Genomic DNA, 54985 nt, shown 5'->3' with positions numbered 1-54985 from the left:
ATCGCCGTATACGTCAAACACCTTGCTGCACTGGCTGTTTCTAACAAAACCGGCATCAGCGCCCGCGACAATTTTAGGTCTTAAGGTTATGTTCGGAGCGAGTGGATCGGCAGCTGTTTCGATACGATGCGCGTGCACTTGCTTCAATTCTTCAGCAGACTGTGCAGCACGAGTCGCTTCTAGATCCATCATAGGATCACAGGTCAGGTGTGGTTTCATGAAAAAAGCCGTCATGGGGAGGGTGAACAAAGAAAAACGTGCATAATCCGCACGACACCTCGCAGGCCCGTGCCGACAAGATTTTGCTTTTTGCTTTTTGCTTTGCGCTGCCCTCAGACCACTTCGGGTCGTCGGCAACACTATGTTACGCCCTTAGTTGCCTAATTGCAACATGGCGTTGCATAAATACTCTCCACCGTGTGCGCCGTCGAGAACCAACGAAAGCCAGCTCACGGTCGCCGAAACTTGGTGAAGAGCGTGAACTACAACAAACGTCATGTTGCGGTTCCGGCAGTAAGGTGGAGGAGAGCGGAAGCTTTCACTGGGCGCACATGAAGCGGAGATCGCAAATGGACCTCCACCATTTCGATTTATCCGCCGCACGCTGGACGTGCTGCGTTATCACCAACATAAACTCGCATCAGCAGATGTCGTCACTCAGACCACCGCCAGGCTCAATAGGGCGACCGCTGAGACGCATCCTCAATGTCTCAGGTCACTTAGGTGCGGGCAATGACCTATCGCTGCCTACGATCGCCCCTGAACAAGGCATTCAAGCCGACCCTGTATATCATTCTACTCCGCTATCCTTGTTAGCGTGAAGAACACGCACGAAACCAACGATGGACTAATGCGAGACGGTTGATGTGCGAACTTCAAACCAGTTAGGCGTCAGAGCACGCCCAGCACTGTCAGAGACCATTACTCAGCGTCCAGACCTTTCGGACCACATCCGGCGATGCGAGACTATTTCAATTGGTTTCGCATGATTTTCGATCCGCATGAATGCAATACCAAGTCCATCTCTCGGTCAGAAACGTTTTTTTGGGGTGGTTTTGTCAACATAGCGTTACATATGAAACCATCAAACCCAATAAAATAAAGTGTTTTCGTGTACATAGACGTTGCGTTTAGGGCAAGATATGCGACGTTTTAGCGTGAAAAACGTTACATTTCGGGCGCAATTCATGCTGAAATTGACCCTCTGACGTCACCTATGAGCAGTTGTGGACACTTAATTTAACATTGTTGACGGCGAATGTTCTATATCACCGCTGCATTGGGACGCTTTCGGCGCTGGCTTTCCTGTCCCCGACGAATGGCACGAATGATGGCGTCTTGTGCGGCTCGCGCTGTCTCGAATTCACCAAGTGACAAGATCAAGCCATCGACGCCAACCGTCGCTTCAAACTTGTCACCCACCTCCCAAACGCCGGGTATGGACGTTTCATTCCGCCGTGGACCTCGATGAGACGACTTTTGCATCCGATCACCCAATCGTAAGTTGCACCATCGGTTGTTGCTGCGGTTACCGTCAAGGTGCTTGATATTCGATGTCGGCATCGCGCCCGTCATCCACAGCCATGCCAACCGGTGCAACAGATAGCGCTGACCATCGATGCTGACTTTCAGAAACCCTCGACCATCGTGCAGGGTGCCTACGGTCGTTCCCTTTCTGAAACCTTGATTCCAGGTAAAGGCTCCCGTTTCCGGATCATAACTCAGAACGGTGCGCAAGCGTTTTTGGGTCAGCATGTTTGGTCTCCGGTCAACATGCTAAGTCTCTACGCAAAAAATTTGCTTTTGTTGGTTGGGATGGTCAAATTCAACTGGCGCATTGTAGAGGTGTTCTGACAGAACAGACGGAACCCGGACCTTCGCTGTAAGTGACAATACTGAAAGTTTTTAGCGAGCATCACAGGCAATCTTGGTAAATACCTTCAATCTCAAGTTGACTATGCTAAACGAGTAAGACTTACTCAAGCCATGGCGCGAAGCCTAGGTGGGGCGCGACCTACCTGGCTCTTATGGGGTCGACGACGTCTATTTTGGGAAACCGAATTGACGACGGTGGTTCGAAAGTTCTACCGGATGGTGCGGCAGCTTCAAGTTGCCGTTCCCCTTACTCTATGCGCCCCACCGAATATTATACGTGAGTATTTATGCGAAACGCACTTAGGAAAGAAATCAAACGGTTAAGCAAAAAATCCTTTGATAAGGAACGATCTCAGTTCGAGAAAGAAGCCAAATTTCGTGAAAAATTTACACGACGCACGAATGTCGATGCGACGATGCCGCCTGTTAGATATAGACAACCGCTACATAGACACTTTGATCCCCGTCACTGCAAGCGTAATGCGAATGTTATTGCAACTGCCATTTGGCAAAAAGTGCTTCGATACGAATATGATCCTGAACCCGCAATAAATTTTCAGATACCAAAGCCAGACGGAACAAAACGCGATGTAACGGCATTTGGCATTCCGGATGCTGCATTGGCAAATGTGCTCTTGCGACGAACCTTGAATAGAAACAAGAAACGGCTCTCTCCGCATTCCTATGCCTATCACCCAGAAAAGAACGTGTTTGATGCGATTTTAGCCCTACGCGATTTCGACAAAGATGGAAAACTATTTGCCGTTCAGATTGATTTTGAAAAATACTTTGACAACATCCCAGCCAACTACCTGAAAAAGAAGATTTCTGATCGGTCTGTTGTTGGCTTGACTCCTCATGAGCGTCATATTTTTTCTGCGTTTCTTCATCACCGTTTGGGCGATGCCGATGCGCACAGAACTCAAACCTTTCGGCGCAAAATCAAGGGAACACCCCAAGGTTCATCAGCATCGCTATTTTTGGCCAATCTCGCAAACCACGACCTTGACCGAAAACTGTCAGCGGAATCGGGTAAGTTTGTCAGATTTGCTGACGATGTAGTCGCGATCTGCGGAAGTTACGAAGAGGCCCAGCGCCTTGAGCGGTGTTTTGACAGACACTGCTCCGAAAGCGGCTTAATTGTTAATCGTAAAAAATCGCCAGGCATTGCCGTTATATCTGACCATCAACATGAAATCCGCACGATCAACGATTTTACTTATTTGGGGTATGGGTTCAGTGACAAAGGATTAACTCTTCCCACAAAGACCGAGAAGAAACTTCAGCAGAAAGTCTCTCGGCTTATAAATATATATCTGATCAACTCTCTGAAATACGGGTTCAATCGCAGTAGAGCCAACAGGAGATACGGTTATGACTGGGACCTGCTAGGTTTGGTCTATGAACTTCGCAGGGGGTTTTACGGAGGTCTTAAAGAACAAGAAATACAGGATTTTCTCTACAAAGATGGACGCCTGAAAAAAATGCGTGGGCTGATGGGTTTCTATTGCCTGATCGAAGACCCGACTGTTCTGAAAGCACTCGACGGTTGGACAGTAAATGTTGTTCGTCGAGCGTGTGTTGAGCGCAATCGTTTGTTGGGTAGCCGGTACCAGCGCGACTGCCCGACTCCATCGAATGAAGAGCTAATATTGGGAAATTGGATAGCACCTTCGGCTTGGCGTTCCGACGGAAAAGAGGACGACAAAGTTGAAGTTGTTTTTCCCAGTTTGGTGCGTGGATGGCGCGCGGCAAGAAAGCACTTTTTCACCTTCGGTCTAGAGGGCGTGCAAGCACCAGGCTACGATTCCTCCTTTGACGTGTCTATCCTATTTGACGCCTTCGAATATTAAGCGAGATGATTTCAAATTAACGACGCGTGATCACCCTAAGCTAATAGTAGTTTACGCCGAAAGTGATTTCGTTCATCCATATGCTGCAAAAGAAGCCATCTAATACCGTGAAAGCACAAAAGCTTCCGCTACTACCTCTCCAATAACCGCTCGGTATGCAACCCGGAGGATTGAGTCGTCCCCGATCTGCCGACACAGGCTGCATCCCCATCAAGAAGACGATTCTTCTCTAGGACTTCGCAGTTTTCAACGGGCAATAAAAGTCCCACCCGACCGCATCTATACGACGCGGTAAGTAAGTCATGTAACCAGTCACAAGAGAGAAACATGACAAACCCATATCAAAACACCGCAACTGCAAGACTGATCACCGACCGTATCCGTGATCTTTCGCATCGTAAGACACAAGCTGAAATCGCATCCGAGGCAGGCTTTGGTAATGCCAACATGATGACGTTTCTGAAGAACGGTAAAAACAAGGTGCCGCTCGACCGGGTACCATCGCTTGCGAAGGCGCTGGAAGTTGACCCAGCGTACCTGATGCGCCTCGCCCTTGACCAAGCCGTTGGTGCGACGGCGGCGAAAGCGATTACAGATATTTTTGGAACACCAGCAACCGAGAACGAACGCGGTTGGCTTGATGAGCTTCGCGATGCGTCAGGCAACAGCGATCCACGTCTGACAGGACGCTCGCGTGCTGTGCTGAGAGGGATCTTCAACAAATGAGCGAACCAATCTTCACTTTGCCAACAGCCCCAGCTGGACCGTGGGATCAGCTAACCGAGAATGAGAAGGCATGGATTGAGTTCATCAGGGTCATCAGCTGCGGTTGTGATCCACGGGTCACACCAGCGCGGGTGAAGGCGCTCAGGGAGCTTCTCGACGCGGGATGAGGCGTTTAGCAGTGGAAAGTCAGCCGTTCCCCGGAAATAACGGCTGCTTCGGATCACGTCGTGCATTCGTACCCGATGCGGGGTTGCTTGCGCGATGTAGACATTAGACACTATGTATGTAATAGAATTCGAACTGTGTCTTAACTGCTACAATCACGCCTACAAGACCTGCTACAAACCGACACAAACAAGATCAGTAAGTCATTGATTTTATTTAAATTTCTGGACAAAGTGAGTTGTCCAGCCTCTCACCCTATTCGCGGCCTGCGTGCCGCCGCCAACGGGACGCATATTATTCCCTCTGATAGCATCGACATTCCAACGCTCAAAACCCTCGGCTGGGACGCATATTTCGCGGATCAGCTTACCGAGGAAGACCTTGCACATGTGCCTGCCCGCGTGGCCCAAGTGCACCGCGACCGTCTTGGCGTATTGACCGAGGGCGGCCCATGTGAGGTTGCCTTGCCCAACGGCCACCCCTCGGGCAGTTTTGCCGTGGGCGATTGGGTGCTGATCTCGGCCAGCCAATCGGTCATGCAACGCCGCCTTGAACGGCGGAGCCTGCTGCAACGCCGCGTTCATTCCCGTGCAGGCAGCCGCAATATTGGCGAATACCGCCTGATCGGCGCGAATATCGACACGCTTTTCATCACCACCTCGTGCAACGCCGATTTTAACGTCGCACGGCTGGAACGCTATTTGACACTGGCGCATGATGCGGGGGTGGAGCCGGTGATCTTGCTGACCAAAGCCGATATGGCCGAGGACCCTGTGGCCTATCTGGCACAAGCGCAGGCCTTGGGCGCGGATCTTGCCGTGCTGTTGCTGGATGCCCATGCGCCCGATGTGCCTGAGCTGCTGGCGAAATGGACGGGCGAAGGGCAGACAGTGGCGCTTTCGGGGTCATCTGGTGTGGGCAAAACCACGCTGACCAACGCGTTGACCGGCATGTCCGTCGCCACCCAGGAAATTCGCGAGGATGATGCGCGCGGCCGCCACACCACCACGGCGCGCCATCTTTATTCTTTGCCTACGGGTGGTTGGTTAATCGACACCCCCGGCATTCGGGGGCTTGGCGTCTCGGACGCGGCGACCGGCATCGAGGTGACTTTTGCCGAAATTACCGCCCTTGCCGCCCAATGCAAATTCCGCGATTGCCTGCATGAGCGAGAGCCAGGCTGCGCCGTGCAAGCCGCCATTGTCGCAGGTGAGGTCGACCCAGAACGCCTTGCCCGCTGGCGCAAGCTAAGCGCGGAAGATACGGCCAATACAGCCAGCTCCGGTGCGGCGATGGGCAAGGGTTACGGGATTACCAAACGCTCCAAGGGGCGGGCCTTGGCCAAACAAATCAAGACCGCGCAGAAGCACAAGAAACGCTAGGCCAGCGCCCAAGCCATCTGCGCTTCGGTTTCCACCGCGCAGGGCCGCACGGCGCGCAAGCGGGCCAGCGCATCGGGTTCTCGGGCCTCCTCCATCAGGCGCAGCGCGATCATCCCTGTGCGCCCGCAGCCTGCCCTGCAATGGATGATCACCCGACCGCCTTGCGCCAAAACCCCGTGCAAATCATGCGAAAGGGCTGCCCATTCCCCCATGGAATCCTGCGGCGGCACACAGAAATCGGCAATCGGGAAATGACGCTGTGCAATCGCCGCACCGGCCAAGGCAGCGGCCAGCCCCGCTGGCATCTCCTCCAACAGCGTCAGCACCAGATCGGCGCGCAACGCAGGCACATCAGCGGCCTGCGGGCAGGCACAAAGTCCCAGAACCCCGCCACCCACCGCGATTTCTGCCAGTTCGAACGCCATTCCGCCCCCCGTTTCGCAACCATCCTATTCCGGCGGGTGGACGGGCGGCAAGCGAGTGCTTAGATTGGCGCGCAAGCCATCCAAGGGAATCCCATGTCCGATACAGCCCAGCCCGCCTATCAGGTCCTCGCCCGCAAATACCGGCCCGAGACATTCGCCGATCTGGTCGGGCAGGATGCCATGGTGCGCACGCTCAAGAACGCCTTTGCGGCGGATCGGATCGCACAGGCCTTTATCATGACCGGCATCCGCGGGACGGGCAAAACCACCACGGCGCGAATCATCGCCAAGGGGCTGAACTGCGTCGGCCCCGATGGCACCGGCGGCCCGACGACCGAACCTTGCGGCGTTTGCGACCAATGCAAATCCATCATGGAGGGGCGCCATGTCGATGTGATGGAAATGGATGCGGCGTCACGCACAGGGGTTGATGACATCCGCGAGATTATCGCCTCGGTCGCGTATCGTGCCACCTCAGCCCGCTACAAGATCTATATCATCGACGAAGTTCACATGCTGTCGACAAGTGCTTTCAACGCGCTGCTTAAAACGCTGGAAGAACCGCCTGCCCATGTGAAATTCATCTTTGCCACAACCGAGATCCGCAAGGTTCCGGTGACGGTTCTATCGCGTTGCCAACGCTTTGACCTGAAACGGATTGAGCCGGAAGTGCAAATCGCGCTGCTGCAAAAGATCGCCAAAGGCGAAGGCGCGACGATTTCCGATGATGCTTTGGCGCTGATTACGCGGGCGGCCGAAGGGTCGGCGCGCGATGCGACCTCACTTTTGGATCAATCGATCAGCCACGGCGCGGGGGAAACCACCGCCGATCAGGTGCGCGCCATGTTGGGGCTGGCCGATCGGGGGCGGGTGTTGGACCTGTTTGATATGGTGGTGCGCGGGGATGCCGCCGCCGCCTTGACCGAGCTTGCCAGCCAATATTCCGATGGGGCGGACCCGATGGCGGTGCTGCGCGATCTGGCGGAAATCACCCATTGGCTTTCGGTGATCAAGATCACCCCCGAGGCGGCCGAAGACCCGACCACCCCGCCGGATGAACGCAAGCGTGGCCTCGATATGGCAGGACGTTTGCCGATGCGGGTGCTGACGCGGATGTGGCAAATGCTCCTCAAGGCGCTGGAAGAGGTGGCACTGGCCCCCAACGCGATGATGGCGGCGGAAATGGCCGTGATCCGCCTGACCCATGTGGCCGACCTGCCCGACCCCGAAACCCTGATCCGCAAGCTGCAATCGACCCAACCCGCCCCCACTGGCGGCGCGCCTGCGGGCGGTGGCGGCGGGGCGGTTCATGCGACCACCCGTCTGCATGCACCCGCGATGGGGCCAAGCCACGGCCCCACCATGCAGGGTGGGCAGGCCACGGCGACCGCCCTCGCCCCCAATGCTTTGGCAAACTATGTGACTTTTGCCCATGTCGTCGATCTGATCCGCGATCGGCGCGATATGGCGCTTTTGGTCGAGGTGGAAACCAACCTGCGGCTGGCAAAATACTCTCCGGGACGGATTGAGTTTGAACCCACTCCCGCCGCCCCGCGCGATCTGGCGGCACGGCTTGCGGCACGGCTTCAGGGCTGGACCGGCGCGCGTTGGGCGGTGACGGTCGTCAATACCGGCGGCGGCGCCACCATCGCCGAAGACCAAGACAAAGACCGGATCGTGGCCGAGGCGCAGGCGATGGAGAACCCGCTGGTACAGGCGGTGCTTATGGCCTTTCCCGGCGCTAAAATCAGCGAAATGCGCCAGCCTGAACTGGAAGCCGCCTTTGAGGCCTTGCCAGAGGTCGAAGATGAATGGGACCCCTTTGAAGAGGGTTGAAGCCGCAGGCCGCGCACCTTAGGTCAAAGAAAACCGGTAATGGGAGAATATGCGATGCTGAAAGGTCTAGGCGGGCTTGGCGATATGGCCAAGATGATGAAAACCGCGCAGGAAATGCAAGGCAAGATGGCCGAAATGCAAGAGTCGCTGGAACGGATCACCGTGACCGGCGAAAGCGGCGCTGGCCTTGTGCAGGCACGCGCGACGGCCAAGGGGGAACTGACGGGGCTGGATATTGACCCGTCGATCTTTGTCGCCTCGGAAAAAGAGGTGGTCGAGGACCTGATCCTTGCCGCGATCAAAGACGCCCAAGGCAAGGCGAGCGAGCGGGCGCAGGCGGAAATGGGCAAGCTGACCGAAGGTCTGGGCCTTCCGCCCGGTATGAAGCTGCCGTTTTGATCCATGGCGCAGGCCCCCAAAGAGATTGAGCAGCTTATCGACCTGATGGCGCGTCTGCCGGGGCTTGGCCCCCGGTCGGCGCGCCGTGCGGTTTTAATGCTGCTCAAAAAGCGCGTGCAAGTGATGGCCCCTTTGGCGCGGGTCATGGCAAGCGTGGCCGAGAATGCGCGCGACTGCCAGATTTGCGGCAACATCAGCGGCGCCGAGGTTTGCACCATTTGCAGCGACGACCGCCGCGCCACCGGCGAGATTTGCGTGATCGAAGATGTCGCCGATCTTTGGGCGATGGAACGCGGGCAGGTCTTTAAGGGTCGCTATCACATTTTGGGCGGCACTCTTTCGGCGCTTGATGCCATCGGGCCGGATGATCTGCGCATCCCCGCGCTTGTGGCACGGGTCAAGGATGAGGGCACCCGCGAGGTGATCCTCGCGCTGAATGCAACCGTAGACGGCCAGACCACCGCACATTACATCGCCGAAGCGCTGGAGGGCAGCGGGGTTTCCATTACTTCTCTCGCCCAAGGGGTGCCCATCGGCGGAGAGCTTGATTATCTTGATGACGGCACGATCGGCGCGGCATTGCGCGCACGGCGGCAGTTCTAAAAGCTGGTCACCGCGCAAAAATAGTTGGCATTTCAGGATTAATCCCAGCCTGCCCCTGATCGGGCTCGGGCATCAGGGCGTCTATGCAGTCCATAAAACTGGACAAGCAAGAAAATTACCTTCAAGAATAATATTCATGCCGCATGTTGAATGAATTGGGCCGGCATTCGCAAACAAAAACTCATCACGGGCAAATATGCCCCCCGGCCCTGCGAAAGACTAACGCGAGTGTCTGATAAAATCATTAATTTTGGTATGAAATGCACATCCTATTCTTGAATGGTAACGAGTTTAGGGGCACGGGGCACGACCTGAGGCGTGCTTTGTGGCACCCCCTTTTTATTGCCCAGGCATTGGGCATGACAGCAATCATTTTTATTCTGCGGCCCTATGATCCGTTCATGCCCGAAGACGTCATCGTCCGGAAACTGATCATTGTAAGCAGTGTAATTGTGTTTCTGGCGGTACTGGTTGTACTATTTTTGCAATCCAACCAATGGCGGATCTTTCGGCGGACCTTGCCGGTGATTATTATCGCGGTGCTCATAGCGTCGGTCTGGGGCGTCAGCATAAGTTCACTGGCGGGCGGGCATTTTCTTGGTCCGTTGGAGTGGCTGCAGCTGCTGGCGTTCAACACTGTTTTCACCACCCTGGGCGAGATCTTTCTGGCAAGTTTTCTGCTCAAGGCCATCGTGCGCGATACCGGCATGGTGGCCCTTCCCATTGCTGCCCAACCACCAGCCGAACCATCAACCGCAACGCCCGAGGAACCGGTCGAATGCCCCGCGTGGCTGGAAATCTTGGGCAACCGGCTAAAGGCAGATGACATCTGGCATCTGAAAGCAGAGGAACATTATGTCGCCATCCACCTGCGGGACGGGCAATCGCTTTTGGCGCGCGGAAGGTTGGTGGATGCCATTGCCCAGCTGCCCGAAAATTGCGGAATGCAGGTGCATCGCAGCCATTGGATCGCAGCAGAGGCTTTGGCAGCTTTGCACCGTCATCGAAGCGGCTGGCGGCTGGACCTACACAATGGACACGACGTTCCGGTGGCCCGTAACCGTCAGGCAAATGTCCGACCTTGGGCCGAGGCCATTTTGCAAAGCGCATAAAAAAAAGCACCCCGAAGGGTGCTTTTCCAAGGATCTAAGGCCCTTATTTATTCTCGTCATCATCCTCGGCGTCATCCGCATCGGGAAGGTTGAAGAAGCTGTCGGCATCGGAATAATCCGTTTTCTTTTCTTCCTTCTCCGACATGGAGAAGTTTTCAAGCCCCGCCATCGAGGAAGGCATTTTCGGCTCATCCGGCATGCCGAGCGATTGCTCGGTCGAGACCAGCTTGCGACGCTCGTCATCGGTCATAACGCTGCCTTCAGCAGCTTTTTTGCGCACGGCAACCTGAACAGCCGCATCAAGTTCGGTCTGTTTGCACAGGCCAAGCGCCACCGGATCAATCGGCGTGATGTTGTTGATGTTCCAATGCGTCCGCTCGCGGATCGCCTGGATCGTCGGCTTGGTGGTGCCGACCAGCTTGCCCACTTGGCCGTCGGTCAGCTCGGGATGAAACTTCACCAGCCACAAGATAGAGGCCGGACGGTCCTGCCGTTTGGACAGCGGCGTATAACGCGGACCGCGACGCTTTTCCTCACCAACAGCCGAGGCGTTGAATTTCAGTTTCAGGCGGTAAGCCGCATCGGCCTGCCCCTTTTCAATCTCGCCCGGCTCCAACTGGTTGTTGCCAACGGGATCAAATCCTTTGACGCCAATGGCCACATCGCCATCGGCAATGCCTTGCACTTCAAGCTCGTGCAATCCGCAAAAATCCGCAACCTGTTTGAAGGTCAGGGTCGTGTTGTCCACCAGCCACACGGCGGTTGCTTTGGACATCAGTGGCTTGTTCATTGCAACACTCCTTTACAATTCCCTCCCATGCCGAGAAAACGGCTGCGGGCCGAGGCCGCGCGTCTTCTCGTTTTCGGGGAAGTCATAGTGCGTATAATAGGCCATGCAGTCAGAGGAAAGAGAAAATGCGTGTTTTTGCAGCGTTGATTGGTATTGTGATGGCTTTTTCGGGGGGCATGGCACGGGCGGATGGCGAAAAAGCCGGAGATTTCGACTATTATGTGATGGCGCTAAGCTGGTCATCGAATTGGTGTGCCTTGCAAGGCGATGCCCGCGGCGAGGATCAATGCCTGCCCGGAAAAGGTCTGACCTTCACCTTGCACGGGCTTTGGCCGCAATATGAAAGCGGCTGGCCGTCGTATTGCCGGACCACGGCACAGGACCCTTCGCGGGGCCAATCAGCCGAAATGGCCGATATCATGGGCGGGGCCGGACTTGCGTGGTATCAGTGGAAAAAGCACGGGCGTTGCGCGGGGCTTTCGGCGACGGATTATTTCGCAACCGCGCGCAAGGCGTTCAATTCGGTGCAAGAACCGGATGTCTTTGCCAAGATCAACAAGACCTTGGAAGTGCCCGCCGCCGTTATCGAGGAGGCGTTTCTTGCCGCCAATCCCGCATTGGAAAAGGACATGATCACCGTGACCTGCCGCGCGGGGATGATCCAAGAAGTCCGCCTGTGCCTAACCAAAGATTTGGAGCCGCGCCGTTGTGGCACGGATACCATCCGCGACTGCACCTTGAAAGACGCGGTTTTAAGCTCGGTACGCTAATGCATTGGCCGCGCCTCCTGAGGCACGGCCAAGAACTGCGCTAAGGCGCTACTTTCAAAACGATTTTGCCAATATGGCCGGGCGCTTCAATCCGCCAATGGGCCGCGGGGGCCTGATCAAGCGGATACTCGCTGTCCATCACCGGCTTGAAGGCACCCCGGGCAATCATGGGCCAGACGTGCTGTTCCACCTTTGCCGCGATCCGGGCCTTGGCAAGGTCGGATTGCGGACGCAGCGTGGAGCCGGTGATCGTAAGGCGGCGCATCATCACCTCGGCAAAGTTAAGCTCCACCTTCGCGCCGGACAGGAAGGCGATCTGCACAAGGCGACCGTCATCGGCAAGGCTGCGAACATTGCGCGGCAAATAAGGACCGCCAACCATATCAAGGATCAGATCAGCACCGCCGACCGATTTCATCGCGGCGGCGAAATCACCTTCTTGGTAGTTAATCGCCTGCTCTGCCCCCAATTCCGTACAAATAGAGCATTTCTTGTCCGATCCGGCGGTGGCGAAGACCCGCGCGCCCAGTGCCTTGGCGATCTGGATCGCGGTGGTGCCGATGCCCGAGGTGCCGCCATGTACAAGGAACCGCTCTCCCGCTTTCAAGCCGCCGCGCATGACCATGTTTGACCAAACGGTAAAGCAGGTCTCGGGCAGGCAAGCAGCCTCCCGCAGGGACATGCCCTCGGGGATTGGCAGGGCGTGATCGGCCGCCGTCAGCGCGTATTCGGCATAGCCGCCGCCGGGCAGCAGGGCGCAAACCGCATCCCCCACCTTCCAGCGCGTCACGCCCGATCCGACAGCCGCCACATGGCCCGATGCCTCCAACCCCGGCAGAGGCGAGGCATTGGGCGGCGGGTTATAGGCCCCTGAACGCTGCAATGCATCGGGGCGGTTCACACCGGCATAGGCCACACGGATCAAGATCTGCCCATGCCCCGGCAGCGGCACAGGAACAGAACAGGGGGCAAGCACATCGGGCCCCCCTGCTTGCGTAATTTCAATCGCTAGCATCGCGTCGGGAACGTTCATATCACCTCACTTCTTATTCAGGGTCGGGATTTCTTAGGACCGGAACTTGCCCGGAAGATCATCAGATGCTTTTGGCGCATCGGGCATCTTGAACCTTTCCATAGCATTCACAACGCCGGAAAATGGCCCCGATTTCAAGAATTTGGACATGGGGTTATCGCGCAGCCCCGCTTTCATCTTTTCAATCTGCATGACATTGCCGATACGCCGGTCAAGGAATTCCCACGTGGCGCTGTGGTCAAGGCTGTCGTCCCCCAACCAGAACAGCACCGTCGATGCGTAAACCCCCGAAAGGGTGGCGCGTTTGCTGTACCAGTTGAAATCCGTGCTGCTATCGCCCAACGCGCGCCAGATCGCATCCGAGGTGCCCCAGATCGCCTTGGCCCCTTCGGTCGCGTTTTGCGGCAAGGCAAACAGCGTGGTGCCACGACGCACCAGTTCTTTGTCCTCTACCAGCTCCAGCCTGGTGCGCACCGCAAGCGCCACGCGGTCGGAATAGCGATGCTGCGTCAGGTCCATCGCCGCCAGCCGCGCCAACATTTCGGCATCTCCCTGCCAGTGAAAGGCCAGCGCAAGATCAATTCCGCCGCGCGGGAACAGCGCACGCGCCAATCCCTCGGCCACATCCGAATCAGCAATGGCCGCGCAAAACGTGGTTTCGGACCAGCCGTCAAACGGCACATGCGCGAGGGCCGCGTCCAAAATCGCCTGTTTTGCCCGCTCTACCCCGTTGTCATCAGGGTTTTTCGTGGTTTGCGCCTCTGTCATCCGTGCCTCCGACCGTTGCAATAGTAGACAAGCCCATTTTGCATCGTTATACGACCCAAGCCTGCACATCCGTGCAAATTTAACCTAGAAAGGTGGTGAAAACCACATGCAGGTCAGCGTCCGCGACAATAACGTCGAACAGGCCCTTCGGGCCCTCAAGAAAAAGCTCCAGCGCGAAGGCGTGTTCCGCGAAATGAAGCTCAAGCAGCATTTCGAGAAACCCTCCGTCAAAAAAGCCCGTGAGCAAGCAGAAGCTATCCGACGTGCGCGCAAGCTCGCACGTAAGAAGCTCCAGCGCGAGAACGGGTTGTAAAACCCGACTTCGACGTTAGCGAATTCTGGCGGGGCAACCCGCTTTGTTGATCAACCCCCTTGCGCAAGCCGGGGGGTTTTTCTTTGGGCAACCGCGCGCCATTGTTTCGGCCCCGGTTTTGTGTAAAACCTTATGGTTACTTCTGCATTCACAAAGGCTGCCCCTTCTATGTCCGCAAGTATGATGTCCACCGTTATCAAGCCGATTCACCGTGAGGGCTGGCGCTTTATCCCGATCTTTGCCGTTGTGGCGCTGGTCCTGTTTTTCGTGTGGGAGCCGCTTGGCTGGATCGGGGTTGGCCTTACGGTTTGGTGCTATTACTTTTTCCGCGACCCGATGCGTGTGACGCCCGAACGCGAAGGCCTGATCATCAGCCCCGCCGATGGCGTGATTTCCCTGCTGGAACCCGCCGTCCCGCCAGAGGAGCTGGGGCTGGGCCCGGATGCGATGATGCGGGTGTCGGTCTTTATGAATGTTTTCAACTGCCATGTGAACCGCCTGCCGATTGCCGGCGAGATCACCAAAATTTCCTACCGGCCCGGTAAGTTCCTCAATGCCTCGCTTGATAAAGCCAGCGTGGATAATGAGCGTAATTCGCTGGTTGTGCGCATGGAGGACGGGCGCGATCTGGCAGTGGTGCAAATCGCAGGGTTGGTAGCTAGGCGGATTGTTTGCGAGGTCCCCGAGGGCGCGCGCCTGCAAACTGGCGAGCGTTTCGGCATGATCCGCTTTGGCTCCCGTCTGGATGTCTATTTGCCCGAAGGGGTGCAGCCGCTGGTCTCTTTGGGGCAAACCATGGTCGCGGGGGAAACTGTCTTGGCTGATATCACCTCGGCCGAGCCTGCGCGCACAGGACGGACACGATAATGAAAGAGCCACTGCACAAACGCGAGAGCCTGTCTCTGATCCTATTGTTGCCCAATATGGTGACAATTCTGGGGCTTTGTGCGGGGCTTACCTCTATCCGCTATGTGCTGGTGGGGCGTTATGACATTGCCGCAGCGCTTATAATCTTTGCCGCGGTGATCGACGGACTGGACGGCTTGCTGGCACGGCGACTGAATGCGGCAAGCGATATTGGCGGAGAGTTGGACAGCCTGTCCGATTTCCTATGCTTTGGCGTTGCCCCCGGCATTTTGGTATTTCAATTCGCCCTCAGCCGCGATTTCGTGACCGGCTGGATGTTTGTGTTGATCTATGTGTGTTGCGCCTGTTTGCGGCTGGCACGGTTCAACGTTTCGCGCGATGAAACGCCACCCGTGGGCAAGCCGCATTTCGTCGGCGTCCCTGCGCCGGCCGGTGCGATGCTGGCGCTGTTTCCGCTGTTCCTGACACAGCAAAACGTTCTGGATGCCCGCAGCTACCCGGAAGTGTTCGGCATCTGGATCGTACTGGTTGCTTGGCTGATGATCAGCAAGGTTCCGACGCTGTCCTCCAAGGCGATCCGGGTAAAGCGCGAATGGCAGGTTGTGGTCTTGCTGGCGGCGGCGGTGGTTGTGGGGCTGATGGTCACGCGGTTTTGGTTGCTGCTGGTGCTGCTGGATTTGGCCTATGCCACAATTACGCTGGTCGCTGTGATCCGCCATTTCCGCAAACCGAAGGCCCTGCGCGGCTAAGGATAAATCGACCAGCCCCTGCCGGAAAGCATGGAATTTAACTCCGTCCCGCGCAATACTCCCCATACATCAAAGGGAGATCTGGCATGCAAATCGGCTGTCCAAAGGAAATTAAACCGCAAGAGTACCGTGTCGGACTAACACCCGCCGCCGTGCGAGAGGCAATCGCACATGGCCATCAGGTCATGGTGGAAACCGATGCCGGCACGGGCGCGGGTTTCACCGATGCCGATTATATCGCGGCAGGGGCCACCATCGCCACCAGTGCCGCAGAGGTCTTTTCCAACGCGGAAATGATCGTGAAGGTAAAGGAACCACAAGCCGTAGAACGCGCCCGCCTGCGCAAGGGCCAAGTGTTGTTCACCTATCTGCATCTTGCCCCCGACCGCCCGCAGACCGAGGACTTGCTAAAATCCGGCGTGACCGCGATTGCCTATGAAACCGTGACCGACGCCCGCGGCGGCCTGCCCCTGCTGGCACCGATGTCAGAGGTGGCGGGCAGGCTTGCGCCACAAGTGGGCGCTTGGGCCTTGCAAAAGGCCAATGGCGGGCGCGGGATTTTGTTGGGCGGAGTTCCGGGGGTTTTGCCGGGCAATGTCGTGGTTATCGGCGGCGGGGTGGTTGGCACTGCGGCGGCGCGGGTGGCGATTGGCATGGGGGCCAATGTGACCGTGCTGGATAAATCACTGCCCCGGCTTAGCTGGCTGGACGATCTCTGGCAGGGGCGTTTGATGACGCAATATGCCTCGGCCGCGAATACCGCAGAGCTGTTGAAAACCGCTGATATTGTCATCGGGGCGGTGCTGGTACCGGGGGCGGCAGCGCCCAAGCTGGTCAGCCGTGCGCAGCTTGCCAGCATGAAGCCCGGCGCGGTGCTGGTCGATGTGGCAATTGATCAGGGCGGATGTTTCGAGACCTCACATGCCACCACCCACCAAGACCCGATCTATGAGGTGGACGGCATTATACATTACTGCGTGGCCAATATGCCGGGGGCTGTGGCGCGCACGGCAACGCTTGCCTTGGGCAATGCGACAATGCCCTTCATGCTGGCACTTGCGGATAAGGGCTGGAAAGAGGCCTGCAGGCAGGACCCGCATTTGCTGGCGGGGCTGAACACCCATCAAGGGCATATCACCTATCCGGCCGTGGGCGAGGCTTTGGGCCTGCCCTCCATCACGGGCGCAGAGGCGCTGGACCTCTGACAAAACAAAACGGCCCGCCGGGTTTTCCCGCCGGGCCGCCCGTCTCAGATCACAATCTTAGGCGCGGCTGCGCAGCAAATCGCGGATGTCCGACAACAGCTCTTCTTGGGTCGGGCCTGCGGGCGCACCGGGTACAGCCTCTTCTTCCTTAACAGCCGCATCTTTCACGCGGTTGACCATTTTCACCAGCATGAACACCACAAAAGCGATGATTAGGAAGTTGATGATTGCCATGATGAAGGACCCATAGGCAAACACAGCAGCGCCGCTTTCACGAGCCGCTTCCAGACCGGTTCCCGGCGCGACTTCGCCGCCCAGCACCACATACATGTTCGAGAAATCAATCCCGCCAATCACAAGGCCAATGATCGGATTGATCAGATCGCCGACCAGCGACGAAACGATTGCCGTGAACGCCGCGCCGATAATGATGCCGACGGCCATATCCATCACGTTGCCTTTGGCGATGAAATCTTTGAATTCCTGGATCATATTCTGTCCCTTTTCTTATTTACGGCCGGTTCTGGCCTTTTAAGTCCCGCTCACAAAAACGCTATGCCACATAACAAAACCTTTTAAGAAGCGAAAAAGAACTTGTTTCGGCAGAGTGGCAATAATCTGCAATAAGACGTAGTATCCCAGTTTGAGCCTTGAAAAAAGGCCCAATCCTTGTCCCGTAACGTCAACCATACCTAAGGGCGAGGCGCTGCCGCCCGCCGCAACCTGTCATTGATCGCGCGCCCAAGACCGACCTCTGGCACCGGCGCAAAAGCGATGCTACCGCCTGCGCGGCTGTCGGCCTCTCGCAAGATGTGAAACAGGTTTGCCGCCGCCTCAACCAGATCCCCCGAGGGGGAAAGCGACATCTGTGCCCCCGCACATTGCGGGCCAAACCCAACCCAAAGCTCGTCTTTGGCGGGGGTGGTCACATTCAGCCGCACAGCGGCCTCGGGGGCGTAATGCGATGCCAGCTGCCCCGGCGCGCTGGGTTTATGCGCATTGCCGCCCGTGGTCAAAGGGGTGCCCAAAGCCGCCTCCAACGCCTCGGCAGCAAGGCCACCGGGGCGCAGCAGAACGGGTCCGTCCACCAGCCCCAGAATCGTGCTTTCCACGCCCACAGCACAGGCGCCTGCATCCAGAACCGCCTCGATCCTACCCGACAATCCCGCCATGACATGCGCCGCACGGGTCGGCGACACCCGCCCCGAAGGGTTGGCCGAAGGCGCGGCAAGCGGCCCACCAAAAGCGCGCAACAAGGCACAGGCAACGGGATGTGCCGGCACGCGGATCGCCACGCTGTCCAGTCCCGCCGTCACCAAGGGCGACAGACCGGACCCTTCCACCAAGGGCAGCACCAGCGTCAACGGGCCGGGCCAGAACTCCGCCGCTATTGCCTTGGCCTGATCGGAAAACACCGCATAGGCTTGCGCGCTTTGCCAATCGGGCAGATGCACGATCAACGGGTTAAAATGCGGCCTGCCCTTGGCCTCGAATATGCGGGCGACGGCGCGATCATTGCGCGCATCCCCTCCCAATCCATAAACCGTTTCCGTCGCAAAGCCGACCAACCCGCCCGCCCGCAAAATTCCGGCGGCGGCGGCGATGTCGTCAGCTGTTGTGCCAAAACTTTGGGTTGTTATTTGCATGGTGACGTAGCGTTGACCTTGTCGGCGCGGGTGGCGCGGTTAAATCGGGACTTGACCCGACATACTTGTGCAATACTCTTTTGCCAAGCCAGACCGGACCATTGCCGCAGGAGAGTTTGATGCCCTACAACGCCCCCTTGACCGAATATCGGTTCTTGCTGGATCATATCGTCGGCTTCGATCAGGTTGCCGCCACCCAGACCTATGCCGATGCAAGCCCTGACACCGTAGAGGCCATCCTGTCCGAGGCGGCAAAACTGGCGCAAACCGTGCTGGCCCCCTTGCAGCGCGCCGGCGACCTGCACCCTGCCAAGCTGGAAAGCGGTGTGGTGCGCACGTCGCCAGGTTTTGCCGAAGGCTACCGCGCGATTGTGGATGGCGGCTGGGTCAGCATCGCGGCCAACCCCGAATTTGGCGGCATGGGCCTGCCGATGACACTGACCACCGCGGTGAATGAGATGATGGGCTCCGCCTGTCTGTCGTTGCAGTTGAACCCCCTGATGACCCAAGGCCAGATCGAGGCGCTGGAGCATCACGCCAGCGATGAGATCAAGGCGCTTTATATCCCCAAGCTGATTTCCGGCGAATGGTGCGGCACCATGAACCTGACAGAGGCGCAGGCCGGATCGGATGTCGGTGCATTGCGCAGCAAGGCCGAACCCAATGGCGACGGCACCTATGCGGTCACGGGGCAAAAGATCTACATCAGCTGGGGCGACAACGATTTTGCCGAAAACATCTGCCATCTTGTGCTGGCACGGCTACCGGGTGGTGCAGAGGGCACCAAGGGGATCAGCCTGTTTCTGGTTCCGAAATTCATTCCCGATGCCCAAGGCAACGCCGGCGCGACCAACAGCCTGTCCGTGGTCAGTCTGGAACACAAAATGGGCCTGCACGGATCACCCACTGCCATCATGCAATATGACGGCGCGACCGGCTGGCTAATCGGGGAACCGCATAAAGGTATGGCGGCGATGTTCACGATGATGAACAACGCGCGTTTGGGCGTGGGGGTGCAAGGCATTTCCGTGGCCGAGGGTGCGTATCAACATGCGCTCGCCTATGCGATGGAACGCAAGCAGGGCAAAACGCCAACGGCGGGCAATGACGCCATTTCGGGCCATGCTGATGTGCGCCGGATGCTGACCACGATGAAGGCCGAGGTGTTTTCCGCCCGTGCTATTGCATTGGCCTGTGCCGTGGCGATTGATATGGCCAAGGCAACCGGATCCCCCGAATGGAAGGCCCGCGCGGCCCTACTGACCCCGATCACCAAGGCCTTCGGCACCGATACCGGCATCGCCGTGGCCGATATGGGCATTCAAGTCCATGGCGGCATGGGCTTTATCGAGGAAACCGGCGCGGCGCAGTATCTGCGCGATGTGCGCGTCACGGCGATTTATGAGGGCACCAACGGCATTCAGGCGATGGATCTGGTGGGCCGCAAAATGATGGACAAGGGCGAGGCCGCCTTTCGCCTGATCGAGGAAATCGAGACCAACGCCCACGGCGTGCGCGCGCAATACCCCAATATGGCCACCGCCGTCTGGGATGCGGCCGAAAGCCTGCGCGAGGCCACCGAAGGCCTGATCTCCCAAGAGATGAACGACCGCTTTGCCGGTGCTGTAGCCTATCAACAGGCCTTTGCCCGGGTTTTGGGCAGCCATTACCACCTTTGCGCCGCGATGGCCGAAGGCAAGGACGGGCCGCGCACCGCATTGGCGCGGGTCGCGATCAAACGGCTGTTGCCGCAGCATAAGGCCCTTCTGGCGCAAGTCTCCCTTGGGGCAGAGGAGCTTTATGCCCTGTCGGATGCGGATCTGTTGGCATGAATGTCATGACCGGCGGCATCCGCTATCCGTTCGAGGTGCCACCAGCAGAGGGCGAGGCGCTGGAGGTTGCCGAGGGTGTACTTTGGATGCGCCTGCCTTTGCCGATGGCGCTGGATCATGTGAATGTCTTTGCACTGGATGAGGGCGACGGCTGGACCGTCATCGACACTGGCTTTGACAGCAAACGCGCCCGTGGGATCTGGACGCGTCTGCTTGCCGGTCCGCTGGCGGGCAAACCCGTAAAGCGCATCGTGGTGACCCATTACCACCCCGACCATGTCGGGCTTGCAGGCTGGTTTCAGGCCCAAGGCGCCGAGCTGCTGACGACCCGCACCTCATGGCTTTATGCGCGGATGCTTTGCCTTGACGAACAGGCCGCTCCCCTGCCCGAGCAGCTTGCGTTTTGGCGCGCGTCGGGCATGCCCCCTGCCCTTTTGGCACAGCGCGAAAAGGAACGGCCCTTCAACTTTTCGGATGTAGTGGCCCCCCTGCCCGTCGGCTTTACCCGCCTGCAAGAGGGCCAGGAAATTACCCTTGGTGGTCGGCGCTGGCGCATCCATACGGGCGATGGCCACGCGCCTGAACATGCAACTTTTTGGTCACTGGACGATCATCTGATACTTGGCGGTGATCAGCTTCTGCCGTCAATATCCGCCAATATCGGCGTCTACCCGACCGAGCCGGACGCCGACCCTTTGGCCGAATGGCTGACCAGCTGCGCACGGTTCCAGCCGATGGCACGCCACAGCCACATGGTGCTGCCCGGTCACAAACTGCCCTTTACCGGCTTGCCCCTGCGCCTGCACCAAATGGTGGAAAACCACATCGGCGCACTCAATCGTTTGCGCAAACACCTCACAGCACCCCACACAGCGGCGCAATGTTTCTTGCCTGTGTTTAAACGTGAAATTACCGGTGATGCTTATGGCATGGCATTGGTAGAGGCCGTCGCACACCTCAACCACCTCTTGCATCGCGGAGAGGTTTCCCGGACGATGGGGGAAGATGGAGCTTGGCAATGGGTGATGAATGACTGAAGAAATTATGACCGCTGCCGAAGCGATGGAAGCCAGCGCAATGCCACGCGCCCGCGTTGTCCATTGTGACGACAAGGCCCGCGCAACGCCGGAACAGCTGCCCCTGCCAAAAGCCGTGGCGAAAAAGCCCGTGGGCGACAAAAGCCCTGCTGAATGGGCCTATGAGCGGGTTATCCTTTACCTCAAGAACTTCGAGGAACAGCTCGATAAGGACCACGAGGTGGCGATGGGCTTTACCGGCAGCTCTGCCGGGGTGTTGCGTATCGAAGGGTTGGGCTATTTCGACCCCGACATCATCACCTTTTACGGCGCTGATGAGACCGGCACGCGGATGCAGCTTATCCAGAATGTCGCCCAGCTTAACGTCGCCTTGCGCGCCATTTCCAAAAAGACGCCCGAGGAAGAACCCGCCCGCCGCATCGGCTTTCGTCTGGCGCAGGATTTGGGCGAAGACGAAGAAACATCCGACAATTAGCCCTCCATCCCCCCGTGACAGCGTGGGAATATTGGGCTAAAGCCAAAGCAAGATTATGTTAGGGAGAGTCAGCAATGAGCGAATACAAACACGGCAGCATGGACACCAAGGTTCAGGAAAAAACCTTTGACGGCTTTTTGCGGTTGGTCTCTTGGGGGGCCGGTATCTCTATCGGTGTGCTTATCTTTTTGGCGCTGGCCAACGGCTGATCGTAAAAACAAACGATGCGGCGCGCGGATGTTGCGCCCAAAGGGGTGAACATGCGCCGTATTCTACTCAGTCTTCTTGCTGTGCTGTTTGTTGCCGCTTGCGGAACCGCAGAGCCGAAATGGGCCTCGGATGAGGCGGTGGCGCAGGCGCGCTATGTCCACGGTGGCCCGCCCTCCATCACGCTATTTACGGTGCTGGCAACGCGGGACGGTTCCGGCGCGCATGCGGGCTTGTTGATCAACGGATCGCAGCGGGTGATGTTTGATCCCGCCGGCACATGGCACCACCCTAACCTGCCCGAGCGCAACGATGTGCATTTTGGCATGACACCACTTATGGTGGATTACTACATCGACTACCACGCCCGCGAAACCTATGATGTTGTTGAACAAACCATCATCGTGTCGCCTCAGGTAGCCGAAATTGCGATGCGGCGCGCCATGGAATATGGCGCAGTGCCAAAGGCGCAATGCACGGTTGCGATCTCGTCCATTCTGCGCGGTGTTCCGGGGTTTGAGAGGATGCCAAACACATGGTATCCAAAGAACCTGATGAAGGATTTTGGCAAGCTTCCGGGCGTAAAAAGCCGCACCTATACCGATACCGACACCAACGATAATCACGGCGTCCTATTGGTGCAAGCCGGTGATCCCCGCCTGAAATGAGTGTGACCCTCTGCCACGGCCTGCCGGACCATTTGCGTGATCAGGCCGCGGAGTTATATTGGGATGCCTTCGGCAGCAAGCTTGGGCGGGTCATGGGGCCACGGCATAAGGCAATCGCATTCCTGTTGAAATCAATGCGCGCGGATCATGCCATTTGCGCCCTTTCGCAAAGCGGTGCATTGCTGGGGCTTGTCGCGTTCAAATCCCATATCGCATCATTTGCGGGCGGTGGTGCGGCAGAAATGCGCGCCGTTTACGGCCTTTTCGGTGCGTTTTGGCGGATGGGCCTGATGTCCCTATTGGAACGCGATGTCGAGAATGAGCGATTCTTGCTGGATGGGATTTGCGTGGTGACCGCTGCACGAGGCCAAGGGATTGGCACCCAACTGTTGATCGCGATTTGCGATAAGGCACGCGCGCAAAACTATCCGGCTGTGCGGCTGGATGTGATCGACCGCAACCCCCGCGCGCGCGCTCTTTATGAGCGGTTCGGCTTTGTGGCCGAACAGACGGACCAGCTTGGCCCGCTGCGCTATATCTTCGGCTTTGCTGCGTCCACCTCGATGATCAAACAGGTATAGGCCTAGTCAAAGGTGCCCGTCACACGCCCCAACAGCATGAAGGCGCGGGCGGTGCGGGTTTCTGCCAGATCAGCCAATTCGGAATCCGTGGCGTTTTGTTCGAATTCTGCAAATGTCTTGTCAAAACTGCGCAGAAAATGATGTGCCGCGTCACGAAATATCGGATCTTCACGCATACGGGCCGATGAAAGCGCAAGGCTGCTGCGGTCCCTGATCCCCCCGAGAGAGGCAATTTCGCGGCCCCGCTCACCACTGGCAAAGCGGCGCCAAACCTCGGGGCGGCAACGCTCTGGTTTGAGGTCATCCATATAGATGCCCTCTTGGCTTAGCAGGGTCAGAACATCCTGCGCGGCACGGATAAGACGGGAGGTTTTGCGATCCTCCAGCGCCAAGCGCAGTGCGCGGAAACCGGCCTTATCCTCGGCGCTTTCGGGGAAATGCAGGGCGCGCACAAAATCACCCACCGAAAGCGGTGCGCGCAGATCCTCGGCGGGGGTGCCAAGTGCCAGCGCCGCCTGCTCATCACCCTGCACCTTGACCGGCATGGTCAATGCGGCCTTACGATCGGCCGATGGCACCGTCAGCGCGGTATCGCGGCGCGATGTGAACATCGCCAGCGCGCTTTCGGTCTTGCGCTGCGCGGCGGCGATTTCATCGAGCTTCTTTTCCAACATCGGTTTGGCGTTCGGATCTTGCGGCCTGCCTTCATAGGCGTGCTGCATCTGATCGACCGCAATGCGTAGCTGTCCCGCCTCGGCGCGCAAGCTGCGGATGGTGCGCGCCGTGATCACGATACCCCAAAGCAACGCAAGCGGCAAAAGCGCCACCAAAATCATCATCAAGAATGACAGCGGCCCCGTCAGCATGCTTTCGGGCGCAAGGCTAACCTGCGCGACAACCGTAATTACCCAGATCACGGCCAAACCTGCCGCCAGTTTTTCAAATGGCGCAGGGCCGGGATGATCTGTCGCAGGCATGGGGTTTGGCTGTCCGGTCATCGGTTTCTCTCGCTTTGCCAGATCCTAGATATATTTGATCGCAATCACTTCATAGCTGCGCTGACCGCCGGGGGTTTTCACCTCTGCGGTGTCGCCCTCATCCTTGCCAATCAAGGCGCGGGCCAAAGGCGAGCGGATGTTGAGCAAACCTTTTTCCAGATCTGCCTCCGGCTCACCCACAATCTGGTAGGTGCGCTCTTCATCGGTGTCTTCATCGACCAGCGTCACGGTGGCGCCGAATTTGATCGTACCCGTAAACTTTGACGGGTCAATCACATCGGCAAGCGACAGAATCGCTGCCAGCTCTTTTACGCGGCCCTCGATAAAGCTCTGCTTTTCACGGGCGGCGTGGTATTCGGCGTTTTCCGACAGATCGCCATGCTCGCGTGCTTCCGAAATCGCGCGGATCACGGCAGGACGTTCCACTGACTTCAACTGCTTCAACTCTTCGTCCAACGCGGTATAGCCCGCGCGTGTCATCGGAATTTTTTCCATTGGCCTACTCATAAAAGCAAGAAAGTCACAGCCGTTGCGGGCCATGACCTTGTTTCGGGTTTCTAATCGCTACCCAACAGCAGCCGTGCGGCAAATGCAAGCATTATGGCAGGGCTTGCGCAATGCTTCGCCGCTTCCTGTATGACTTTGCGACGATTTGATGCAGTTATGATTGAAACCACGGTCCGGCTGCGATAGCCATTCACGAAAGAAAATGTCGGATCAGCGCAGGGATGCGCCAGAATTGAAGCGAGGGGATAAGCCACATGGCCGAGATTGAGCGCGAAGCGATGGAATATGATGTTGTAATCGTGGGGGCTGGCCCTGCCGGCCTGTCAGCGGCAATCCGCCTCAAACAGCTTGATGCTGATCTGAATGTGGTTGTGTTGGAAAAAGGGTCCGAGGTTGGCGCGCATATCTTGTCGGGCGCGGTTTTGGACCCCAGCGGGCTGGACGCGCTGCTTCCCGATTGGCGCAACATGGGGTCCCCGATCAAAACGCCCGTTGCCGAGGATAATTTCTACATGCTGGGCGAAGGCGGGCAGGTTCGCATCCCGAACTGGCCAATGCCGCCTTTGATGAACAACCACGGTAATTTCATCGTCTCTATGGGCAATGTCTGCCGCTGGATGGCCGAGGTTGCCGAAGGGCTGGGCGTTGAGGTTTTCCCCGGCATGTCGTGCTCCGAACTGGTCTATGGCGACAAGGGTGAGGTTAAGGGCGTTGTGGCCGGCGAAATGGGGCTGTCTGCCGATGGCACCCCCGGCCCGAACTATGAACCGGGGATGGAGCTGCACGGCAAATATGTGTTCCTGTCCGAGGGCGTGCGCGGGTCATTGGCCAAAGAGGTGATTGCGAAATACGACCTCTCCAAAGGCAAGGAGCCGCAGAAATTCGGCCTTGGCATGAAAGAGATCTGGGAGATTGACCCTGCCAAGCACAAGCTGGGCACCGTCACCCATACGATGGGCTGGCCTTTGGGCAGCAATGCGGGCGGTGGCTCGTTTATCTATCACATCGAGGGCAATCAGGTTTACGTCGGCTTCGTCGTGCACCTGAACTACCGGAACCCGCATCTGTACCCCTACATGGAATTCCAGCGCTTCAAGCATCACCCCATGGTTGCCGAACTGCTGAAGGGTGGCAAACGCGTGGCTTATGGCGCGCGGGCGATCTCTGAGGGTGGCTGGCAGTCGATGCCCAAGATGGTCGCGCCCGGCGTGGCAATGCTGGGCTGTTCGGTGGGTATGGTCAACGTGCCGCGCATCAAGGGCAACCATAACGCCATGCTGTCGGGCAAGGCCGCAGCCGAGGCCGCCTTTGCCGCAATCGGTGCAGGCCGCGCCAGTGACGAGCTGACCGCCTATGAGGACGATGTGCGCGGTGGTGCAATCGGTGCCGACCTGAAAAAAGTGCGCAACGTCAAGCCGTTGTGGTCGAAGTTCGGGCTTGTCGCCTCATTGATGGGCGGGGGCTTGGATATGTGGACGAACACGATGGGCTTCCCGCTGTTCGGCACGCTTTCCCACGGCAAAACCGATGCGGCGGCGACCGGCAAGGCCAAGGATTTCGCGCCGATCGCCTATCCGAAACCCGATGGGGTTTTGTCGTTCGACCGGCTGACCAATGTGGCGTTTTCCTTCACCAACCACGAGGAATCGCAGCCCGTCCACCTCAAGCTTAAGGACCCGTCGATCCCGATTGCCGTCAACCTGCCCGAATATGCCGAACCGGCACAGCGTTACTGCCCGGCGGGTGTTTATGAGGTGGTGACCGAGGACGGCAAGGACCCGCGTTTTGTGATCAACTTCCAGAACTGCGTTCATTGCAAAACCTGCGACATCAAAGACCCGAGCCAGAATATCAACTGGACCACCCCGCAGGGTGGCGACGGCCCGAACTACCCCAATATGTAATGCCCAGGTCGCTAAGACTTGAGGCAATAGATATCTGACAATCACGCGAGGCGGGGGCAATCCCCGCCTTTCGCCGTTTTGGCGCATTGCCATGCCCCCCGCCAAGGATTAGCTTTGCGCAGAACCTGTTGGAGGCCTTTTGATGAAGTTTCGCCCCGTTATCGCCGTCTTGCTCGCCCTATCCGCGCAGCCCGCAATCGTGCAGGCCGAGAATATCGACAGCGGGGCCTATCTGGCGGCGCGTGTGGCGGGGGCAAGTGATGACTACCGCGAGGCGGCGCATTGGTTCACCCGCGCGCTTATCGCCTCCCCCCAAGATGTCTGGCTGATGGAGGGCGCGATTGCCGCCCAGCTGGGCGCTGGCAATATGGCGGCGGCCTTGGCCGTGGCGCAACAGCTGCAGTCAACCGGTGCAACATCGCCCACGGCCAATCTGGTCTTGATCGCGGATCAAGCCAAGCGCGGCGATTACGCGGCCCTGCAAGAAACCGCACAATCCGAAAACTCCGGCGCGCGCTTGCTGGACGGGCTGGTCAATGCCTGGGCAGAGCTTGGCGCCGGCAAAATGTCCGAAGCGCTGGCAGAGTTTGACACGCTTGCAAAGACCGACGGCATGCAAGCCTTTGGATTGTTTCACAAATCGCTGGCCCTCGCCTCGGTCGGGGACTACGAGACCGCCGAGAGCATCCTGTCTGGCGAGGCGGCAGGCACCATCAATGTGATGCGGCGCGGGGTTCTGGCGCATATCCAGATCCTGAGCCAGCTAGAGCGGAACGAGGATGCGATTGCCCTGCTGGACAAAGCCCTTGGCAATGACAGCGACCCCGAGCTTAAAGCCCTGCGCGCAAAACTGGTGGCAGGCGAGACGGTGCCATATGACATCGTGCGCAACGTCACCGACGGTCTGGGCGAGGTGTTCTTTACCCTTGCGCTGGCCCTGAACGGCGAGGCCTCGGATGCCTTTACCCTGCAATACGCCCGCGTTGCCGCCTACTTGCGCCCCGACCACAGCGAGGCGATCTTGCTGGCGGGAGCGATGCTGGAAAACCAGAAACAGTTTACGCTGGCAACCGAAGCCTATGCCGCTGTGCCTCAAACAGGCGGCAGCTTTCTGGCTGCTGAAATCGGCCGTGCGCGGGCATTGAAAGGCTCTGACAAGCTGGATGCGGCGCTTGAGGTGCTCAACACCCAAATCCGCGCCTATCCCGAACAGTTGCCCCTACGTCTGGCGCTTGCGGATATGCTGAGCGGTGCCAAACGTTGGGAAGAGGCCTCCGCCGCCTATGACGCCGCCGTGGACCTTATCCCCCAGCCACCCGTTGCCGGATATTGGGCGGTCTATTATTCCCGCGCCATCACGCTGGAACGCCAGAAGCTTTGGGATCGTGCCGAGGCGGATTTCCGTATGGCGCTTAGCTTGCAGCCCGAACAACCGCTGGTCTTGAACTACCTTGGCTACAGCTTTCTGGAGCGGGGGGAGAATTACGACGAGGCGCTGGAGATGATCGAGCGCGCTGTCATCCAGCGACCCGGCAGCGGCTATATCATCGACAGTCTGGCCTGGGGGTATTTCCTTGCCGGCCGCTATGAAGATGCAGTGATACCGATGGAACGCGCCTCGGTGCTGGAGCCGGTCGATGCGACCGTAACCGACCATTTGGGTGATGTGTACTGGGCCGTGGGCCGCAAGCTGGAGGCGAACTTCCAATGGCGGCGCGCGCTGTCCTTCAACCCCGAGGAAGAGCTTGCAACGCGTCTGCGCCGCAAGCTGGAGATCGGTCTTGATGCGGTTCTGGCCGAGGAAGGCGCAAAACCACTGGCGACCGATGATAACTGAGACGGCCCCTGCCAAGATCAACCTGACGCTGCATGTGACGGGGCAGCGATCAGACGGCTATCACCTGCTCGACAGTCTCGTGGTCTTTGCCGATATCGGCGACCAGATCACAGCATCCCCCGCAAGCGGCTTAAGCCTTAGGGTTGACGGCCCTTTTGCGGCGGGACTGGAAGGGGATGACAACCTTGTGCTGCAGGCTGCGCGGTTTCTAGGCCCGCAGCGCAAGGCCAGGATCACCCTAACGAAAAACCTGCCCGTGGCCTCTGGTATCGGGGGGGGATCGGCCGATGCGGCGGCAGCTTTGCGAGCGTTGTCGCGGCTGTGGGATGTCCCACTACCACAAGACGTGGCCGCTTTGGGTGCGGATGTTCCGGCCTGTGTGCATGGGAAACCCTTGCGTTTGCAAGGCATAGGGGACCGGATATCTCCCCTGCCAACCCTGCCCGCATTGGATATTCTTCTGGTCAATCCCGGGGTTAGCGTATCCACGCCCGCCATCTTCAAGGCCCTGACGCAAAAGGCACACCCGCCAATGCCCGAGGTGCTGCCCGATTGGCCCGACGCCGCGAATTTCGCGGGCTGGCTGGCCCGGCAGCGCAATGATCTTGCAGCCCCCGCCATGCAGCTTGCCCCTGAAATCGACGCGGTGCTGCACCGCTTGCGTGCAAGCAACTGTTTGTTTGCAGGGATGTCGGGATCGGGCGCGACGTGCTTTGCACTGTTTTTACCCGATGGCTACAGCGCCAAGGCCGCCCAAGCGCAGATTGCGGCTGAAACGCCCGACTGGTGGGCGGCGGCAGGTAAGGTCAATTGATCCGCGACACCACGTAATCCGCAAGGCCGGTCAGCATATCGCGCAAGGGATGTTCGGGCAGAACCTCCAGCGCCGTTTTGGCCTTTGCTACCCAGTCGAGCGCATCCTGACGGGCCGCATCCATCGCGCCGTGGCGGGCCATGATCGCCATCGCCTGCGCCAGATCGCCCTCTTGTTGCTTGCCTTTGGCGATGGTGCGCTGCCAAAAGGCGCGCTCCTCGTCATCGGCCAAGGCCACGGCCTTGATAACCGGCAGCGTCAGCTTGCGTTCACGGAAATCATCGCCCAGATTCTTGCCGGTCGCCTCGGTGCCGCCATAATCCAGCAGGTCGTCCACGATCTGAAAGGCAATGCCCAAGGCATCCCCATAGGCAAACAAAGCGCTGACCTGATCTTCGGATGCGCCTGCAATAACGCCGCCCACCTCCGTCGCCGCCGAGAAAAGAGCCGCCGTTTTGCCGCGGATCACTTGCAGATATGTGGCCTCGGTCGTGGCAAGATCCTGCGCTGCGGTCAGCTGTAGCACCTCGCCCTCTGCGATCGTCGCCGATGCATTGGCCAAAATATCCAGCACCCGCAAAGAGCCGGTCTCCACCATCAACTGAAAGCTGCGCGACAAAAGGTAATCGCCGACCAGAACCGAGGATTTGTTATCCCACAACAGGTTGGCAGTGGGCCGCCCGCGCCGTTGCGCGCTTTCGTCCACCACATCATCATGTAACAAAGTCGCGGTATGGATAAATTCCACCGTCGCCGCCAGATGTACATGATACGGCCCGTCATAACCGCACAGACGTGCCGCAGCCAAAGTCAGCATCGGGCGCAAACGCTTGCCGCCCGCCTCTACCAGATGGGCCGTCACCTCAGGGATGCGTGGCGCATGCTCAGATGCCATGCGGGTGCGGATAAGCGCATTCACCTCCGCCATATCCGCCGCCAGCCATGCGGCCAACTGATCTTGCGGCTTCAACACATCCCGATCCATCTTCCACTCCGCCTTTATTCCGGTCTCGCCAACAGCTTGATCAACGACCTCGACAGTTCACGGCCTAACGGCTATGTCGGAGGTATGAAAGAGCTTTTACGCACCACTGACCCCACGATCATCCCATGGGCCACCGCCATCTTGCAGGGCGAAGGTATAGAGACGTTTGAACTGGACGTCCATATGAGCGTACTTGATGGTTCCATGGGAATCTTGCCCCGCCGGTTGATGGTCGGCGACAAGGATTTATTCATCGCGCGCGCCGTCCTTGCCGATAATAATATCCCGACAGGGCAGTGAAAAACAGCTGGCGGTGGTTGTGTGATCCGGGCGCGGCCTTTGCCATATTTCCCTCGATACGGCCTTTGCACGCGGCACAATGCCGCAAGCATCAGTGCACCCTGTCCCGCAGGAAATTCATAAGTTTCACTTAATTGTCAGCAATCCACCGCCGCAGGCCTCCGGTTTCTCGTGACAACGCATGCAAGTTGTGTTGCACTGATGTGACGGCAACCGATCTTAGGAGGATACAGATGACTATCGCTTCGCATTTGCAGGAATTGAACCGCAAGCATGAGAACCTTTCGTCTATGGTTGAAAAGGAACAACGTAGCCCCGCTACCAATACCCTGAAGATTGCCGAATTGAAAAAACAAAAGCTCAGGCTGAAAGAAGAAATTGCCCGTCTGGCGCAATAAGCCCCGCAGCGGTTTTTGAAAAAGCCGCCCTAACGCGCGGCGCTGGCGTAAGCCGCCAGTGCCGCGCCGGACGTGATAAGCACTGTGGCCAGTGCAAGTGACCACGTCGCCTCTGCCACCCCCGCAAGAACAAGCACCAGCGTAGACAGCAAGGGCGCCGCATAGGATGCCACGCCAAGAAGCTGTATATCGCCCTGCTTCATCCTCATATCCCAGGTAAAAAATGCGGCCCCCACCGACCCCAAACCCAATGCCAGAACCGATGCCCAACCCATTGCGCCCTCAGGCCAGACGCTCTGCTCCAACCCCAAATGGGCGAGCAGCGACAACACAGCGGTGGCAAGGCAAAAGACGGTGACGCTCTCGGTCGGGACCGCCCCGAAATAGCGCGAGGCGACTGAATAGCACGACCACGTCAGCGCGCATAAAAACGCTAGCCCCAACGCCGGGAGCGAGGCACCCGCCGCGCCGCCATCAGCCGTGACCACAATCACCCCAGCCCCGACCAATGCAATAACCGCGCCCAGAACATGGCCCTTACGCAAATTTTCGCCGGGCAAAAGCCCTGACAACAGCACAATAAACAGCGGCCAAAGATAGGCAATCAGCCCGGTAGAGGCATTGGGGCCCCAGCGAAACGCCGTGAAATAGAAGAAGTGATACCCGAAAAGCCCAAGCGTGCCAAAGGCATAGACCTTCCAGTCAACCTTAGCCAATACCCCCAGGCCCGCACCACGCACAGTCCAGACCAGACCAATCACCCCACCAATGCCAAAACACATCGCAGAAAGCAGGAACGGAGGCGTCGGAGCAGAACCGATGGTGAAAAGCGCCAGAAGCGCCCACATCAGAACCGCAGTAAACCCGATGGCCGTGGCCTTGTTGCGTGTCATCTTCGGGAACCTGCTTATCGCGTTGCGGGCCAAAATCTGGGCCATAATGAAAAAGGGGCCGACAAAATGCCAGCCCCTTGTCGTGTCAGGTAGCGGCGTTAGACGAAGTATTGCCCGCCATTCGCACTGATCGTGGAGCCGGTGATAAAGCCCGCATCATCCGAGGCAAGGAAAACCACACAGCGCGCAATCTCTTCCGGTTCCCCCAAACGCCCAACGGGGATTTGCGGGATAATCCGCTCTTTCAGAACTTTTTCGTCAATGGCGCGAACCATTTCGGTGCCGATATAGCCGGGGCAAATGGCATTCACAGTGATCCCCGCGCGCGCACCCTCTTGGGCCAGTGCTTTGGTCATCCCCAGATCCCCCGCCTTCGCGGCAGAGTAATTGGCCTGACCGGCCTGCCCTTTTTGGCCGTTAATGGACGAGATGTTGATAACACGGCCAAATTTCCGGTCGCGCATCCCGCCCCAAATGGGATGCGTCATGTTGAATACACCGGAAAGATTGGTGTCGATCACCTCTTTCCACTGCTGAGGCGTCATTTTGTGGAACATCGCATCGCGGGTGATGCCGGCGTTGTTAACCAGAACGGCAATCGGACCAAGCTCGGCCTCTACCTTGGCCAGACCGGCGGTGCAGGCGTCGTAATCGGCAACCGACCATTTGTAGGCTTTGATCCCGGTCTTTGCGGTGAACTGTGCCGCGGCCTCATCATTGCCCGCATAATTTGCAGCAACGGTATAGCCTGCAGCCTTAAGCGCGACCGAAATTGCAGCCCCGATCCCACGCGTTCCCCCAGTGACAACAGCAACCTTTGACATATGACCTCCTCCACATTGTTATTTTACCAAGTGTTATCCAGAAAGTGCATGGGGCGCAACAATGTTGCGCCCGTATTTTTACCATTATTAATGATTAAGCTGATGTTATGGCCGCTCAAGGCACATTGCAACGCCCATGCCGCCACCGATGCACAAAGTGGCAAGGCCCTTCTTCGCATCGCGCCGCTTCATCTCGAACAACAAGGTGTTCAGGATTCGCGCACCCGAAGCGCCAATCGGGTGACCAATCGCAATCGCCCCGCCGTTCACGTTCACAATGTCGAGGTTCCAGCCCATTTCTTTGTTCACAGCACAGGCCTGGGCCGCGAAGGCTTCATTCGCCTCGACGAGATCAAGATCGGACGCCGACCAGCCAGCCTTGTCCAATGCCTTGCGGCTGGCGTAAATCGGACCAGCGCCCATGATCGCCGGATCAAGACCCGCCGTGGCATAAGACGCGATTCGGGCCAGCGGTGTCAGGCCGCGTTTCTTTGCCTCTTCTTCCGTCATCAGCAAAACAGCAGCAGCGCCATCATTAAGACCCGACGCATTTGCTGCCGTCACGCTGCCATCCTTGGTGAAGGCTGGGCGCAGCTTTTGCATGGCCTCGATCGTTGCGCCGTGACGGATATATTCATCGGCATCAACGACGGTATCGCCCTTGCGGCCCTTGATGGTGAAGGGAACAATCTCATCCTTGAAGCGCCCCTCTTTTTGCGCGGCTTCGGCCTTATTCTGGCTGGCCACAGCAAAGACGTCTTGCTCTGCACGGTCAATTTCCCACTTACCGGCAACATTTTCGGCGGTCTGCCCCATGTGGTAATTGTTGAACGCGTCCCACAGACCGTCTTTGATCATGCTGTCGATGAACTTCATATCGCCCATCTTTTGGCCTTGGCGCAGATTTGCGACATGGGGCGACATCGACATATTTTCCTGACCACCGGCAACCACGATGGACGCATCACCCAATTGGATATGCTGGGCTGCAAGCGCCACAGCCCGCAAGCCCGAACCGCACACCTGATTCAATGACCAGGCAGAGCTTTCTTGCGGCAAACCTGCAAGAATATGCGCCTGACGCGCCGGGTTCTGGCCCTGACCCGCAGTCAGAACCTGCCCCAAAATAGTTTCATCCACATCAGCTTTGTCGATCCCTGCGCGGGCAACCACCTCTGCGATAACGGCGGCCCCCAACTCATGCGCGGGTGTGTTCGCGAACGCGCCATTAAAGCTGCCTACGGCAGTGCGTGCTGCTGAAACGATTACAACATTGGTCATGCTTGATCCTTCCCCTGTGCCGGCCCGTTTGCCGGAATACCGACGAGGAATGCCCTCGCCGCCCTGCAGCATGGCTAAGGCCAAACCTGCCCAAAAGCAAGGTTTTCACGTAAGGGAATGGATATGCCGGGTTTTGGGAAAGGAAATCCGGCTGCGCGCTATTTGGTGATCTCTTTCCATTTGGGACGCACTGTGGGCGCACCGAAAAGGTAACCCTGCATACAATCGATCCCTGCGGCCTGAAGCCATTCGGCATCTTCAACACTCTCGACCGATTCTGCGACTGTCAGCATTTCAAAGTGCTTCGCAATCGACATCAGCGCACGGGTAAGCGCCTGATTGTCCGGATCACGATGGATGTTGCGAATGAACTGCCCGTCGATTTTGACCACATCGAAAAAGAAATCCCGGAAATAGCGGAAAGCAGTCTGCCCGGCCCCGAAATCATCCAATGCAAAGGACACGCCAAAGGTTTGCAGGTCATCCATAAAGGCCACGACCAGTTCCGGCACCATCATGGCAGAGGTCTCGGTAATCTCCAGTATCAGCCGCTCGCCGATGGTATTGTCCGCCGCCAGCCCTTTGCGCAAAATCCGCATCCAGCGCGGATAGCCGACCGAGCGCGCCGACATATTCACCGACACCCGCACATGCGGGAAACGCGCGAGCGTGGTCAATCCGGCGTCAAGCGCCAAACAGTCGATCTGGCGCCCCAGTTCATCTGCCTCCACCGCATGGATGAAATCCTTTGCAGGGATCACACGGCCCGTCGGGTCAATCACCCGCACCAATCCTTCATAAAAGGCAGTGCGTGAGGGATCCGACCCTAACACCACTGGCTGATAGGCAAGGCGGATACGTTTTTCATGTATGGCTTGGCGCACCATATCCATCGTATCCGCGTCACGCGCCGCAACGACAGCCGCAAGCGGGCTTTCATCTTCGATCTGCCGATCTATCCGTGAAATTAGTGCCATATCTATACCTCAGCTACCGGGCGGAAATCCCCTGTTCAGCCGTCACAATGCCGCCTTTAAAGTAAAGGGCTGGTAAAAATTCGCGGTTTGTTCCAATTTTAGACAAATTCCGCTCCCCTAACGAAAGCACCCCAATGACCAGTTGCACATGGCCCGGCACCGACCCGATGTATCTTGCCTATCACGATACCGAATGGGGCGTGCCTGAATGGGACAGCCGCGCGCTGTGGGAAAAACTCATCCTTGACGGGTTTCAGGCGGGGTTGTCGTGGATCACGATTCTGCGCAAGCGCGACGCCTTTCGTGAGGCGTTTGCAGGTTTTCACCCCGAGATCATCGCCGAATGGGGCGAAGAGGATGTGCTGCGGCTTTTGGCCAATCCCGGCATCGTGCGTCACCGTGGCAAGATTGAGGGCACAATTAAATCCGCCCGCGCCTACCTGAAGATCGAGGCGGAAACGGGGTTTGCCAAATGGATGTGGGCCTATGTCGACAGCACCCCGATCCAGAACCGGTGGCAGAGCATGGCCGAGGTGCCGGGCTTTACGCCGCTGTCCACGCAGCTTTCAAAGGATTTGAAAAAGGCAGGCTTCACCTTTTGCGGCCCGACCATCGTTTATGCCTTCATGCAGGCGACGGGGATGGTGAATGACCATGTCCTCGGCTGCCCTTGCCACGAACAGGTGGCGGCAATGGCGCGCCCTTAATCTTGCGTGAGCGCCGCCAGCATGGCCCGCACATCCGCGCTGTCCCATTCCGCATCGCCGATCAACCGCGCGACCTCCTCCCCCTCGGGGTTGAGGATCACGGTCAGCGGCAGGCCAAACACGCCCATCTGCCGCGCCAATTTTGATTTCGGGTCAAGCAGGACCGGTAGGTTTTCCACGCCAATCTCGGCAAAAAACCGCTTTACGGCAGGGGGCGGGTTGCGTCCTGTCGCCACTGTCACAACATCCACGCCGCTTTCCGCCGAACTTGCGGCCAGACGTTCAAGGCTTGGCATCTCATGGCGGCAAGGCGCGCACCATGTCGCCCAAAAGTTCAAGACAACCCAACGGCCACCCCATTCCGCCAGCGACCTGTCAGCCCCGTCAAGATCCTGCATCCCCATATCCGGCAGGGGTTTAGCGGCATCATGAAAGGCCAGTTTACGCATATCGCCCGCAAGCACCGCCTGCGCCGCCACAACATCGGCCTGCGCCATGTTTGCACCAAGCATCAAGCCGGTATAAAGACAAAATAACATCTTCCGCAGCATAGTCTCTTCCCCTCAAAGGCAGGCCCCATGACCCAATCTTCCAAACCCGCAAATTCCCCCGCAAACGCCCCTGCGAATGCCATGTGGGGCGGCCGCTTTGAAGGCGGCAATGACGCGATCATGCAAGCGATCAACGCCTCTATCGGGTTTGACCGCCGTCTGGCCGCGCAAGATATTGCAGGCTCTCGTGCCCATGCGGCAATGTTGGCGGCACAGGGTATCGTGACTTCTAGTGATGCCGAGGCGATCCGTGAAGGCCTTCTCACGGTGTTGTCAGAGATCGAGGGCGGAAATTTCCCCTATCGGGTCGAGCTGGAAGATATCCACATGAATGTGGAGGCCCGCCTGAAGGAGATCATCGGAGAGCCTGCGGGCCGCCTTCACACGGGGCGTTCGCGCAACGATCAGGTGGCGCTCGATTTCCGCCTGTGGGTGCGCGATCAATGTGATGCCGCGATTACAGGGCTTGAAGCGCTGATGAAGGCGTTTCTGGCGCAGGCCGAGGCCGGCGCCGATTGGGTGATGCCCGGCTTTACCCATCTGCAAACCGCGCAGCCGGTGACTTGGGGGCATCATATGCTGGCCTATGTCGAAATGTTCGCGCGTGACCGCTCGCGGTTTATCGACGCACGCGCGCGGATGAACGAATGCCCCTTGGGCGCCGCCGCCCTTGCAGGCACCTCTTTCCCGATTGACCGTGATGCCACCGCCGCCGCTTTGGGCTTTGACCGCCCCACGGCCAACAGCCTTGATTCGGTCTCGGATCGCGATTTCGCGCTGGAGTTCCTGTCGGCATCGTCGATCTGTGCGATGCACCTGTCGCGCTTTGCCGAAGAACTGGTAATATGGTCCTCATCCCAGTTCCGCTTTGTGAAACTGTCGGACAAATGGACGACCGGTTCGTCGATCATGCCGCAAAAGAAAAACCCCGACGCGGCAGAGCTGTTGCGTTCCAAGCTGGGGCGGATTTTGGGGGCCACGGTGGCGCTGTTCACAATCATGAAGGGGCTGGCGCTGACCTATTCCAAGGACATGCAGGAAGATAAGGAACAAACCTTTGACGCCGCCGATAGCCTGATGTTGGGCCTTGCCGCGATGACCGGCATGGTCAGCGATATGGAGGCGTTGCGCGACAACCTCAAAACCGCCGCCGCCTCGGGGTTTTCCACCGCGACGGATCTGGCCGACTGGCTGGTGCGCGAGCTGGGCATGCCCTTCCGCGACGCGCATCACGTCACCGGCAGCCTTGTGGCCATGGCCGAAAAAGCAGGGATCGACCTGCCCGACCTGACGTTGGAGCAGATGCAATCGGTACATGAGGGTATCCGCAAGGACGTGTTTGACGTGCTAGGCGTGGATAATTCCGTGCGCAGCCGGATGTCCTATGGCGGCACCGCGCCCGAACAGGTGCGCGCGCAGGTTGCCCGCTGGCAAGAGCAGCTGGCATGAGGCTTTTGCCCCTCATATTGCTGGCCCCGTTTCTTCTGGGCCTGACCGCCTGCACCGATCCCGGCATTTACGCCGGGGTTGGCATCGGCCCCAATGGTGTCAGCGTAACGCCTGTCGCCACCGCCCGCGTCGGCGGCGCGCGCGTTTCCATCCGCCCCTAAAAGGAAACCCAATGCGCATCCTCTCTGCTTTGCTTGTCACCCTTATCCTTGCCGCCTGTGGCGCCGATGGCGCGCCAACCGCGCCCGCCCCCAACGCCTCGCAGGACGCGCGTATCGGCGTGATATTCAAGTAATGTCGCCCCTGCGCATGATCTATCTGGCGCTGGCGGTTTGGGGCGCGCTGCACCCGATGTATTGGTTCGTCGTCCATATGCGGGAAACAGGTGGTGGGCTGCGCGGCTTGATTGATGCGTGGTACGTGAATGCCGCAACCACGGGGCTTGCGTGGGATCTGACGATTACGGCAGTCGCGCTTACCCTATGGATTCTGGCGGAAACCTTGGCGCGCCGCAACTGGCTGGCCCTGATCGCCATTCCGGCAAGTTTTTGCATCGGGCTGTCTTGCGGGCTGCCGCTTTACCTTTTCCTGCGCACGCGCGCGCCATAAGCGGCCCCGAAAATACCCGAAATCTGCCGCCGCCCAAGTGCGTGGCTTTTCCTTGGCTTTCCATTCGTGGTAGAGACATAAAACGCAAGCAGCCAAAGGGCCTGGGATGGATCATTTTCTCTATAAAAACGGCGTATTGCATGCCGAAGACGTGGCTCTTTCCGATATTGGGGCGCAGGTGGGCACACCGTTTTACTGCTATTCCACGGCCACGCTGACCCGCCATTACCAACTCTTTACCGAGGCGCTTTCCCCCCTGCCCCATCTGGTGTGCTTTGCGATCAAATCGCTGTCCAATCTGGCGGTGCTGAAAACGCTCGCCGATCTGGGCGCGGGGATGGATGTCGTGTCCGCCGGTGAATATCTGCGGGCAAAAGCAGCTGGCGTGCCGGGCGAGCGGATCGTCTTTTCCGGCGTTGGCAAAACCCGCGAGGAAATGCATCTGGCGCTGACAGGCGGTATCCGCCAATTCAACGTCGAATCGGAACCTGAAATGCGCGCCCTGTCGCAGGTGGCGCATGGCCTTGGCCTAATCGCACCCATCACCATCCGCGTGAACCCCGATGTTGATGCGAAAACCCATGAGAAAATCTCTACCGGCAAGAAGGGCGACAAATTCGGCATCCCGATTTCGCGCGCGCGCGAAGTTTACGCCGAGGCCGCCGCCCTTCCCGGCCTGGAGGTGGTCGGCATCGACGTGCATATCGGCAGCCAGCTGACCGCACTGGAACCCTTTGAGGCGGCCTATCTGAAGGTGGCCGAGCTGACCCGCGCCCTGCGCGCTGATGGCCATAACATCCGGCGGCTCGACCTTGGCGGCGGTTTGGGCATCCCCTATGCGCGCGACAATTCCGCGCCCCCCTTGCCGATGGATTACGGCGCGATGGTCAAGCGCACCGTGGGTGATCTGGGCTGTGAGATTGAAATCGAACCCGGTCGCCTGATTTCCGGCAATGCGGGGATTTTGGTCAGCTCTGTGATCTATGTGAAAGAGGGCGAGGACCGCGACTTCCTGATCATTGATGCCGCGATGAATGACCTGATTCGTCCCGCAATGTATGGCGCGCATCACGATATCATCCCGCTGAACGAAGCCGAGGCCGGCGCCGAACAGCGCGCCTTTGATATCGTCGGCCCGATCTGCGAATCGGGCGATACATTTGCCAAGGGCCGCAACATGCCCGCCGTGACCGAGGGCGCGTTGATCGCCTTCCGCTCAGCGGGGGCTTATGGCGCGGTAATGGCCTCGGAATATAATTCACGCCCTCTGGTGCCCGAGGTTTTGGTGCGTGGCGATCACTTTGCGGTCATCCGTGCGCGTCCGACATTTGACGAAATGCTTTCCCGCGATACCATACCCGAATGGTTGTGATCCTCACGGCCCGAAAGTTTAGGTAAATGACGCAGACGCCAGATGATATTGGGTCCCGGCTAAAGCGCCCCGTAACGCTGACCCTCGCGGGCCTGTGGGCAGAGCGGCTGATCCAGAATTTCTGGACGGTCTGGACGGTCTTTATCATCGTGCTGGCCGTGCTGGCATTCGGTGTGCAGGACGTGGCCCCGCTTTGGGCGGTTTGGGGCGGGCTTGGCGTCGCGGGTATTATTGCCATCGCAGCACTTTGGCGCGGCATACGCACGTTTTCACGCCCGACACATCAAGATGCGCTGAGCCGGCTTGATGCCACGCTGCCCGGACGCCCCATTGCCAGCCTTTCCGATGCCCAAGCAATCGGCGCGGGTGACAGCGGATCGCAGGCGGTTTGGGCCGCGCACCAAGCGCGCATGGCCCGCGCTGCCGCCAAGGCCCGCGCCGTGGCCCCCGATTTGCGGCTGGCCACGCGTGATGTCTTTGGCCTGCGCTACATCGCGCTGACCGCGCTGGTGATCGCGCTGATGTTTGGATCGCTTTGGCGCATTGCCTCGATCAGCGGGCTTGGCCCCACCGATGCCCAAACCCTTGCCAATGGCCCCAGCTGGGAAGGCTGGGTCCAGCCGCCGCCCTATACCGGCAAGCCGACGCTTTACCTTAACGACATTGACCGCACCGGATTTGAGGTGCCCATCGGCAGCCGCATCCAGTTGCGGTTTTACGGCGAGGTGGGCGCGCTAAGCCTGTCCGAGACCGTCTCGGCGGGCCCCCCACCGGCCGATGAACCCGCAAATCTGCGCGATTTTGAGGTTGCGCAAAGCGGGGCAGTCACCATCTCTGGCCCAGCCGGGCGCACATGGGCGATAACCGCCACCCCCGACACCCCCCCAAGCATCAGCGCCGAGGGCGATTTGACCCGTGAGGCCGACGGACGCTTGAAAATGCCCTTCTCGGCCAAGGATGATTTTGGCGTGACCGCAGGCCAGGCCGTGATTGCACTGGATATGACTGCTGTGGATCGCCGCTACGGGCTGGCCGCAGCGCCCGAAGATACCGATCCCATTACCGTTGATCTGCCTTTGCCGATCTCGGGTCAGCGCAGCGATTTTACCGAAACACTGGTGGAGGATCTGTCGAAGCATGTGTTTGCCAATTTGCCCGTCACCATCACGCTTTCGGCCAGCGATGCCCCCGGTCAGACCGGAACTGCGCCGCCGCTTTCCGTTACCCTGCCTGGCAAACGTTTCTTTGATCCGCTTGCGGCGGCCGTAGTAGAGATGCGGCGCGATCTGCTTTGGTCACGCCGCAATGCCCCGCGCACGGTGCAAATCTTCAAGGCGATCACCCACCGGCCAGAGGGGCTTTTTCGCAATGAGCAAGCCTATTTGCGTCTGCGCGTTGCCCTGCGGCGGCTTGAAGCGGATGCCGGAAATTTGTCCACAGAGGTCCGCGATGAACTGGCCGATGCCTTTTGGGATATTGCCCTGCTGATCGAGGAAGGTGACCTGCAATCCGCCCGCGAACGCCTAAAACGCGCGCAGGATATGCTAGATGAAGCGATTCGCAACGGTGCCGACCCCGCCGAGATCGAAGAGCTGATGCAAGAGCTGCGCGAAGCCATGGACGACTACATGCGCCTGCTGGCCGAGGAAGCGGAGCGCAACCCCGATGGCGCCGCCGCGGATGAGCAAAACTCCATGGAGATGACCGGCGACCAGCTTTCCGAAATGCTGGCAGAGCTGCAAAAGCTGCTGGAAGAAGGCCGGATGGAAGAGGCCGCCGAGCTGATGGAGATGCTACGGCAGCTGATGGAAAACATGCAGGTCACGCAAGGACAGGGCGGCCAAGGTGGTGGCCCCGGCCAGCAGGCCATGAAAAACCTTGGCGATGCGATGCGCGACCAGCAAGACCTGTCAGATGACAGTTTTTCTGAATTGCAAAATCCCGATGGGGATCCCTCTCAGGACGGGGATGAAGGGCTTGCCGAGCGGCAGCGCGATTTGCGCAAACGTCTTGGGCTTTTGCGCGGTGGCCCCCTGCCCGGTGCAGGATCCGAGGCGGGCGAGGCTGGCAGGCAAGCGCTAGATGATGCCGCCCGCGCGATGCAAGATGCCGAACGTGCGCTGGAAGAGGGCGACCTGCCCGGTGCGCTGGACCGGCAAGCCGAAGCCATGCGCGACCTGCGTGACGGCATGCGCAATCTGGGCGAAGCACTGGCGCAGGATCGCCGCGAGGAAGGTGCTGATGGTCAGGGCGAAACCGTTGGCCGGGCAGAGCCCGGCTCTCCGCGTGATCCCTTGGGCCGAGAACAAGGCGAGGGTGCGCGCATTGGATCGGATCAGAACCTTCTGCAAGGCGATGACGTCTATCGCCGCGCGCAGGATTTGCTGGATGAGATTCGCCGCCGTCAGGGCGATCAATCACGCCCCGACAGCGAACGCGACTACCTGAAACGTCTCTTGGATCTGTATTGATCCCATAGAAAGACGTAAAAATAGTGCCTTAATTCGCGGATTGCGCACCGCCCAAGTTACGATCCAGCCAAAGCCGTGCACCATTCACGGCATCGACATAGGATTGCAGCGCGCTTTCGGCGGCGGGGAACTGCCCCATCAACTTTGGCGCGGCCATATATGTCACCAAAAGCAGGAAAGCGACCAAGAGGATCAAGAAAAACCCACTGCGGAATGCTGCCTTTGAATGCTCGGCATCAGGTGCGGCGTCTTGGGAAAGATCGTCCGCCTCGCCATGACGGTCCTCACTGCTGGCGCGCAGGGTGGAGTTGATTTCTTCGATATCAGGCAAGAGATCGCGGCGTGCAGTCGGCTTTTCGGTATCATCAGGCGTAGGTTCGGGAACACGCAGGCGTGCCAGACGATCACGCACGGCCTTGGCGGCACCTGCTGTTTCCTCCAGCCCCAGATCGGGTTGAATTTCCAATGGTCGCGGCACCTCGGAACGGCGCACAGCTGCTTCGCGGTCGGCCTCTTCGCGCAGAACCGACAGCAGGCTATCATCCATACTACGCCGAGGCGCGGCGGGCGGAGGTGCAGGCGCATCCTCGGCTTCGGGCTCGTCCTCATCCTCTGCCAGCGGGGGGGGGCTTCCAAACGGCTGGGGTGCGGGAACCGGTTCGGGTTCCGGATCGGCCTCTTGCGGCGGCGCGACCGGTTGGGACGGGCGCACAGCTGCCTTGGGCGCCAAAGCCATCTCTTCCGCCTCGAAATCAATATCCAGAGGGCCTTGGAACCACGCATGACCGCAATCAGAGCATTGCACATCACGCCCGGAATCAGGGATTGCCCCCGCATCTACTTCATATTGCGCGCCGCAATTCGGGCAAACCAGCCTCATCTGCTTTTTCTCAGCCCCCATTACCGCTTTTCCTAACTCAGTTTGTAGACCCGAAGTCCGTTATATCCAAGCCTTTGCGAACAATTCGTTTACAAAATAGCGTTGAAACATTCCTGACACTGCGCGAAACTGTGCCGAATGCGTAACCCTTTGGTGCGCACAACCGAGGTACCTGCGTGATCGCATTTGAAAATGTCGCCTATTCCTATGGCGGGGGGGAGTTGTTGTCCGAGGTCAGCTTGCGGCTGGCACCGGGATCGTTCCACTTTCTGACGGGACCATCCGGCGCAGGCAAATCCACGCTGTTGAAGCTGTGCTATGCAGAACTGCTGCCGACGGCGGGACATATCACCCTTTTCGACCGCGATGTTCACGGGTTGGACCGCGATGAGGTCGCCATGCTGCGCCGTCGCATGGGTGTGGTGCATCAGGATTGCCAGTTTCTTGACCATCTGCCGCTGACAACCAACCTGACCCTGCCCGCAGCCGTATCGGGACGTCAGGCCGAGGCTGCCGACCTTAAGGATCTGCTCGACTGGGTTGGGCTGTCGCGCCTTGGTGATGCCTTGCCGCCGCAGCTTTCAGGCGGGGAACGGCAGCGTGCCGCATTGGCCCGCGCGGTCATTATGTCGCCAGATGTGGTGCTGGCGGATGAGCCGACGGGCAACCTCGACTGGGAAATGTCGCTGCGTCTGCTGACCCTGTTGGTAGAGCTGAACAAGATGGGCAAGACCATTCTGGTGGCGACGCATGACCTCAACCTGATCCGGGCCGCGAAACAGCAAATTCCGGCGCGAGTGCTGCGGATTGCCAAGCGGCGCTTGCAACTGGCGGGGGCAGATCTGTGAAGCTTTCCGCGATCACCGATATCCTGCGCGGCGACAAACAGGCCGACCGTGTGGTGCCGCCTTCGGGTCATACCGCATGGCTGACCAGCTTTACCGCCGCGGCCATGACCTTTCTGGCGGTATTCGCGCTGGCACTATCGCTGGCCACCGGACGCTTGGCCGATCGCTGGAGTGATGCACTGGCCCGCAGCGCCACGGTGCGCATTTCCGCACCTGTCGGGCAGCTGGATGCGCAGACCCGAGCCGTGCTGGATGTGCTGGCCACGACCCCCGGCATCGCCCGCGCCCGCGCAATGGACGACGCCGAGCAACGCGCCCTGCTGGAACCGTGGTTCGGCCCCGACCTGCCGCTTGACGCGCTGCCCATCCCGAGGCTGATAGAGGTCACCGAAAGCCGCGAGGGCTATGACAGCGAGGGATTGCGCCAACGTCTGGCGGCCGAGGCCCCCGGTGCGGTGCTTGATGACCACACCCGCTGGCGCAGACCTTTGGCGGTGGCGGCGGGACGGTTGCGGCTTTTGGGTGTGACCTCGATCTTGCTGATCGGCGGGGCAATGGCGGCGATGATCACCTTGGCCGCAAATGCATCGCTGGCGGCAAATTCCCAAGTGATCCGGGTGTTGCGGCTGGTGGGGGCAAGGGACGCCTATATCGTGCGCGCCTTTGTGCGGCGTTTTACCCTGCGCGCGCTGGCGGGATCGGTTGTGGGGGCGGTGCTGGGGATGGTCGGTGTGGCCTTTCTGCCTGCCGCTGATATGGCGGGCGGGTTCCTGACGGGGCTAGGCTTTCAGGGGGCGGGATGGCTTTGGCCGTTTCTTCTGCCGCTGCTCGCCGCTATGGTGGCCTTCTTTGCCACCCGATTTGCCGCTTTTCGTAAACTCAAGGAACTGACCTGATGCGCTATGCCCTGCAATGGCTGCTTTCGTTGATCTTCATCGTGCAGATGTATATCGCCTTGTTTGTGGTAGGTATTTTGTACCTGCCCTATGCGATTGTCTCGCGCAAAGGTGCGCTGGCGGGCTGTCATGCCTTTGCTGCTTGGGTGATGTTTTCGCTGCGGTGGCTAACGGGGATGCGCACCGAGGTTCGCGGCACACCGCCCACCCATGCCGCACTTGTCGCGGCCAAGCATCAGAGCTTTCTAGATGTCTTGATGATTTTTCATGCCATGCCACGCGGCCGGTTCATCATGAAACGGGAATTGATGTATGCGCCGGTGGTCGGCTGGTTCGGACTGCGCATCGGCTGCGTTCCGGTGGACCGGGGCAAACGCGGGGCGGCAATTATGAAGATGATGGCAGATGTGAAATCCGGCGTGCAACAGGCCGGGCAGTTGATCATCTATAGCCAAGGCACCCGCATCGCCCCCGGCGTCAAGGCGCCCTACAAGGCTGGGACTGCGGCGTTATACGCCCAGCTCGCGCAGGATTGCGTGCCGGTTGCGACCAATGTCGGGGTGCTCTGGCCCAAACACGGCATCATGCGCAAGCGTGGCGTCGCCGTGGTGGAATTCTTGCCGACCATTCCGCCGGGCCTGCCAAAGCCCGAGTTTATGGAAAGGTTGGAACGTGAGGTGGAGGCGGCATCCGATGCCCTGATGGCCGAGGCGGGATTTACCGCCCCGACCTGAAAGAGGGTCGTGTTACGCCGCCCCCGCGCACAGATCCGATAAAACATCTGCCGCGATCTGGAATGAGCGTATCCGCGCCGCGCTATCATGGATCATCCCTGTCACCATAATCTCATCCGGTTGATGGGTGTCGATCAAGCGGCCCAGCTGCTCTTTTACCGTTGCCGCTGATCCGGTCGCCGAACACGATAGCGCCTGCTTGACCCCCGCCATAACCTGCGGGGAGATTTGGGCGGCAAGATCATCTGTCGGATAGGGCAACTTGCCCGGTTTGCCAGTACGCAGTCTTGCAAAGGCAAGGAATTGCGAGGAGCGCAGGTAATCCGCCTCGGCATCCGTTTGCGCCGCACAGACACCCGCCGCCATCATCGCATAGGGGCGGTCCAGATGCGCGGACGGCTGAAACGACGACCGGTAAATCGCCAAAGCCTCGGCCAGCATGTCGGGTGCGAAATGTGAGGCGAATGCATAGGGCAACCCCAGATAGGCCGCCAATTGCGCGCCGTAAAGGCTGGACCCAAGTATCCAGACCGGCACATGCGTCCCCGCCCCCGGAATGGCGCGCACAGGCGCATTGTCGGGCATGTCCCCCAGATAGGCGATAAGCTCCTGCACATCTTGTGGAAAGCTGTCCTCGGGCGCCATATGGCGGCGCAGCGCGCGGGCGGTCGCCATATCGGTTCCGGGTGCGCGCCCGAGGCCAAGGTCGATTCGGTCGGGGTAAAGCGTGGCCAGCGTGCCAAACTGTTCGGCCACAACCAAAGGTGCGTGATTGGGCAGCATGATACCGCCTGCGCCAATACGCATCGTCTTGGTAGCGCCCGCCACATGGCCGATCACCACGGAGGTCGCCGCACTGGCGATGCCGGGCATATTGTGATGCTCTGCCAGCCAAAAGCGGTGATAACCGGCGGCCTCGGCGGCGCGGGCCAGATCCACCGTGTTGGACAGGGCAGCGGCAGCGGTTTCACCTTCGGGAATAGGCGATAGATCGAGCAGTGAGAATTTTTGCATAGCAGTCTCCTTAGCGCTTCACCTAAGCAGTCGGTGCGCCCGAACCAAGGCCTGCGCATGATGTTTACGTCAGGCGGGGATCCGGATGCGCCCGTCACTGATGCGTACGGCTTGGCCTGCAACACGCACCGACGTGACCCCATTGGCATCGCACACCACCGTCAGCGCGATCTCGCTTTTGCGGCCCATCTCTACCCCTTGCAGCAGGGCCAAACGGGATTCGCCAACCGTCAGCGCGCCCGCAGCCCAAAGCTGGGCGGCAAGAATGGCCGAGGCAGAGCCTGTTGCGGGATCTTCGCGGATGCCCGCCCTGGACGAAAACATCCGCGCCTGATAATCCGCGCCTGCGGCTTTGGTATAAAGATAAGCGCCACCCACACCGCCCGCCGCCATCACCTGTGACCACGCCGGTTCGCATGGCTGCGCATGTGCCAGCGCCCGAGCATCCCGCAGCGGAACATAAAGAAACTTTGACCCCCCTTGCCACAAGCCGGGGCAATGCGTACCGAACCCGATATCGCTGGCCTCCACCCCCAATGCGCGCGCCAAAAGCGCAGGGTCCAAGGCCTGCGCAACATCCGGCCCGCTGGCCGCAAAGGGCGTAACCGGCGCAGTCAGCTCGGCGGTTACCTGGCCTTGGCTGCGGGTCAAGGTTACGGGGACCAAGCCCGCCTCCTCTTCCAGAACGATACGGACGGGATCATCACCCATCGCGGCCTCGGCCAGCAAAATGGCACAGCCAATGGTGGGATGACCTGCAAAGGGGATCTCAGCCATTGGGACAAAGATGCGCACGCGGGCGGTATTGGCCGGATCAACCGGCCGCTGGACAAAGATCGTCTCGGACAGGTTGAATTCCCGCGCGATGGTTTGCATCTGCGCATCCGTCAGATCATCCGCCCCCAAGACCACAGCCAAAGGGTTGCCCGCAAAGGGCGTATCGGTGAAAACATCAAGGGTGTGAAAAGCCAGCATCTGCGTCTACGACAACATGCCGCCGTCATTATCGTCACCGGCCACTTCCAGCAGCACATCGAAATCCTCGATCACCACATGGCGCTTGCCTTCCAATGAGATAATCCCATCCTTGCGCAACGCCGTCATCTGCCGCGAAACAGTTTCCAGCGTCAGGCCCAGATAATCGGCCATTTCTTCGCGTGTCAGCGGCAGGTCAAAGGAAATTCGGCCCGAGGGGCGCTTCAACATCAAACTGGCATCACGCCGCGCGATGATCGAAAGCAGGCTTGCGATCTTTTCACGTGCGGTCTTGCGACCCAACAACAGCATCCATTCGCGCGCTGAATCCAGCTCGTCCAGCGTCATCTCAAGCAAACGTTGCCCGATGTGTGGCGTGTGTAGCATCATTTCCTCAAACGGTTTTTTGCGGAAACAACACATCACCAAATCCGTCGTCGCGGTCACATCATAGGCGGCATTATCGCGCCCCGGACGGCCCAGAAAATCAGAAGGCAACAACAGGCCCACCATCTGGCGACGGCCATCTTCCATGGTCTGGCTTAGGGTTGCGATACCCTTGACCACAGAGGCCACGAAATCCATCCGGTCACCGGACCAGATAACCGTCTGCCCGGCCTGAAAGCTGCGGTAGTATTTCATCTCTTCCAGACGGTCCAATTCCTTGCCCTCGCACCGAGAGCAAACCGCACGGTGACGAATAGGGCATTCGTCACAATCGTGGGCAAATGAATGTGTGTCCGGCGTCGGCATATCCGTGTTCCGATTGATTTAGGTCAAGGTCCACCCCCTACATACACGCCTAAGGATTGGATATGAACACACAATCAGAGCTAAAGCGCCTTGGGCTATTTGACGCGCGCGTCCCGCGATACACCAGCTATCCGACTGCTCCGCATTTTGCACCGGGCGTCGGGGCGGAAACCTTTACCAACTGGATAGAGGCAATCCCCGCCAAGGCCTCGATATCGCTTTATATTCATGTGCCGTTTTGTCGGCGCCTGTGCTGGTTTTGTGCCTGCCGAACGCAAGGCACATCCTCGGATGCGCCGGTCATCGCCTATGCCGAGATGCTCGCCGCCGAGATAAAACTATTGCGCCGCCATCTTGCCCCCGGTGTCACGCTGTCGCGCCTGCATTGGGGGGGCGGCACGCCGACGCTGCTAATGCCCGACCTGATGCGCAACCTTGCCGATCAGGTCTTTGACGTGGTGCCCTTGGCCGAGGGGGGCGAATTTTCGGTTGAAATCGACCCTAATGAGATCGACGCCGCGCGGCTTGATGCGCTGGCTGCGGCTGGTATGAACCGCGCCTCTATCGGGGTGCAGGATTTCGACCCCGAGATCCAGAAAACCATTGGCCGCGAGCAAAGTTATGAGCTGACAAAACAGGTGGCGGATATGATCCGCGACCGTGGCGTCAAAAGCCTGAACGCCGATATCCTTTACGGGTTGCCGCATCAGACCAATGACCGCATTGCCGATTCGGTGGAAAAGCTGCTGACGCTCTCGCCGGACCGTGTGGCGCTTTACGGCTATGCCCATGTGCCATGGATGAGCCGCCGCCAGCAAATGATCCCATCCGACAAAATCCCGACGCCGGAAGAGCGGCTTTCCCTGTTTGAGACCGCGCGCAAGATGTTCGTGGATGACGGCTATGCCGAGGTCGGCATCGATCACTTTGCCCGCCCCACCGACGGCTTGGCGATTGCCCAAGACAAGGGTGCCCTGCGCCGGAATTTCCAAGGCTATACCGATGATACCGCGACCGCGTTGATCGGGCTGGGGGCATCCTCTATTTCGCGGTTCCCGCAGGGGTTCGCGCAAAATGCCAGCGCCACGGCGGCCCATACCAAAGCCATCCGCGAAGGGCGCTTTTCCATCCACCGCGGCCATGTCTTTGGCGGGGATGACCTGCTGCGCGCCCGCATCATCGAGGCTTTGATGTGTGACTTCCATGTCAGCCGGGCCGAGTTGATCCGCGATTTTGGCGCCGATCCCGTGGTGCTGGAAGAGATGTTCCAAAGCGCCGTCACGCATTTCGGCGATATGCTGCATCTGGATGCCGAGGGGCTTACAATCCCGCCCCGTGCGCGCCCGCTAACACGGCTGATCGCGCGGGCCTTTGACGCCTATGACCATGCCAAAGCACAACATTCGTCGGCGGTTTAAGCCGGTTTTGGCGCGAAGCTTTCGACAAAATCGATCATGCGCGGCAAACAGATGCCGTGCAGGTCGTAGCCGTCAAGGATCGTCTGCCGCGCGGCTTGGCGCTGGGGCATGAAACGTTCCGGCTCGGCCAGACCTTCGATCAGGGCCGCAGACCACGCCTTGATATCAAAGAAATCGACCAAGCGGCCATTGACGCCATCCTCGATCAGCTCTTCCACTGGGGCGGATCTGGAGCCGACGACATAGGCCCCCGCCGACATTGCCTCCAGCATCGACCACGACAGCACGAAAGGGTACGTCAGGTAAGCATGCACCCGGCTAATCTGCATCAGCGATACGAAATCGGGATAGGGTACTTTGCCAAGGAAATGCACGCGGGCCATATCCAAGTGGTCCGCCACCTCATCCAGAAAAATCTGTTTCCACGTCTGCCCCTTGGGCGCAGCTGCCCCATAGCTGACATCATCGCCGCCAACCAAAACCACCTGCGCCTTGGGGCGTGCGGCCATCACATCGGGCAAGGCCCGCATAAAACTGTGATAGCCGCGGTAAGGTTCAAGGTTGCGGTTCACAAAGGTCAGCACCTCATCGCCCGCGCGCAATGTATGGCCATCGGGCAGGGTCAGGCTGGCCTGCGAATTGGGGGCCATCACATCCGTGTTCACCCCGTCAAAGATCACCCTGATCATCGGCTGCAAGGCGGGGGGATAGGCGCTTGCCTGCCATTTTGTCGGCGCAAGGGCGGCATCGGCATGCAGCAAGGATTGCCCCAGATGCGCCGCACGCGATTGCGCCATCATTACCGCATCAAAGCCGGAGCGGCTGAATTCCGGGTCAAACCCCACATCCCGCCCCACCCCGCGATAGTAGAACTCGGCATAGGCGATCAACTTCGCCTCGGGCCAGATCTCTTTCAAAAACAACGTCTCACCCCAGCCGGAATGACCAACGATCACATCCGGCACATAGCCGTGCTTGTCGCGCAGTTGCAGGCAAGCACGGGCCGCCGACACCCCGCGATCCGACATCTGGGTAAAGTTGCGGCCCAGCCGGGTGGCGGCAGGGTCAGGGGGCGGCGTGTTGTGCTTATACCGCAAAACGGGGATCTGGCTTTTGCGGTCATTCTTGAAATCGGTCAGGGCGCGGCAATCATGCCCGCGCGCGGCCAGCGCCGGGGCAAGATGCAGGAACTGCCCCGGAAAATTCTGATGAACAAAGAGGATTTTCATGCGCCGCGCCCAAAGGCTGCCGCCATCAACCCGCGCGTGTACTCGGTTTGCGGCGCGTCAAAGATCTGGGTGCCGGGCCCCTGCTCGACCACATCGCCCTCTTTCATCACGATCACCTGATGCGCCAGCGCGCGCACCACGCGCAAATCGTGGCTGATGAACAGATAGGCCAGCCCGTGTTTGCGCTGCAAATCGCGCAACAGTTCCACGATCTGGACCTGCACCGTCATATCCAGCGCCGAAGTCGGCTCATCCAGAAGCACCAGTTTCGGGCGCAGGATCATCGCGCGGGCAATCGCCACGCGCTGGCGCTGGCCGCCCGAAAACTCATGCGGGTAACGGCCCATCATGGCAGGGTCCAAGCCCACCTCACCCATGATCTCGGCGACCATATCGCGGTGGCTTTTGCCCGAGGCGGTTCCGTGAACGCCCAAGCCCTCGGCGATGATCTGCTCGATCGTCATACGCGGGGACAGGCTGCCATAAGGGTCTTGGAACACCACCTGCATTTCACTGCGCAGGGGTCGCATTTCCTTGGGCGTCAGGCCCTGAATATCGCGGCCCATAAAGGCCACGCGACCCTCGGATGCGATCAGACGTAAGATGCCGAGGGCCAGCGTCGTTTTGCCAGACCCGCTTTCGCCGACAATGCCCAAAGTCTCACCGGCGCGGACCGAAATACTGGCCGCGTTCACCGCCTTTACATGGCCAACCGTGCGGCGCAAAAAGCCGCGATGGATGGGGAACCAGACCCGCAGATTGTCGGTTTCCACCACCGGCGCGCCTTTGGTCGGGGCGGCATCGGGGCGGCCCTTCGGCTCTGCCGCCAGCAGGGTTTTGGTATAAGGATGCTGCGGGTTGTCAAAGATTTCCGCGGTGCGGCCTTGCTCCACAATCTCGCCACCCTGCATCACGCACACGCGGTCCGCGATGCGGCGCACGATGCCAAGATCATGGGTGATGAACAACATGCTCAACCCCTCGGCACGCTTCAATTCGGCCAGAAGCTCAAGGATCTGCGCCTGAATGGTGACATCCAGCGCGGTCGTCGGCTCATCCGCGATCAACAACTCCGGCCCGTTTGCCAGCGCCATTGCGATCATCACCCGCTGGCGCTGCCCGCCCGAAAGCTGATGCGGATAGGCGCCCAGACGGTTTTCGGCATCACGGATGCCCACCCTTTCCAACAGCTCCAATATCCGCGCGCGCGCAGCCACACCATCAAGCCCCTGATGCAAAGACAGGCTTTCACCAAGCTGCTTTTCGATGGTGTGCAGGGGGTTAAGGCTGGTCATCGGCTCTTGAAAGATAAAGCTGATGTCATTGCCACGCACACGGCGCAGCTCGGCCTCATCGGCGCCAATCATCTGCGTGCCGTTATACAGGATGGAGCCTTCAACCTCGGCCGCGCCCGGTAACAATGCCACAGTCGACAGCGCCGTCACCGATTTGCCCGACCCGCTTTCGCCGACCAGCGCCACGGTTTCGCCCTTGGCCACGGTAAAGGACACCCCTTTGACGGCACGAATAACCCGGCCATCCTGACGAAAGCCGACGTTCAGGTTCTCAACAGAAAGGACTGTATCGCTCATTGAAAAGTCTTTCGCGGATCAAAGGCATCGCGCACGCCCTCAAAGATGAACACCAAAAGCGAGAGCATGATCGCAAATACCGAAAATGCGGTAAACGCCAGCCAGGGCGCTTGCAGGTTTTGCTTGGCTTGCAACGTCAGCTCTCCCAAGGACGGGGCCGATGCAGGCAGGCCAAACCCGAGGAAATCCAGCACCGCAAGTGATCCGATGGTACCGGTGATGATAAAGGGCAGCATGGTGAGCGTGGCAACCATCGCATTGGGCAGCACATGGCGGAACATGATCACCCGGTCCGACACGCCAAGGGCACGCGCCGCGCGCACATATTCAAAGTTACGCGCGCGCAAAAACTCGGCCCGCACCACCCCCACGAGCGAGGTCCAGCCGAAAAGCACCATCAGCCCCACCAACAGCCAGAAATTCATCCGCCAGATCGCGGCGACAATGATGATGATATAAAGGCTGGGGGTAGAGCTCCATATCTCCAGCACGCGCTGGAAAATCAGGTCCACCCAACCGCCGAAATAGCCCTGCACCGCCCCTGCCGCGACCCCGATCACCGAGGTCAAAAGCGTCACGATCAGCGCAAAAGACACCGACAGGCGGAAGCCATAAATCACGCGCGCGGCTACATCGCGCGCGGTATCGTCGGTGCCCAACAGGTGGTTGGCATCGGGCGGGCTGGGGGCCGCGCGGCCAATGTTATTGATGGTATTGAAGCTATAGGGGATCGGCGGCCACAAGATCCAGCCGGGGGTGGCGCCCTCAAGCGCGCCTGACTCCAGTGCTTCCATCGCGGTATCGGGATCATCCAAGCACATCTCTACGCCCCCGGAACGGATCAGGCAACGCACCTCAATATCGCGGTATTTGGCCTCGGTCCGGAAATCGCCGCCAAAGGCAGTTTCGGGGTAAAACTGCATGAACGGCGCGCGCAATTCACCCTGATAGCTGACCAGAAGCGGCTTGTCATTGGCCAGAACCTCGGCAAACAGCGATAGGCCGTAAAGCAGCAGCAACAGCCAAAACGACCAGAACGCCCGACGGTTGGCCTTGAAATTACGCCAGCGGCGTTGATTAAGCGGGGAAAAAGCCATCAGCCACGCCCTTCAAAATCAATGCGCGGATCGATCCAGACATACATCATATCCGACACAATCCCGACCAAAAGCCCCATGATCCCGAATGCATAAAGCGTACCGAACATCACCGGATAATCCCGTTCGACCACGGCCTTGAACCCCATCTGCCCCAACCCGTCGAGCGAAAAGATCGTCTCGATAATCAGGCTTTGCCCAAAGAAGATCGACACAAAAGCCGCCGGAAACCCAGCAATCACGATCAGCATCGCATTGCGGAACACATGGCCATAAAGCACCCCGCTTTCCGAGAGGCCTTTGGCGCGCGCCGTCATCACATATTGCTTGCCGATCTCATCCAGAAAGCTGTTCTTGGTCAGCAAGGTCAGTGTGGCAAAACTGGCGATGGTCGAGGCCACAATCGGCAAGGTCATATGCCACAGATAATCGCCCGCCTTGCCCAGCATCGACAGGTCCTCAAACCCCTCGGACGTCAGGCCCCGCAGGGGGAACACCTTCCAGTAAGATCCGCCCGCAAAAAGCACCAAGAGCAAAATCGCGAACAAGAACCCCGGAATGGCATAGGCCACGATAATCACCCCCGAGGTCCAAGTATCAAACGCCGTGCCATCGCGCATCGCCTTGCGAATGCCCAAAGGGATCGAAATCAAATAGGCAATCAGCGTGGACCAAAGGCCCAGACTGATGGACACCGGCATCTTCTCCAGCACCAGATCGGTCACGGATATCGACCGGAAATAGCTCTCGCCAAAGTCGAACCGCGCATAGTTCCACATCATATCAAGGAAACGCTGCAAGGGGGGCTTGTCGAACCCGAACTGTTTTTCCAGCTCTGCGATAAACTCCGGCGGCAGGCCGCGCGCACCCAAGTATTCGCTGCTGCCTGCACTTTCGGTACCCGCATCGCCCGATCCAGCGATTCCTTGCAACGCATCCCCGCCACCATCAAGCCGCGCCAGAACCTGTTCGATCGGGCCGCCGGGAACGAATTGCACAAGGGCAAAGTTGATGATCATAATCCCGATCAATGTCGGAATAATCAGCAACACCCGCCGAAGGATATAGGCACCCATGTTCTGCTCACCTGCCGTTTATTATTATTATTTCAACACGCCTGACGCCTTTAGCGCCGCCGCTTTTTCCGCGTTGTACCACCAGAAGGTCAATTCGCCCAGCGCATAGGGCGGCAAGTTTTCAGGGTGCTCATACATATTGTAATAGGCGACCGTATGCGTGGGCTTATACCATTGGAGAATGCCGAAGCGTTCCGCCCGCATCACCCGATCCAGCGCCATTGTCGCGGTGGTCAGGCTGTCCAATGTATTCGCGGCCAGCACCACATCAATCATCCG

General features: G+C 58.9%; 59 protein-coding genes (2 of these 59 running past the window's edge). 34 read left to right on the top strand and 25 right to left on the bottom strand.

All coding sequences use genetic code 11. The annotated features are described in order from the left end of the window. Both EOK75_RS21405 and EOK75_RS11420 read right to left on the bottom strand, forming a co-directional pair. Positions 1 to 219 carry the start of a hypothetical protein gene (locus tag EOK75_RS21405; protein ID WP_240793968.1) on the bottom strand. The gene continues 780 nt to the left of window position 1, outside the view, so 219 of the gene's 999 nt are visible here — the first part of the coding sequence; it begins with the start codon at positions 217 to 219; its stop codon lies off the left edge, out of view. Between the two features lie 1044 nt (positions 220 to 1263). After that, the gene (locus EOK75_RS11420; protein WP_137194069.1) at positions 1264 to 1755 is read right to left on the bottom strand and encodes an HNH endonuclease; all 492 of its coding nucleotides are present in this window, start codon (positions 1753 to 1755) and stop codon (positions 1264 to 1266) included. Between the two features lie 407 nt (positions 1756 to 2162). On the opposite strand from EOK75_RS11420, the gene EOK75_RS11415 reads away from it, so the two are divergent. The 3 genes from EOK75_RS11415 (at position 2163) to rsgA (ending at position 6001) form a co-directional block, all read left to right on the top strand. Continuing rightward, a complete protein-coding gene (locus EOK75_RS11415; RefSeq protein ID WP_137194068.1) occupies positions 2163 to 3728 on the top strand; it encodes a reverse transcriptase domain-containing protein in 1566 nt (521 codons plus the stop codon). A 327-nt stretch (positions 3729 to 4055) separates the two neighbouring features. Further along, a complete protein-coding gene (locus EOK75_RS11410; protein ID WP_137194067.1) occupies positions 4056 to 4454 on the top strand; it encodes a helix-turn-helix domain-containing protein in 399 nt (132 codons plus the stop codon). A gap of 398 nt (positions 4455 to 4852) precedes the next feature. Next, a complete protein-coding gene (gene rsgA, locus EOK75_RS11405) occupies positions 4853 to 6001 on the top strand; it encodes a ribosome small subunit-dependent GTPase A (RefSeq protein ID WP_240793967.1) in 1149 nt (382 codons plus the stop codon). Here rsgA and EOK75_RS11400 read toward each other — a convergent pair. After that, on the bottom strand, positions 5998 to 6426 hold the full coding sequence (locus tag EOK75_RS11400) for a protein-tyrosine phosphatase family protein (protein WP_137194066.1): 429 nt from the start codon (positions 6424 to 6426) through the stop codon (positions 5998 to 6000). The genes rsgA and EOK75_RS11400 overlap by 4 nt on opposite strands. Positions 6427 to 6519: 93 nt before the next feature. On the opposite strand from EOK75_RS11400, the gene EOK75_RS11395 reads away from it, so the two are divergent. The 4 genes from EOK75_RS11395 to EOK75_RS11380 all read left to right on the top strand — a co-directional run bounded on the left by EOK75_RS11395 (position 6520) and on the right by EOK75_RS11380 (position 10376). After that, entirely contained in the window at positions 6520 to 8262 is a 1743-nt protein-coding gene (locus tag EOK75_RS11395) for a DNA polymerase III subunit gamma/tau (RefSeq protein ID WP_137194065.1), read from the top strand. Positions 8263 to 8316: 54 nt separating this feature from the next. Beyond that, positions 8317 to 8661, top strand: coding sequence for a YbaB/EbfC family nucleoid-associated protein (locus tag EOK75_RS11390; protein ID WP_137194064.1), 345 nt, complete (start codon positions 8317 to 8319; stop codon positions 8659 to 8661). A gap of 3 nt (positions 8662 to 8664) precedes the next feature. Continuing rightward, on the top strand, positions 8665 to 9264 hold the full coding sequence (recR, locus tag EOK75_RS11385; RefSeq protein WP_137194063.1) for a recombination mediator RecR: 600 nt from the start codon (positions 8665 to 8667) through the stop codon (positions 9262 to 9264). 359 nt (positions 9265 to 9623) lie between these two features. Further along, entirely contained in the window at positions 9624 to 10376 is a 753-nt protein-coding gene (locus EOK75_RS11380; RefSeq protein ID WP_168199215.1) for a LytTR family DNA-binding domain-containing protein, read from the top strand. Between the two features lie 43 nt (positions 10377 to 10419). Here the strand turns inward: EOK75_RS11380 and EOK75_RS11375 are convergent, their stop codons facing one another. Next, entirely contained in the window at positions 10420 to 11166 is a 747-nt protein-coding gene (locus EOK75_RS11375; RefSeq protein ID WP_137194061.1) for a DUF1013 domain-containing protein, read from the bottom strand. Between the two features lie 125 nt (positions 11167 to 11291). Here EOK75_RS11375 and EOK75_RS11370 point away from each other — a divergent pair, with 125 nt between their 5' ends. Further along, positions 11292 to 11936 carry a ribonuclease T2 family protein gene (locus tag EOK75_RS11370; protein WP_137194060.1) on the top strand — a complete coding sequence of 215 codons (645 nt, stop codon included), beginning with the start codon at positions 11292 to 11294 and terminating at the stop codon, positions 11934 to 11936. 40 nt (positions 11937 to 11976) lie between these two features. Here the strand turns inward: EOK75_RS11370 and EOK75_RS11365 are convergent, their stop codons facing one another. Both EOK75_RS11365 and EOK75_RS11360 read right to left on the bottom strand, forming a co-directional pair. Beyond that, positions 11977 to 12969 (bottom strand): NAD(P)H-quinone oxidoreductase, encoded by a 993-nt coding sequence (locus EOK75_RS11365; protein WP_137194059.1) that lies wholly within the window; start codon positions 12967 to 12969, stop codon positions 11977 to 11979. 33 nt (positions 12970 to 13002) lie between these two features. After that, complete coding sequence (locus EOK75_RS11360) at positions 13003 to 13737, bottom strand: COQ9 family protein (RefSeq protein WP_137194058.1); 735 nt, start codon at positions 13735 to 13737, stop codon at positions 13003 to 13005. Between the two features lie 106 nt (positions 13738 to 13843). Between EOK75_RS11360 and rpsU the strand changes: the two genes are divergently transcribed. The 4 genes from rpsU to ald all read left to right on the top strand — a co-directional run bounded on the left by rpsU (position 13844) and on the right by ald (position 16871). Next, positions 13844 to 14050 carry a 30S ribosomal protein S21 gene (gene rpsU, locus EOK75_RS11355; protein ID WP_050523985.1) on the top strand — a complete coding sequence of 69 codons (207 nt, stop codon included), beginning with the start codon at positions 13844 to 13846 and terminating at the stop codon, positions 14048 to 14050. Positions 14051 to 14182: 132 nt separating this feature from the next. Next, positions 14183 to 14917, top strand: a complete 735-nt coding sequence (locus EOK75_RS11350; protein WP_276612514.1) for a phosphatidylserine decarboxylase — start codon at positions 14183 to 14185, stop codon at positions 14915 to 14917. Continuing rightward, entirely contained in the window at positions 14917 to 15666 is a 750-nt protein-coding gene (gene pssA, locus EOK75_RS11345; RefSeq protein ID WP_240793966.1) for a CDP-diacylglycerol--serine O-phosphatidyltransferase, read from the top strand. The genes EOK75_RS11350 and pssA overlap by 1 nt, the downstream gene beginning before the upstream one ends. A gap of 86 nt (positions 15667 to 15752) precedes the next feature. Beyond that, complete coding sequence (gene ald / locus EOK75_RS11340; protein WP_137194056.1) at positions 15753 to 16871, top strand: alanine dehydrogenase; 1119 nt, start codon at positions 15753 to 15755, stop codon at positions 16869 to 16871. A gap of 57 nt (positions 16872 to 16928) precedes the next feature. Here ald and mscL read toward each other — a convergent pair whose 3' ends face one another. Beyond that, positions 16929 to 17363: a large conductance mechanosensitive channel protein MscL gene (gene mscL, locus EOK75_RS11335; protein WP_137194055.1), complete on the bottom strand. Its 435-nt coding sequence runs from the start codon at positions 17361 to 17363 to the stop codon at positions 16929 to 16931. 200 nt (positions 17364 to 17563) lie between these two features. Then, on the bottom strand, positions 17564 to 18517 hold the full coding sequence (locus tag EOK75_RS11330; RefSeq protein ID WP_137194054.1) for an L-threonylcarbamoyladenylate synthase: 954 nt from the start codon (positions 18515 to 18517) through the stop codon (positions 17564 to 17566). 119 nt (positions 18518 to 18636) lie between these two features. Between EOK75_RS11330 and EOK75_RS11325 the strand changes: the two genes are divergently transcribed. The 6 genes from EOK75_RS11325 to EOK75_RS11300 all read left to right on the top strand — a co-directional run bounded on the left by EOK75_RS11325 (position 18637) and on the right by EOK75_RS11300 (position 23317). Then, a complete protein-coding gene (locus EOK75_RS11325; protein ID WP_137194053.1) occupies positions 18637 to 20349 on the top strand; it encodes an acyl-CoA dehydrogenase in 1713 nt (570 codons plus the stop codon). 5 nt (positions 20350 to 20354) lie between these two features. Next, complete coding sequence (locus tag EOK75_RS11320) at positions 20355 to 21386, top strand: MBL fold metallo-hydrolase (protein ID WP_137194381.1); 1032 nt, start codon at positions 20355 to 20357, stop codon at positions 21384 to 21386. Beyond that, positions 21379 to 21861 carry a DUF6173 family protein gene (locus EOK75_RS11315; protein ID WP_137194052.1) on the top strand — a complete coding sequence of 161 codons (483 nt, stop codon included), beginning with the start codon at positions 21379 to 21381 and terminating at the stop codon, positions 21859 to 21861. Before EOK75_RS11320 ends, EOK75_RS11315 begins: the two co-directional genes overlap by 8 nt. A gap of 74 nt (positions 21862 to 21935) precedes the next feature. Beyond that, positions 21936 to 22070, top strand: a complete 135-nt coding sequence (locus EOK75_RS11310) for an aa3-type cytochrome c oxidase subunit IV (RefSeq protein ID WP_137194051.1) — start codon at positions 21936 to 21938, stop codon at positions 22068 to 22070. A 51-nt stretch (positions 22071 to 22121) separates the two neighbouring features. After that, positions 22122 to 22736 carry a hypothetical protein gene (locus EOK75_RS11305; RefSeq protein ID WP_137194380.1) on the top strand — a complete coding sequence of 205 codons (615 nt, stop codon included), beginning with the start codon at positions 22122 to 22124 and terminating at the stop codon, positions 22734 to 22736. Beyond that, positions 22733 to 23317: a GNAT family N-acetyltransferase gene (locus tag EOK75_RS11300; RefSeq protein ID WP_137194050.1), complete on the top strand. Its 585-nt coding sequence runs from the start codon at positions 22733 to 22735 to the stop codon at positions 23315 to 23317. The genes EOK75_RS11305 and EOK75_RS11300 overlap by 4 nt, the downstream gene beginning before the upstream one ends. Before the next feature lie 2 nt (positions 23318 to 23319). Here EOK75_RS11300 and EOK75_RS11295 read toward each other — a convergent pair whose 3' ends face one another. Next, on the bottom strand, positions 23320 to 24315 hold the full coding sequence (locus EOK75_RS11295; protein ID WP_137194049.1) for a hypothetical protein: 996 nt from the start codon (positions 24313 to 24315) through the stop codon (positions 23320 to 23322). A 24-nt stretch (positions 24316 to 24339) separates the two neighbouring features. Next, positions 24340 to 24810 (bottom strand): transcription elongation factor GreA, encoded by a 471-nt coding sequence (greA, locus tag EOK75_RS11290; protein ID WP_168199214.1) that lies wholly within the window; start codon positions 24808 to 24810, stop codon positions 24340 to 24342. Positions 24811 to 25076: 266 nt separating this feature from the next. Here greA and EOK75_RS11285 point away from each other — a divergent pair, with 266 nt between their 5' ends. From EOK75_RS11285 to EOK75_RS11275, 3 genes are all read left to right on the top strand, one after another. After that, positions 25077 to 26726: an electron transfer flavoprotein-ubiquinone oxidoreductase gene (locus EOK75_RS11285; RefSeq protein ID WP_137194048.1), complete on the top strand. Its 1650-nt coding sequence runs from the start codon at positions 25077 to 25079 to the stop codon at positions 26724 to 26726. Positions 26727 to 26868: 142 nt separating this feature from the next. Continuing rightward, entirely contained in the window at positions 26869 to 28563 is a 1695-nt protein-coding gene (locus tag EOK75_RS11280; protein WP_137194047.1) for a tetratricopeptide repeat protein, read from the top strand. Beyond that, positions 28553 to 29377, top strand: coding sequence for a 4-(cytidine 5'-diphospho)-2-C-methyl-D-erythritol kinase (locus tag EOK75_RS11275; RefSeq protein WP_137194046.1), 825 nt, complete (start codon positions 28553 to 28555; stop codon positions 29375 to 29377). Before EOK75_RS11280 ends, EOK75_RS11275 begins: the two co-directional genes overlap by 11 nt. Here EOK75_RS11275 and EOK75_RS11270 read toward each other — a convergent pair. Further along, on the bottom strand, positions 29370 to 30362 hold the full coding sequence (locus tag EOK75_RS11270; RefSeq protein WP_137194045.1) for a polyprenyl synthetase family protein: 993 nt from the start codon (positions 30360 to 30362) through the stop codon (positions 29370 to 29372). The genes EOK75_RS11275 and EOK75_RS11270 overlap by 8 nt on opposite strands. A gap of 84 nt (positions 30363 to 30446) precedes the next feature. Here EOK75_RS11270 and EOK75_RS11265 point away from each other — a divergent pair, with 84 nt between their 5' ends. Both EOK75_RS11265 and EOK75_RS11260 read left to right on the top strand, forming a co-directional pair. Next, positions 30447 to 30662, top strand: coding sequence for a putative signal transducing protein (locus EOK75_RS11265; protein ID WP_137194044.1), 216 nt, complete (start codon positions 30447 to 30449; stop codon positions 30660 to 30662). Positions 30663 to 30895: 233 nt separating this feature from the next. Next, positions 30896 to 31060: a YdcH family protein gene (locus tag EOK75_RS11260; protein ID WP_137194043.1), complete on the top strand. Its 165-nt coding sequence runs from the start codon at positions 30896 to 30898 to the stop codon at positions 31058 to 31060. A gap of 29 nt (positions 31061 to 31089) precedes the next feature. On the opposite strand, the gene yddG is transcribed toward EOK75_RS11260, so the two are convergent. The 4 genes from yddG to EOK75_RS11240 all read right to left on the bottom strand — a co-directional run bounded on the left by yddG (position 31090) and on the right by EOK75_RS11240 (position 35035). Then, positions 31090 to 31953, bottom strand: a complete 864-nt coding sequence (yddG, locus tag EOK75_RS11255; RefSeq protein WP_137194042.1) for an aromatic amino acid exporter YddG — start codon at positions 31951 to 31953, stop codon at positions 31090 to 31092. Between the two features lie 98 nt (positions 31954 to 32051). Beyond that, positions 32052 to 32777, bottom strand: a complete 726-nt coding sequence (gene phbB / locus EOK75_RS11250; RefSeq protein WP_137194041.1) for an acetoacetyl-CoA reductase — start codon at positions 32775 to 32777, stop codon at positions 32052 to 32054. A 105-nt stretch (positions 32778 to 32882) separates the two neighbouring features. Then, positions 32883 to 34058, bottom strand: coding sequence for an acetyl-CoA C-acetyltransferase (locus EOK75_RS11245; RefSeq protein ID WP_137194040.1), 1176 nt, complete (start codon positions 34056 to 34058; stop codon positions 32883 to 32885). 158 nt (positions 34059 to 34216) lie between these two features. Continuing rightward, entirely contained in the window at positions 34217 to 35035 is an 819-nt protein-coding gene (locus EOK75_RS11240; RefSeq protein ID WP_137194039.1) for an EAL domain-containing protein, read from the bottom strand. Positions 35036 to 35169: 134 nt separating this feature from the next. On the opposite strand from EOK75_RS11240, the gene EOK75_RS11235 reads away from it, so the two are divergent. Next, positions 35170 to 35742, top strand: a complete 573-nt coding sequence (locus EOK75_RS11235; protein WP_137194038.1) for a DNA-3-methyladenine glycosylase I — start codon at positions 35170 to 35172, stop codon at positions 35740 to 35742. Here the strand turns inward: EOK75_RS11235 and EOK75_RS11230 are convergent. Beyond that, complete coding sequence (locus tag EOK75_RS11230; protein ID WP_137194037.1) at positions 35739 to 36293, bottom strand: TlpA family protein disulfide reductase; 555 nt, start codon at positions 36291 to 36293, stop codon at positions 35739 to 35741. The two genes, EOK75_RS11235 and EOK75_RS11230, sit on opposite strands and share 4 nt — an antisense overlap. Positions 36294 to 36320: 27 nt before the next feature. On the opposite strand from EOK75_RS11230, the gene argH reads away from it, so the two are divergent. The 6 genes from argH (at position 36321) to EOK75_RS11210 (ending at position 42194) form a co-directional block, all read left to right on the top strand. Next, positions 36321 to 37742: an argininosuccinate lyase gene (argH, locus tag EOK75_RS11225; protein ID WP_137194036.1), complete on the top strand. Its 1422-nt coding sequence runs from the start codon at positions 36321 to 36323 to the stop codon at positions 37740 to 37742. After that, positions 37739 to 37903 (top strand): hypothetical protein, encoded by a 165-nt coding sequence (locus EOK75_RS20830; RefSeq protein ID WP_168199213.1) that lies wholly within the window; start codon positions 37739 to 37741, stop codon positions 37901 to 37903. The genes argH and EOK75_RS20830 overlap by 4 nt, the downstream gene beginning before the upstream one ends. Before the next feature lie 11 nt (positions 37904 to 37914). Continuing rightward, positions 37915 to 38037, top strand: a complete 123-nt coding sequence (locus EOK75_RS21580) for a hypothetical protein (RefSeq protein ID WP_276612513.1) — start codon at positions 37915 to 37917, stop codon at positions 38035 to 38037. Further along, the gene (locus EOK75_RS11220; RefSeq protein ID WP_137194035.1) at positions 38037 to 38351 is read left to right on the top strand and encodes a DUF2834 domain-containing protein; all 315 of its coding nucleotides are present in this window, start codon (positions 38037 to 38039) and stop codon (positions 38349 to 38351) included. Before EOK75_RS21580 ends, EOK75_RS11220 begins: the two co-directional genes overlap by 1 nt. A 106-nt stretch (positions 38352 to 38457) precedes the next feature. Then, complete coding sequence (gene lysA, locus EOK75_RS11215; protein WP_137194034.1) at positions 38458 to 39723, top strand: diaminopimelate decarboxylase; 1266 nt, start codon at positions 38458 to 38460, stop codon at positions 39721 to 39723. A gap of 26 nt (positions 39724 to 39749) precedes the next feature. Beyond that, positions 39750 to 42194, top strand: a complete 2445-nt coding sequence (locus EOK75_RS11210; protein WP_137194033.1) for a DUF4175 domain-containing protein — start codon at positions 39750 to 39752, stop codon at positions 42192 to 42194. A gap of 28 nt (positions 42195 to 42222) precedes the next feature. Here EOK75_RS11210 and EOK75_RS11205 read toward each other — a convergent pair whose 3' ends face one another. Beyond that, the gene (locus EOK75_RS11205) at positions 42223 to 43095 is read right to left on the bottom strand and encodes a zinc-ribbon domain-containing protein (protein WP_240793965.1); all 873 of its coding nucleotides are present in this window, start codon (positions 43093 to 43095) and stop codon (positions 42223 to 42225) included. A gap of 155 nt (positions 43096 to 43250) precedes the next feature. Here EOK75_RS11205 and EOK75_RS11200 point away from each other — a divergent pair, with 155 nt between their 5' ends. Genes EOK75_RS11200 through EOK75_RS11190 form a run of 3 tightly spaced genes read left to right on the top strand, consistent with a single transcriptional unit; the run spans position 43251 to position 45552 of the window. Then, positions 43251 to 43922, top strand: coding sequence for a cell division ATP-binding protein FtsE (locus EOK75_RS11200; protein ID WP_137194032.1), 672 nt, complete (start codon positions 43251 to 43253; stop codon positions 43920 to 43922). Beyond that, complete coding sequence (locus EOK75_RS11195) at positions 43919 to 44818, top strand: cell division protein FtsX (RefSeq protein ID WP_137194031.1); 900 nt, start codon at positions 43919 to 43921, stop codon at positions 44816 to 44818. The genes EOK75_RS11200 and EOK75_RS11195 overlap by 4 nt, the downstream gene beginning before the upstream one ends. Next, on the top strand, positions 44818 to 45552 hold the full coding sequence (locus EOK75_RS11190) for a lysophospholipid acyltransferase family protein (RefSeq protein ID WP_137194030.1): 735 nt from the start codon (positions 44818 to 44820) through the stop codon (positions 45550 to 45552). The genes EOK75_RS11195 and EOK75_RS11190 overlap by 1 nt, the downstream gene beginning before the upstream one ends. Before the next feature lie 12 nt (positions 45553 to 45564). Here EOK75_RS11190 and EOK75_RS11185 read toward each other — a convergent pair whose 3' ends face one another. From EOK75_RS11185 to fnrL, 3 genes are all read right to left on the bottom strand, one after another. Further along, a complete protein-coding gene (locus EOK75_RS11185; RefSeq protein WP_137194029.1) occupies positions 45565 to 46566 on the bottom strand; it encodes an LLM class flavin-dependent oxidoreductase in 1002 nt (333 codons plus the stop codon). A gap of 69 nt (positions 46567 to 46635) precedes the next feature. Further along, positions 46636 to 47541: a PhzF family phenazine biosynthesis protein gene (locus tag EOK75_RS11180; protein WP_137194028.1), complete on the bottom strand. Its 906-nt coding sequence runs from the start codon at positions 47539 to 47541 to the stop codon at positions 46636 to 46638. A 6-nt stretch (positions 47542 to 47547) separates the two neighbouring features. Beyond that, positions 47548 to 48294 carry a transcriptional regulator FnrL gene (gene fnrL / locus EOK75_RS11175; protein ID WP_137194027.1) on the bottom strand — a complete coding sequence of 249 codons (747 nt, stop codon included), beginning with the start codon at positions 48292 to 48294 and terminating at the stop codon, positions 47548 to 47550. Positions 48295 to 48356: 62 nt separating this feature from the next. Here fnrL and hemN point away from each other — a divergent pair, with 62 nt between their 5' ends. Next, positions 48357 to 49712 carry an oxygen-independent coproporphyrinogen III oxidase gene (hemN, locus tag EOK75_RS11170; protein ID WP_137194026.1) on the top strand — a complete coding sequence of 452 codons (1356 nt, stop codon included), beginning with the start codon at positions 48357 to 48359 and terminating at the stop codon, positions 49710 to 49712. Here hemN and EOK75_RS11165 read toward each other — a convergent pair. The 5 genes in view from EOK75_RS11165 to EOK75_RS11145 are tightly spaced (at most 27 nt apart) and all read right to left on the bottom strand, a layout consistent with a single transcriptional unit that may run on beyond the window. Beyond that, entirely contained in the window at positions 49709 to 50941 is a 1233-nt protein-coding gene (locus EOK75_RS11165; RefSeq protein ID WP_137194025.1) for a glycosyltransferase, read from the bottom strand. The two genes, hemN and EOK75_RS11165, sit on opposite strands and share 4 nt — an antisense overlap. After that, complete coding sequence (locus EOK75_RS11160; protein ID WP_137194024.1) at positions 50938 to 52533, bottom strand: ABC transporter ATP-binding protein; 1596 nt, start codon at positions 52531 to 52533, stop codon at positions 50938 to 50940. Before EOK75_RS11160 ends, EOK75_RS11165 begins: the two co-directional genes overlap by 4 nt. After that, the gene (locus EOK75_RS11155) at positions 52530 to 53630 is read right to left on the bottom strand and encodes an ABC transporter permease (RefSeq protein ID WP_137194023.1); all 1101 of its coding nucleotides are present in this window, start codon (positions 53628 to 53630) and stop codon (positions 52530 to 52532) included. The genes EOK75_RS11160 and EOK75_RS11155 overlap by 4 nt, the downstream gene beginning before the upstream one ends. Beyond that, complete coding sequence (locus tag EOK75_RS11150; protein WP_137194022.1) at positions 53630 to 54706, bottom strand: microcin C ABC transporter permease YejB; 1077 nt, start codon at positions 54704 to 54706, stop codon at positions 53630 to 53632. Before EOK75_RS11150 ends, EOK75_RS11155 begins: the two co-directional genes overlap by 1 nt. Before the next feature lie 27 nt (positions 54707 to 54733). Then, positions 54734 to 54985, bottom strand: the final stretch of a protein-coding gene (locus tag EOK75_RS11145) for an extracellular solute-binding protein (protein ID WP_137194021.1). The gene runs 1638 nt beyond the window's last position; the window shows 252 of its 1890 coding nt (coding positions 1639-1890); its start codon lies off the right edge, out of view; the stop codon is at positions 54734 to 54736.

Source organism: Pseudorhodobacter turbinis, from assembly GCF_005234135.1.
Lineage (GTDB): Bacteria > Pseudomonadota > Alphaproteobacteria > Rhodobacterales > Rhodobacteraceae > Pseudorhodobacter > Pseudorhodobacter turbinis.
Note: the sequence above shows the minus strand (reverse complement) of the source record. Positions and strands in the feature narration are given on the sequence as shown.

Bases quoted from the DNA above. Each gene is read 5' to 3' on its own strand.
- EOK75_RS11165 (WP_137194025.1), bottom strand. From the start codon at position 50,941: ATGAAAATCCTCTTTGTTCATCAGAATTTTCCGGGGCAGTTCCTGCAT.
- EOK75_RS11310 (WP_137194051.1), top strand. From the start codon at position 21,936: ATGAGCGAATACAAACACGGCAGCATGGACACCAAGGTTCAGGAAAAA.
- EOK75_RS11285 (WP_137194048.1), top strand. From the start codon at position 25,077: ATGGCCGAGATTGAGCGCGAAGCGATGGAATATGATGTTGTAATCGTG.
- mscL (WP_137194055.1), bottom strand. From the start codon at position 17,363: ATGATCCAGGAATTCAAAGATTTCATCGCCAAAGGCAACGTGATGGAT.
- greA (WP_168199214.1), bottom strand. From the start codon at position 24,810: ATGGAAAAAATTCCGATGACACGCGCGGGCTATACCGCGTTGGACGAA.
- EOK75_RS11400 (WP_137194066.1), bottom strand. From the start codon at position 6,426: ATGGCGTTCGAACTGGCAGAAATCGCGGTGGGTGGCGGGGTTCTGGGA.
- EOK75_RS20830 (WP_168199213.1), top strand. From the start codon at position 37,739: ATGAGGCTTTTGCCCCTCATATTGCTGGCCCCGTTTCTTCTGGGCCTG.
- EOK75_RS11370 (WP_137194060.1), top strand. From the start codon at position 11,292: ATGCGTGTTTTTGCAGCGTTGATTGGTATTGTGATGGCTTTTTCGGGG.
- EOK75_RS11155 (WP_137194023.1), bottom strand. From the start codon at position 53,630: ATGGCTTTTTCCCCGCTTAATCAACGCCGCTGGCGTAATTTCAAGGCC.
- EOK75_RS11205 (WP_240793965.1), bottom strand. From the start codon at position 43,095: ATGGGGGCTGAGAAAAAGCAGATGAGGCTGGTTTGCCCGAATTGCGGC.
- EOK75_RS11330 (WP_137194054.1), bottom strand. From the start codon at position 18,517: ATGCAAATAACAACCCAAAGTTTTGGCACAACAGCTGACGACATCGCC.
- EOK75_RS21580 (WP_276612513.1), top strand. From the start codon at position 37,915: ATGCGCATCCTCTCTGCTTTGCTTGTCACCCTTATCCTTGCCGCCTGT.
- EOK75_RS11260 (WP_137194043.1), top strand. From the start codon at position 30,896: ATGACTATCGCTTCGCATTTGCAGGAATTGAACCGCAAGCATGAGAAC.
- EOK75_RS11375 (WP_137194061.1), bottom strand. From the start codon at position 11,166: ATGAACAAGCCACTGATGTCCAAAGCAACCGCCGTGTGGCTGGTGGAC.
- EOK75_RS11320 (WP_137194381.1), top strand. From the start codon at position 20,355: ATGACCGGCGGCATCCGCTATCCGTTCGAGGTGCCACCAGCAGAGGGC.
- EOK75_RS11150 (WP_137194022.1), bottom strand. From the start codon at position 54,706: ATGGGTGCCTATATCCTTCGGCGGGTGTTGCTGATTATTCCGACATTG.
- EOK75_RS11245 (WP_137194040.1), bottom strand. From the start codon at position 34,058: ATGACCAATGTTGTAATCGTTTCAGCAGCACGCACTGCCGTAGGCAGC.
- yddG (WP_137194042.1), bottom strand. From the start codon at position 31,953: ATGACACGCAACAAGGCCACGGCCATCGGGTTTACTGCGGTTCTGATG.
- EOK75_RS11240 (WP_137194039.1), bottom strand. From the start codon at position 35,035: ATGGCACTAATTTCACGGATAGATCGGCAGATCGAAGATGAAAGCCCG.
- EOK75_RS11350 (WP_276612514.1), top strand. From the start codon at position 14,183: ATGGTTACTTCTGCATTCACAAAGGCTGCCCCTTCTATGTCCGCAAGT.
- EOK75_RS11275 (WP_137194046.1), top strand. From the start codon at position 28,553: ATGATAACTGAGACGGCCCCTGCCAAGATCAACCTGACGCTGCATGTG.
- EOK75_RS11235 (WP_137194038.1), top strand. From the start codon at position 35,170: ATGACCAGTTGCACATGGCCCGGCACCGACCCGATGTATCTTGCCTAT.
- EOK75_RS11360 (WP_137194058.1), bottom strand. From the start codon at position 13,737: ATGACAGAGGCGCAAACCACGAAAAACCCTGATGACAACGGGGTAGAG.
- EOK75_RS11220 (WP_137194035.1), top strand. From the start codon at position 38,037: ATGTCGCCCCTGCGCATGATCTATCTGGCGCTGGCGGTTTGGGGCGCG.
- EOK75_RS11185 (WP_137194029.1), bottom strand. From the start codon at position 46,566: ATGCAAAAATTCTCACTGCTCGATCTATCGCCTATTCCCGAAGGTGAA.
- EOK75_RS11265 (WP_137194044.1), top strand. From the start codon at position 30,447: ATGAAAGAGCTTTTACGCACCACTGACCCCACGATCATCCCATGGGCC.
- EOK75_RS11190 (WP_137194030.1), top strand. From the start codon at position 44,818: ATGCGCTATGCCCTGCAATGGCTGCTTTCGTTGATCTTCATCGTGCAG.
- EOK75_RS11300 (WP_137194050.1), top strand. From the start codon at position 22,733: ATGAGTGTGACCCTCTGCCACGGCCTGCCGGACCATTTGCGTGATCAG.
- phbB (WP_137194041.1), bottom strand. From the start codon at position 32,777: ATGTCAAAGGTTGCTGTTGTCACTGGGGGAACGCGTGGGATCGGGGCT.
- lysA (WP_137194034.1), top strand. From the start codon at position 38,458: ATGGATCATTTTCTCTATAAAAACGGCGTATTGCATGCCGAAGACGTG.
- rpsU (WP_050523985.1), top strand. From the start codon at position 13,844: ATGCAGGTCAGCGTCCGCGACAATAACGTCGAACAGGCCCTTCGGGCC.
- pssA (WP_240793966.1), top strand. From the start codon at position 14,917: ATGAAAGAGCCACTGCACAAACGCGAGAGCCTGTCTCTGATCCTATTG.
- EOK75_RS11365 (WP_137194059.1), bottom strand. From the start codon at position 12,969: ATGAACGTTCCCGACGCGATGCTAGCGATTGAAATTACGCAAGCAGGG.
- EOK75_RS11160 (WP_137194024.1), bottom strand. From the start codon at position 52,533: ATGAGCGATACAGTCCTTTCTGTTGAGAACCTGAACGTCGGCTTTCGT.
- EOK75_RS11315 (WP_137194052.1), top strand. From the start codon at position 21,379: ATGACTGAAGAAATTATGACCGCTGCCGAAGCGATGGAAGCCAGCGCA.
- EOK75_RS11325 (WP_137194053.1), top strand. From the start codon at position 18,637: ATGCCCTACAACGCCCCCTTGACCGAATATCGGTTCTTGCTGGATCAT.
- EOK75_RS11230 (WP_137194037.1), bottom strand. From the start codon at position 36,293: ATGCTGCGGAAGATGTTATTTTGTCTTTATACCGGCTTGATGCTTGGT.
- EOK75_RS11395 (WP_137194065.1), top strand. From the start codon at position 6,520: ATGTCCGATACAGCCCAGCCCGCCTATCAGGTCCTCGCCCGCAAATAC.
- EOK75_RS11270 (WP_137194045.1), bottom strand. From the start codon at position 30,362: ATGGATCGGGATGTGTTGAAGCCGCAAGATCAGTTGGCCGCATGGCTG.
- EOK75_RS11410 (WP_137194067.1), top strand. From the start codon at position 4,056: ATGACAAACCCATATCAAAACACCGCAACTGCAAGACTGATCACCGAC.
- EOK75_RS11380 (WP_168199215.1), top strand. From the start codon at position 9,624: ATGACAGCAATCATTTTTATTCTGCGGCCCTATGATCCGTTCATGCCC.
- ald (WP_137194056.1), top strand. From the start codon at position 15,753: ATGCAAATCGGCTGTCCAAAGGAAATTAAACCGCAAGAGTACCGTGTC.
- recR (WP_137194063.1), top strand. From the start codon at position 8,665: ATGGCGCAGGCCCCCAAAGAGATTGAGCAGCTTATCGACCTGATGGCG.
- EOK75_RS11210 (WP_137194033.1), top strand. From the start codon at position 39,750: ATGACGCAGACGCCAGATGATATTGGGTCCCGGCTAAAGCGCCCCGTA.
- EOK75_RS11295 (WP_137194049.1), bottom strand. From the start codon at position 24,315: ATGACCGGACAGCCAAACCCCATGCCTGCGACAGATCATCCCGGCCCT.
- EOK75_RS11420 (WP_137194069.1), bottom strand. From the start codon at position 1,755: ATGCTGACCCAAAAACGCTTGCGCACCGTTCTGAGTTATGATCCGGAA.
- fnrL (WP_137194027.1), bottom strand. From the start codon at position 48,294: ATGCCGACGCCGGACACACATTCATTTGCCCACGATTGTGACGAATGC.
- EOK75_RS11305 (WP_137194380.1), top strand. From the start codon at position 22,122: ATGCGCCGTATTCTACTCAGTCTTCTTGCTGTGCTGTTTGTTGCCGCT.
- EOK75_RS11280 (WP_137194047.1), top strand. From the start codon at position 26,869: ATGAAGTTTCGCCCCGTTATCGCCGTCTTGCTCGCCCTATCCGCGCAG.
- EOK75_RS11390 (WP_137194064.1), top strand. From the start codon at position 8,317: ATGCTGAAAGGTCTAGGCGGGCTTGGCGATATGGCCAAGATGATGAAA.
- argH (WP_137194036.1), top strand. From the start codon at position 36,321: ATGACCCAATCTTCCAAACCCGCAAATTCCCCCGCAAACGCCCCTGCG.
- EOK75_RS11180 (WP_137194028.1), bottom strand. From the start codon at position 47,541: ATGCTGGCTTTTCACACCCTTGATGTTTTCACCGATACGCCCTTTGCG.
- hemN (WP_137194026.1), top strand. From the start codon at position 48,357: ATGAACACACAATCAGAGCTAAAGCGCCTTGGGCTATTTGACGCGCGC.
- EOK75_RS11415 (WP_137194068.1), top strand. From the start codon at position 2,163: ATGCGAAACGCACTTAGGAAAGAAATCAAACGGTTAAGCAAAAAATCC.